The sequence below is a fragment of the Dialister micraerophilus genome, assembly GCF_947090205.1.
Taxonomy (GTDB): domain Bacteria; phylum Bacillota; class Negativicutes; order Veillonellales; family Dialisteraceae; genus Dialister; species Dialister micraerophilus.
On sequence record NZ_CAMUNF010000004.1, the window covers coordinates 1 to 57,671 of the forward strand.

Annotated in this window: 50 protein-coding genes, 1 tRNA gene, 3 riboswitches and 1 other annotated feature (1 of these 55 running past the window's edge); of the genes, 29 read left to right on the forward strand and 22 right to left on the reverse strand. The window is 37.6% G+C overall.

Going from position 1 to position 57,671, the window contains the following annotated elements; all coding sequences use genetic code 11:
- Positions 1–422: 422 nt before the first annotated feature.
- On the reverse strand, positions 423–3,059 hold the full coding sequence (gene mgtA / locus P6922_RS03280) for a magnesium-translocating P-type ATPase (protein WP_276874257.1): 2,637 nt from the start codon (positions 3,057–3,059) through the stop codon (positions 423–425).
- A gap of 82 nt (positions 3,060–3,141) precedes the next feature.
- Positions 3,142–3,308: riboswitch (M-box (ykoK) riboswitch) on the reverse strand.
- Between the two features lie 274 nt (positions 3,309–3,582).
- Here mgtA and P6922_RS03285 point away from each other — a divergent pair.
- A complete protein-coding gene (locus P6922_RS03285; RefSeq protein WP_007554867.1) occupies positions 3,583–3,849 on the forward strand; it encodes a type II toxin-antitoxin system RelB/DinJ family antitoxin in 267 nt (88 codons plus the stop codon).
- Positions 3,850–3,852: 3 nt separating this feature from the next.
- Positions 3,853–4,116 carry a Txe/YoeB family addiction module toxin gene (locus tag P6922_RS03290; RefSeq protein WP_276874260.1) on the forward strand — a complete coding sequence of 88 codons (264 nt, stop codon included), beginning with the start codon at positions 3,853–3,855 and terminating at the stop codon, positions 4,114–4,116.
- A gap of 55 nt (positions 4,117–4,171) precedes the next feature.
- Here the strand turns inward: P6922_RS03290 and P6922_RS03295 are convergent, their stop codons facing one another.
- Genes P6922_RS03295 through P6922_RS03305 form a run of 3 tightly spaced genes read right to left on the reverse strand, consistent with a single transcriptional unit; the run spans position 4,172 to position 6,716 of the window.
- Positions 4,172–5,332: a hypothetical protein gene (locus tag P6922_RS03295; protein ID WP_276874261.1), complete on the reverse strand. Its 1,161-nt coding sequence runs from the start codon at positions 5,330–5,332 to the stop codon at positions 4,172–4,174.
- A complete protein-coding gene (locus P6922_RS03300) occupies positions 5,329–6,015 on the reverse strand; it encodes a hypothetical protein (RefSeq protein ID WP_276874262.1) in 687 nt (228 codons plus the stop codon). The genes P6922_RS03295 and P6922_RS03300 overlap by 4 nt, the downstream gene beginning before the upstream one ends.
- An 8-nt stretch (positions 6,016–6,023) precedes the next feature.
- The gene (locus P6922_RS03305) at positions 6,024–6,716 is read right to left on the reverse strand and encodes a tRNA threonylcarbamoyladenosine dehydratase (RefSeq protein ID WP_276874264.1); all 693 of its coding nucleotides are present in this window, start codon (positions 6,714–6,716) and stop codon (positions 6,024–6,026) included.
- 358 nt (positions 6,717–7,074) lie between these two features.
- Here P6922_RS03305 and tyrS point away from each other — a divergent pair, with 358 nt between their 5' ends.
- Positions 7,075–8,331 carry a tyrosine--tRNA ligase gene (gene tyrS, locus P6922_RS03310; RefSeq protein WP_276874266.1) on the forward strand — a complete coding sequence of 419 codons (1,257 nt, stop codon included), beginning with the start codon at positions 7,075–7,077 and terminating at the stop codon, positions 8,329–8,331.
- A gap of 83 nt (positions 8,332–8,414) precedes the next feature.
- On the opposite strand, the gene P6922_RS03315 is transcribed toward tyrS, so the two are convergent.
- A complete protein-coding gene (locus P6922_RS03315) occupies positions 8,415–11,843 on the reverse strand; it encodes a pyruvate carboxylase (RefSeq protein WP_276874268.1) in 3,429 nt (1,142 codons plus the stop codon).
- 311 nt (positions 11,844–12,154) lie between these two features.
- Between P6922_RS03315 and mscL the strand changes: the two genes are divergently transcribed.
- Entirely contained in the window at positions 12,155–12,589 is a 435-nt protein-coding gene (mscL, locus tag P6922_RS03320; protein ID WP_276874270.1) for a large conductance mechanosensitive channel protein MscL, read from the forward strand.
- Between the two features lie 287 nt (positions 12,590–12,876).
- Here the strand turns inward: mscL and upp are convergent, their stop codons facing one another.
- Positions 12,877–13,500 carry a uracil phosphoribosyltransferase gene (gene upp, locus P6922_RS03325; RefSeq protein WP_276874271.1) on the reverse strand — a complete coding sequence of 208 codons (624 nt, stop codon included), beginning with the start codon at positions 13,498–13,500 and terminating at the stop codon, positions 12,877–12,879.
- A gap of 240 nt (positions 13,501–13,740) precedes the next feature.
- Here upp and P6922_RS03330 point away from each other — a divergent pair, with 240 nt between their 5' ends.
- On the forward strand, positions 13,741–15,207 hold the full coding sequence (locus P6922_RS03330; RefSeq protein WP_276874273.1) for a WG repeat-containing protein: 1,467 nt from the start codon (positions 13,741–13,743) through the stop codon (positions 15,205–15,207).
- Between the two features lie 50 nt (positions 15,208–15,257).
- Here P6922_RS03330 and P6922_RS03335 read toward each other — a convergent pair whose 3' ends face one another.
- The 10 genes from P6922_RS03335 to P6922_RS03380 form a co-directional block, all read right to left on the reverse strand.
- On the reverse strand, positions 15,258–16,640 hold the full coding sequence (locus tag P6922_RS03335; RefSeq protein ID WP_276874276.1) for a Na+/H+ antiporter NhaC family protein: 1,383 nt from the start codon (positions 16,638–16,640) through the stop codon (positions 15,258–15,260).
- Positions 16,641–16,954: 314 nt separating this feature from the next.
- Entirely contained in the window at positions 16,955–18,247 is a 1,293-nt protein-coding gene (locus P6922_RS03340) for an ArsB/NhaD family transporter (RefSeq protein ID WP_276874279.1), read from the reverse strand.
- A gap of 310 nt (positions 18,248–18,557) precedes the next feature.
- A complete protein-coding gene (locus P6922_RS03345) occupies positions 18,558–20,090 on the reverse strand; it encodes an alanine/glycine:cation symporter family protein (protein WP_276874282.1) in 1,533 nt (510 codons plus the stop codon).
- Positions 20,091–20,346: 256 nt separating this feature from the next.
- Positions 20,347–20,793, reverse strand: a complete 447-nt coding sequence (rplI, locus tag P6922_RS03350; protein WP_007554840.1) for a 50S ribosomal protein L9 — start codon at positions 20,791–20,793, stop codon at positions 20,347–20,349.
- A gap of 2 nt (positions 20,794–20,795) precedes the next feature.
- A complete protein-coding gene (locus P6922_RS03355) occupies positions 20,796–22,781 on the reverse strand; it encodes a DHH family phosphoesterase (protein ID WP_276874284.1) in 1,986 nt (661 codons plus the stop codon).
- A 67-nt stretch (positions 22,782–22,848) separates the two neighbouring features.
- Positions 22,849–23,802, reverse strand: a complete 954-nt coding sequence (locus tag P6922_RS03360; RefSeq protein ID WP_007556043.1) for a DUF2232 domain-containing protein — start codon at positions 23,800–23,802, stop codon at positions 22,849–22,851.
- A gap of 48 nt (positions 23,803–23,850) precedes the next feature.
- Complete coding sequence (locus tag P6922_RS03365) at positions 23,851–25,512, reverse strand: ribonuclease J (RefSeq protein ID WP_007556042.1); 1,662 nt, start codon at positions 25,510–25,512, stop codon at positions 23,851–23,853.
- Positions 25,513–25,860: 348 nt separating this feature from the next.
- Positions 25,861–27,477 carry a CTP synthase gene (gene pyrG, locus P6922_RS03370; RefSeq protein WP_007556041.1) on the reverse strand — a complete coding sequence of 539 codons (1,617 nt, stop codon included), beginning with the start codon at positions 27,475–27,477 and terminating at the stop codon, positions 25,861–25,863.
- Between the two features lie 10 nt (positions 27,478–27,487).
- Positions 27,488–29,152 (reverse strand): arginine--tRNA ligase, encoded by a 1,665-nt coding sequence (gene argS / locus P6922_RS03375; protein WP_276874285.1) that lies wholly within the window; start codon positions 29,150–29,152, stop codon positions 27,488–27,490.
- Positions 29,122–29,574 (reverse strand): YwiB family protein, encoded by a 453-nt coding sequence (locus tag P6922_RS03380; RefSeq protein ID WP_007554951.1) that lies wholly within the window; start codon positions 29,572–29,574, stop codon positions 29,122–29,124. The genes argS and P6922_RS03380 overlap by 31 nt, the downstream gene beginning before the upstream one ends.
- Before the next feature lie 243 nt (positions 29,575–29,817).
- Positions 29,818–29,915, forward strand: a riboswitch (TPP riboswitch).
- Between the two features lie 37 nt (positions 29,916–29,952).
- Between P6922_RS03380 and P6922_RS03385 the strand changes: the two genes are divergently transcribed.
- Complete coding sequence (locus tag P6922_RS03385) at positions 29,953–30,708, forward strand: 3-oxoacyl-ACP reductase (RefSeq protein ID WP_276874288.1); 756 nt, start codon at positions 29,953–29,955, stop codon at positions 30,706–30,708.
- Between the two features lie 61 nt (positions 30,709–30,769).
- On the opposite strand, the gene P6922_RS03390 is transcribed toward P6922_RS03385, so the two are convergent.
- The gene (locus P6922_RS03390; RefSeq protein ID WP_276874291.1) at positions 30,770–31,882 is read right to left on the reverse strand and encodes a YadA-like family protein; all 1,113 of its coding nucleotides are present in this window, start codon (positions 31,880–31,882) and stop codon (positions 30,770–30,772) included.
- A gap of 336 nt (positions 31,883–32,218) precedes the next feature.
- On the opposite strand from P6922_RS03390, the gene P6922_RS03395 reads away from it, so the two are divergent.
- From P6922_RS03395 to P6922_RS03435, 9 genes are read left to right on the forward strand one after another with little or no spacing between them, the layout of a single operon-like run.
- The gene (locus tag P6922_RS03395; protein WP_007554905.1) at positions 32,219–32,719 is read left to right on the forward strand and encodes a pilus assembly FimT family protein; all 501 of its coding nucleotides are present in this window, start codon (positions 32,219–32,221) and stop codon (positions 32,717–32,719) included.
- The gene (locus tag P6922_RS03400; protein WP_276874293.1) at positions 32,719–33,087 is read left to right on the forward strand and encodes a hypothetical protein; all 369 of its coding nucleotides are present in this window, start codon (positions 32,719–32,721) and stop codon (positions 33,085–33,087) included. Before P6922_RS03395 ends, P6922_RS03400 begins: the two co-directional genes overlap by 1 nt.
- Complete coding sequence (locus tag P6922_RS03405) at positions 33,084–33,599, forward strand: type II secretion system protein (protein ID WP_276874296.1); 516 nt, start codon at positions 33,084–33,086, stop codon at positions 33,597–33,599. Before P6922_RS03400 ends, P6922_RS03405 begins: the two co-directional genes overlap by 4 nt.
- On the forward strand, positions 33,592–33,987 hold the full coding sequence (locus P6922_RS03410; protein ID WP_276874300.1) for a hypothetical protein: 396 nt from the start codon (positions 33,592–33,594) through the stop codon (positions 33,985–33,987). Before P6922_RS03405 ends, P6922_RS03410 begins: the two co-directional genes overlap by 8 nt.
- A gap of 1 nt (position 33,988) precedes the next feature.
- On the forward strand, positions 33,989–35,308 hold the full coding sequence (locus tag P6922_RS03415; RefSeq protein WP_276874303.1) for a PilN domain-containing protein: 1,320 nt from the start codon (positions 33,989–33,991) through the stop codon (positions 35,306–35,308).
- A complete protein-coding gene (locus tag P6922_RS03420; RefSeq protein WP_276874305.1) occupies positions 35,301–35,750 on the forward strand; it encodes a hypothetical protein in 450 nt (149 codons plus the stop codon). The genes P6922_RS03415 and P6922_RS03420 overlap by 8 nt, the downstream gene beginning before the upstream one ends.
- Before the next feature lie 2 nt (positions 35,751–35,752).
- Positions 35,753–36,346 carry a shikimate kinase gene (locus P6922_RS03425; protein WP_276874307.1) on the forward strand — a complete coding sequence of 198 codons (594 nt, stop codon included), beginning with the start codon at positions 35,753–35,755 and terminating at the stop codon, positions 36,344–36,346.
- A gap of 3 nt (positions 36,347–36,349) precedes the next feature.
- The gene (locus P6922_RS03430) at positions 36,350–37,708 is read left to right on the forward strand and encodes a hemolysin family protein (RefSeq protein WP_276874310.1); all 1,359 of its coding nucleotides are present in this window, start codon (positions 36,350–36,352) and stop codon (positions 37,706–37,708) included.
- Positions 37,692–38,129, forward strand: a complete 438-nt coding sequence (locus P6922_RS03435) for a hypothetical protein (protein WP_276874313.1) — start codon at positions 37,692–37,694, stop codon at positions 38,127–38,129. Before P6922_RS03430 ends, P6922_RS03435 begins: the two co-directional genes overlap by 17 nt.
- 197 nt (positions 38,130–38,326) lie before the next feature.
- Here P6922_RS03435 and trxA read toward each other — a convergent pair whose 3' ends face one another.
- Positions 38,327–38,650 carry a thioredoxin gene (gene trxA / locus P6922_RS03440; protein WP_007554767.1) on the reverse strand — a complete coding sequence of 108 codons (324 nt, stop codon included), beginning with the start codon at positions 38,648–38,650 and terminating at the stop codon, positions 38,327–38,329.
- A 387-nt stretch (positions 38,651–39,037) separates the two neighbouring features.
- Here trxA and P6922_RS03445 point away from each other — a divergent pair, with 387 nt between their 5' ends.
- Genes P6922_RS03445 through P6922_RS03480 form a run of 8 tightly spaced genes read left to right on the forward strand, consistent with a single transcriptional unit; the run spans position 39,038 to position 46,234 of the window.
- Positions 39,038–39,799: a ParA family protein gene (locus P6922_RS03445; RefSeq protein ID WP_007554920.1), complete on the forward strand. Its 762-nt coding sequence runs from the start codon at positions 39,038–39,040 to the stop codon at positions 39,797–39,799.
- Entirely contained in the window at positions 39,792–40,643 is an 852-nt protein-coding gene (locus P6922_RS03450) for a ParB/RepB/Spo0J family partition protein (RefSeq protein ID WP_276874315.1), read from the forward strand. The genes P6922_RS03445 and P6922_RS03450 overlap by 8 nt, the downstream gene beginning before the upstream one ends.
- A 1-nt stretch (position 40,644) precedes the next feature.
- Positions 40,645–41,229 (forward strand): DUF4446 family protein, encoded by a 585-nt coding sequence (locus P6922_RS03455; RefSeq protein ID WP_007554934.1) that lies wholly within the window; start codon positions 40,645–40,647, stop codon positions 41,227–41,229.
- Positions 41,226–42,119, forward strand: a complete 894-nt coding sequence (locus tag P6922_RS03460) for a M23 family metallopeptidase (RefSeq protein WP_276874318.1) — start codon at positions 41,226–41,228, stop codon at positions 42,117–42,119. Before P6922_RS03455 ends, P6922_RS03460 begins: the two co-directional genes overlap by 4 nt.
- Positions 42,120–42,167: 48 nt before the next feature.
- Positions 42,168–42,851, forward strand: coding sequence for a DNA alkylation repair protein (locus P6922_RS03465; RefSeq protein ID WP_276874320.1), 684 nt, complete (start codon positions 42,168–42,170; stop codon positions 42,849–42,851).
- A gap of 47 nt (positions 42,852–42,898) precedes the next feature.
- Positions 42,899–44,041, forward strand: coding sequence for a GspE/PulE family protein (locus P6922_RS03470; RefSeq protein ID WP_276874323.1), 1,143 nt, complete (start codon positions 42,899–42,901; stop codon positions 44,039–44,041).
- A gap of 9 nt (positions 44,042–44,050) precedes the next feature.
- Positions 44,051–45,055 (forward strand): type IV pilus twitching motility protein PilT, encoded by a 1,005-nt coding sequence (locus tag P6922_RS03475; RefSeq protein ID WP_276874325.1) that lies wholly within the window; start codon positions 44,051–44,053, stop codon positions 45,053–45,055.
- Positions 45,056–46,234 carry a type II secretion system F family protein gene (locus P6922_RS03480; protein WP_276874327.1) on the forward strand — a complete coding sequence of 393 codons (1,179 nt, stop codon included), beginning with the start codon at positions 45,056–45,058 and terminating at the stop codon, positions 46,232–46,234.
- Positions 46,235–46,269: 35 nt separating this feature from the next.
- Here the strand turns inward: P6922_RS03480 and P6922_RS03485 are convergent.
- Both P6922_RS03485 and P6922_RS03490 read right to left on the reverse strand, forming a co-directional pair.
- Positions 46,270–46,346 (reverse strand) — tRNA-Arg (locus P6922_RS03485).
- A 29-nt stretch (positions 46,347–46,375) separates the two neighbouring features.
- Positions 46,376–47,509, reverse strand: a complete 1,134-nt coding sequence (locus tag P6922_RS03490) for a hypothetical protein (protein ID WP_276874329.1) — start codon at positions 47,507–47,509, stop codon at positions 46,376–46,378.
- 77 nt (positions 47,510–47,586) lie between these two features.
- Between P6922_RS03490 and P6922_RS03495 the strand changes: the two genes are divergently transcribed.
- Positions 47,587–48,654, forward strand: a complete 1,068-nt coding sequence (locus P6922_RS03495; RefSeq protein ID WP_276874332.1) for a M24 family metallopeptidase — start codon at positions 47,587–47,589, stop codon at positions 48,652–48,654.
- Between the two features lie 186 nt (positions 48,655–48,840).
- A riboswitch (glycine riboswitch) is annotated at positions 48,841–48,933 on the forward strand.
- An 83-nt stretch (positions 48,934–49,016) separates the two neighbouring features.
- Positions 49,017–50,429: an alanine/glycine:cation symporter family protein gene (locus tag P6922_RS03500; protein ID WP_276874335.1), complete on the forward strand. Its 1,413-nt coding sequence runs from the start codon at positions 49,017–49,019 to the stop codon at positions 50,427–50,429.
- 127 nt (positions 50,430–50,556) lie between these two features.
- On the opposite strand, the gene P6922_RS03505 is transcribed toward P6922_RS03500, so the two are convergent.
- The gene (locus P6922_RS03505; RefSeq protein WP_276874337.1) at positions 50,557–51,162 is read right to left on the reverse strand and encodes a DUF805 domain-containing protein; all 606 of its coding nucleotides are present in this window, start codon (positions 51,160–51,162) and stop codon (positions 50,557–50,559) included.
- 96 nt (positions 51,163–51,258) lie between these two features.
- Positions 51,259–52,713, reverse strand: coding sequence for a class I adenylate-forming enzyme family protein (locus tag P6922_RS03510; RefSeq protein WP_276874339.1), 1,455 nt, complete (start codon positions 52,711–52,713; stop codon positions 51,259–51,261).
- A 357-nt stretch (positions 52,714–53,070) separates the two neighbouring features.
- Between P6922_RS03510 and P6922_RS03515 the strand changes: the two genes are divergently transcribed.
- The 4 genes from P6922_RS03515 to dnaA form a co-directional block, all read left to right on the forward strand.
- Positions 53,071–53,727 (forward strand): metal-dependent transcriptional regulator, encoded by a 657-nt coding sequence (locus tag P6922_RS03515; RefSeq protein WP_007554820.1) that lies wholly within the window; start codon positions 53,071–53,073, stop codon positions 53,725–53,727.
- 194 nt (positions 53,728–53,921) lie between these two features.
- The gene (dnaB, locus tag P6922_RS03520; RefSeq protein ID WP_276874341.1) at positions 53,922–55,343 is read left to right on the forward strand and encodes a replicative DNA helicase; all 1,422 of its coding nucleotides are present in this window, start codon (positions 53,922–53,924) and stop codon (positions 55,341–55,343) included.
- Between the two features lie 122 nt (positions 55,344–55,465).
- Positions 55,466–55,687, forward strand: a binding site (T-box leader).
- A gap of 293 nt (positions 55,688–55,980) precedes the next feature.
- Complete coding sequence (locus P6922_RS03525; RefSeq protein WP_276874344.1) at positions 55,981–57,036, forward strand: outer membrane beta-barrel protein; 1,056 nt, start codon at positions 55,981–55,983, stop codon at positions 57,034–57,036.
- A gap of 250 nt (positions 57,037–57,286) precedes the next feature.
- Positions 57,287–57,671, forward strand: the 5' end (the start) of a protein-coding gene (gene dnaA, locus P6922_RS03530; protein WP_276874346.1) for a chromosomal replication initiator protein DnaA. Its footprint extends 1,100 nt past the window's final position; the window shows 385 of its 1,485 coding nt (coding positions 1–385); the start codon lies at positions 57,287–57,289; the stop codon falls past the right edge of the window.

Consider the following 57,671-nt stretch of genomic DNA (forward strand, 5'->3'; position numbering starts at 1 on the left):
TCACTGAACGGGTTTGCAGCATATGCGCTTACACCTGCTGTGAGTGCAGCTACCGCTGCCAATGCGAAAATCTTTTTCATTTTTATCTCCTTAAAAAAACTCTCCTTTTTGAAATGTACAAAGAGTTACCTTGTTTCCTCTTTTTACATTGCCGAAGCCAAGGAATATTACATACTGAATTATATTACATTACAGTTGCTTTTTGCAATATTTTACATGATTTTATACATTTTTCAGTTAAAATTTCCCGTTATAGGCTTATTGTGCATGTTTTTTCCGTTTTCCGCTCGTTTTATATTTTTTGTTCGTTTTTTATATATTTTATACTCTTTATATTTCATAACAAAATATTATTTTCATAACATATTATTTTATTTTTCGTATTTTAAAATCCCTTTCACTTTCGCAAAAGGGATTTATTTTTACAGAAGTCTTGTATATTTCTTTACATATATTTTCTTTATAAGTGTTACCAGTCCCAAGTAGAATGCCACATTGACAATTAGCAGTATCCAGAAGTTATCGGGAACGGGTAAAAGGTTTAAGAATTTACCGACAACGGTAAACGGTATGACCGTTCCGACCAGCATTCCGAGCAAGGTAATTGTCATCATACTGAAAGCGGGTCGACTTTCTATAAATGGGAATTTCGGTGTACGCAGAGCATAGAGAACGAGTGTCTGTGTCCACAAACTCATTATAAACCAACCGGTATGGAAAATGCTTTCAAATGTGGCAATGTCCGTGCCGGAGGTCAGTTGTACGTAATTGAATCCCATGCTCATAGGTATAATCAGCCAGTACATGAAAAGGAATGTCGTCTGATCGAATACGGAGCTTGTCGGGCCGAACCATATCATGAAGTTACGTATGCTTGCCGCTTCCCATTTTTTCGGTTTTTCCAAGTATTCCATGTCCATATGGTCCCAAGGTATTGCCATGCAGGACAGGTCGTATACCAAGTTCAGAAACAGAAGTTGTACGGGTGTCATCGGCAAGAAGGGCAGGAAAATACTTGCGAGCAGTACGGAGAAAATATTTCCGAAGTTGGAGCTTGTTGTCGCTTTGATGTATTTCATGATGTTTCCGAAAACTTCTCGTCCTTTGACAAGTCCTTGTTCCAAAACGAGTAAATCTTTTTCGAGCAAGATAATGTCGGCGGAATCTTTTGCTATATCGACAGCATTGTCGACTGAAATTGATACATCCGCTTGTCGCATGGCGGGCGAGTCGTTTATACCGTCTCCCATAAATCCTACTACATGTCCGTTTTGTCTGAGTACACGCACGATGTCCGCTTTTTGTGTCGGTGTCAATTTTACAAATGCAACGTGTTCTTCCGCAATTTTTGCCAATTCTTTTTCGGTTATGCCGATAAGGTCTTCGCCGAATACGATGTCACCGATGTCCATTCCTACTTCTTTGCAGACGTGACGTGTGACGAGTTCGCTGTCTCCTGTCAGTACTTTTACATCGACATGATGACGTTTCAATGCCATAATCGCCGCATGTGTTGTTTCTTTCGGCGGATCGAGGAATGCAAGGTATCCTATCATGACCATGTCGTGTTCGTCTTCTATGGAGAAGGCATCCACGTCCGGCGGATTTGTTTTCTGTGCGACACCGAGTACACGGAAACCTTTCTGATTGAGTTTATCTACGTCTTCTACAATTTTATTTCTGTCTTTGTCAGTCAAGGGACGTACTTTGCCGTCAATGTCCACAAAAGAGGATATTGAAAGCATTTCTTCCAAAGCACCTTTTGTAATGAGTTGTGTTTTTCCGTTTTTGTCCGCTACAACTACACTCATTCTTCGTCTGACAAAATCAAAGGGTATTTCATCTATTTTTTCATAACCGACTCCCAAGCCGGATATTTCTTCGTCTGCCGCCCTTATAATCGCTTTGTCCATCAAGTTTTTGAGTCCTGTTTGGAAGTAGCTGTTAAGGTAGGCGTGTTTCAGTACACGATTGCTGCTTTCTCCATTGATACCGAGATGGTATTCCAGTACGATTTGATCTTGTGTCAATGTGCCTGTTTTATCTGTACAGAGTACGTCTATCGCTCCGAAGTTTTGCATCGAGTTCAGACTTCTGACAATGGTTTTTCTCTTGGCGAGGTCGTTCGCTCCTTTGACGAGGTTGGTCGTTACAATCATCGGAAGCATTTCCGGTGTCAAACCTACCGCTATCGAGATACCGAAGAGCAGTGCATCGAGCCAATTTCCTTTTGTCAGTCCGTTGATGATGATGACGAGCGGTGCCATGACCATCATGAATCGTACAAGTAATTTTGATGTCTTTTCTATACCGATATCGAAACTGGTTTTGATCGGAGCCGATTCCAATTGGCGTACTATGTCGCCGAACATTGTATTCAGTCCGGTACTTACTACAATTCCGATTGCACTTCCGCTGACGACTTCACTGCCCGTATAGCAAATATTACCGAAGGAAATAGGGGCATCTCCTTCTTTCACAACTGCATCCGCTTTCTTTTCAACGGGGTAGCTTTCGCCCGTGAGTGAGGTCTGCGAGATAAACAAGTCTTTTGAGGAAATAAGTCGCATATCCGCCGGAATCATGTCGCCTGCACGTAAAGCGACCAAGTCGCCGGGGACAATCGTACTTGTCGGTATTTCCGAGAAAGTACCGTCACGTTTTACTGCAGCAGATATTTCTACAATGGATTGCAGTTTCTTCGCCGCTTTGTCCGAACGATTATTCTGAATGAGTGTCATCGTTCCGCTTGCAAATACGAGAAGAAATATAATAATTGCACTTGTCGCATCTTTATCGCCGACATCTGCAAATACGTATTCCGTCATAAATGAAATCACACCGAGTCCCAAGAGTACCAATGTGAACGGACTGGAGAATACTTTCAATACTTTGAGCCAAAAAGGTTCTTTTTTGTCGATGCGTGTAGTATTTTTTCCGAATTGCTCCAGCCTCTTTTTCGCTTCCGCATCGTCAAGACCGTTTTGCGGAGTGTCGTACAAATTATACAACTCATTTTTGTCAACACGTGCCGCTTCATACATGGTAATTGTTTTCATTTTCCTCATCCTTTCTGTAATCTTTTATAGGATAGGACTTTTGTTCTTGCATGAAAAAAACTCCTCCCGAACAGGAGAAGCTCTATGTACTCAATCGTCTGAGTTTTAGCACTATACAACGTAAACATTGAGTTAGCTGCGTTAAGATATGCCTTATTTCGACAAATCCTGTTACACCCATTGGCGTCTCTCGACGTTTTTGGGCAGCAGCCTATGTTTATATAGGAGCCTCACCGAACAAGTCCGATACAATTACAAAGACAGTATAGCACTCGATAAGAAAAAATCAAGGGTTTTTATGTTATTTTTATGAAATATTTTCAGTTGAAATATTTTTTGATTTTTACATATAAATATAATTAAAAAACACTCATTACGAGTGCTTTTATAATGCATGAAATTATGCGTGAGCATGCTTTCATTGTATGTATTTATTGCAAAAGTATTTTCCCGCAAACACTTGTATATAAATTTATTGACGATGTAATCACAATTATATATAATTGTATAAGAGGTGGTACAAATGTCACAAACAAACGTAAATATCCGAATGGACAGTAAATTGAAAAAAGATTTTTCTTCTTTTTGTGAAGAAATCGGTATGAGCATGACTACCGCTTTTTGTGTTTTTGCAAAAACTGCAGTTCGTGAAAAGAGAATTCCTTTTGAAATTTCATTGAATGACGATCCTTTTTATTCCGAATCGAATCTCCGTTATTTAAAAAAGAAACTTGATGAGTACAAAAGCGGAAAAATGCAGCTTGTAGAACATGGTCTTATCGAGGATTGAAATATGAAAAGAAGTCTTCAATGGGATATTGATGCGTGGAAAAATTATTTATTTTGGCAAAAAGAAGATAAAAGCATACTGAAACGCATCAATCAACTGATAAAAGAAATTTTACGTCACCCTTTTATCGGAACCGGCAAACCCGAACCTTTAAAGGGTAATCTGAAAGGATTATGGAGCAGACGCATAAATCATGAACACAGACTTGTTTATATAGTTGAGGAAACGGTAATCATCATAGTTGATTGCAAAGGCCATTATAATTAAAAAGCACTCATTACGAGTGCTTTTATAATGCATGAAATTATGCGTGAGCATGCTTTTATTGCGTTGCAAGTTCGAGTATTTTCTTTTCCGCCGGTTCCATTATTTCTTTTTGCGAGTCGTCATATGCTATGAATATTATTCTGTATACATCGCCTTTGCGCATGAAGTTCACTTTCATCGTTACCGGCAGTACAAATCCGTCTATGAGCATTTTTCCACGTACTCCCGCACTGTAGAGGTCGGGATTTTTTTCATCTCTTTGGAATTGCATCACTTCGTCTATATCCGCATTTACAAAGTCATAGGGTATCGGAAAATTGTCGTTTCTTACTTTCGCTATTAAATTTTTTAAAAATTCGTTTACAATCGTACCCGCATTTACGAATTTCGTATTAAATCCGAGTATGGGTTTTACAAGTCTTTTGTCTATTCCGTTTTCAAGAAACAGTCCTTCCGCTTCCGGTATGAAAAGTATTTTCGGAAATTCTATGCCGAAAATTCCGGCTTTTGCAAGTACATGGTCTTTTTTTACATATATTGCACCCGCCATATTTAAAATTTCTTGGGGTATTTCTTCAATTTCCGGTAATTTTTTATTTATCATCGGTGTGAATTTTATATTTTTCGGATAGTCGAGTTCGTTCAAAAATCCTTTTATCGGAAGTTCTCCGGTGAAAAATTTCGGCATTTGTGTTTCAAAAACTGCAGAGAGTTCGAGGTTTTTTTCTTCTTCAAGTTCTTTTTTGTCTTCTTTGTCGTTTTTCTTTTCTTCTGCGTTTTCTTTTTTTTCGTCTTTTACGTTTTCGATTTTTTCCAAGTTGTCGGATTTTTCGGTTTCGTCTTTATTTGTTTTTTCGTTTTCAATTTTTTCGGTTTTTTCGAGTTTTTTTACTTCTTCTTTTTCCGCTTTTACTTCTTCCTTTTCCGTTTCTTTTTCAGTTCTTACTTCAGTTTTTGTATTTTTTTCTTCTTTAGTTGCAGATTGTTTTGTATCTTGTTTTTTGTCCTGTTTTATTTTTTCTTCCGTTTTTGCCGGATTTTCTTTTGAAATTTTTTTGTCTTTACTTTCCGTTTTTTCGTCCGGTTTATTTATTTTTTCTTCGTTCGTATAGTTCGGATTTATTCTCAGATTTCCGCCTTGCGGTGTGTTTGCCTGTATGCCTGTAATCGACATGGTCATAAGCATTGCAAGTATTATCGTTGTAAGTTTTCTCATTTTTCCATACCTCTCAATGCTTGTTCAATAAAGGGTCTGAAGTATTTTGCCGCTACTTGTGTAGTATTGAATACCGAGTATGTGCTTCCTTCTTTTCCTTTTATGATTATTGTGTCGATGTACAGATCGCTTGAAAAGTCTGCATTTTCAAAGTCGGCTTTCGTTTCTTTTTCTGTGTATTCAATTCCTTTTTCACTTTTTTTCATATCTTTTTCTTTTATATCCAAAGGTATGTTTTTTATGTATGACTTTACAGCCATTCCTACGAAGTCGATGTTTTCGATTTCTTTCGCAAGATTTTCCTGAAGTTGTTTCAGTTTCGTTTTATCGCTGTTTTTTACGTATACGCTTACGAGTATTCCTTGGTAGTAGTTTTCTTTCGTGTTGCTTCTCAATTGGTATATGCGTGTATTTTTTATTATGTTTGTGACTGTATTTGTCGCTTCTTCGACATTTGTCGTCACTCCCGAGTTCAAGAGGCTTTCTTTTATTTTTTCTTGTGTTTCTTTTTTGTCTATTTCTTTTCTTATCATTTTTACAGTGAATGAATTTTCAGCGTCATAGACTCCGACTTTTTCGCTCAAGTCCAATGTCTCTCCTTGCGGCAATTGAAGTTTTTCAGCATTTGCAATACCGCAGGTCATCATTGCAATAAGTATTGCAGATGTAATTATTTTTTTCATATTTTCTCCTATTCTATTTCCAAAAGTGTGCGTATCGCTATACCGGCGAGCATCATTCCGGCTACCGGAGGTACAAATGATATGGATCCTACGGCATTTCCTTCACCGATTATTTCACGCGGTTTTTCTTTCGAGTATATCGTTGTAAGTTTTTTTACTCTTTGTTTTCTGAGTTCTTTGCGTATTTTTTTCGCAAGCGGACAGATGTCCGTTTTGTATATGTCTGCAATTTGCAAAAGTTCGGGGTGTATACGGTTTCCGGTTCCCATGGATGATGCATGGGGTATGTTTTCGTCTTCACATATTTTCGCCATTGAAATTTTTGCCGCTACGTCATCTATCGCATCTACTATAAAGTCCGCATGAAGATTTTTGATAAATTCCGCATCTCCGCTTTCAAATCTTTCCGCTTTGATTTGTACGTTGCATTCCGGATTTACACGCATTGCACGTTCTTTCATTACTTCTACTTTTATTCTTCCTACCGTTGTGAGGTCCGCCACAAGTTGTCTGTTGATATTTGTTTCGTCTACAACGTCTTTATCTATAAATATGAGGTTTCCTACACCTGCACGTACCAGTGCTTCACAGGCATACGATCCCACTCCGCCCGTACCGAATACGGCAACGGTTTTCGTTTTGAGTTTTTCAAGATTTTCTTCACCCAGTGTACGTATGGTTCTTTGAAATACAGATTTCATCAAATTTCTCCTTTTTCTTTATCTTTATCATTATAGCAAAAACTTTCCGCAAACGCTTTCATGAAAACTTTTATTTCAAATATATTTATCGAATTTATTTCGGTTTAATTTTCTGATTATATGCTTTCAAAGAGTACAAAAACGCATTGAGACTTTACGTTTCAAGGCCCTTAATTTCTAGCTAATTATTAACTTTTATGTTATATTATAAAGAATGTGTCTCATTGCCTGAGGCATAAACAAAAAAATATTGGAGTACCGATTTTATTATGACCTGTCGATTAATTTTTAATCTATGTCCGTCAAAAAGGTCTTAGGGTTGTGCATAAAATCGTCATCCCAAAGAAAGGTGGAGTCTATGAATATTATTGATGAATTGACATGGCGTGGCGCCATAAATCAGCAAACTGATGCAGAAGGATTGTATAAATTGACGGGAGAGAAAGCGATCTCTCTGTATTGCGGCGTTGACCCCACCGGTGACAGTATGCACATCGGTCATTTGATACCTTTCATGATGCTCAAACGCTTTCAGTTGGCGGGACATCATCCTTACATGTTGATCGGCGGTGCTACCGGTTCTATCGGTGATCCGAGCGGACGCAAAACGGAACGTGTTTTGCAGTCTATTGAAAAAGTTGAACATAACGTAAAATGTTTGACCGCTCAGCTTACGAAACTTTTCGGAGGTTCGGAGAATATTACTTTCGTAAACAATTACGAATGGCTTTCAAAGATTTCTTTATTGGATTTTTTGAGAGATTACGGTAAACATTTCAATATCAATACGATGCTTGCAAAGGATATTGTCGCAAGTCGTCTTGATACCGGTATTTCTTTTACCGAGTTTACTTACCAAATACTTCAGTCTATAGATTTCAGACATTTGTACTTGACTCGTGATGTACAGCTTCAAATAGGCGGTGCGGATCAGTGGGGAAATATTACTTCCGGTGTTGATTTCATTCATACAAAGGAAGGTCGTCAGGCACAGGTTTACGGTTTGACCATTCCTCTCATGCTCAAGGCCGACGGTACGAAGTTCGGCAAAACTGCCGGCGGTGCTGTATGGCTCGATTCAAAGAAAACTTCCACTTACGAATTCTACCAGTTCTGGTTCAATCAGGATGATCGTGATGTGGTTCGTTACTTGAAGTTCTTTACTTTCCTTACAAAGGAAGAAATAGATGAACTCGACAAGCTTACACAGTCTCAACCGGAAAAACGTACGGCACAGAAACGTCTTGCAGAAGAGGTTACACGTTTCGTACATGGAGAGGACGGTTTAAAAGAAGCTCTCAAGGTAACGGAAGCTCTCTTTACGGGTAACATTCAGGAGTTGACACTTTCCGAAATTGAAGGTGCTTTCAAAAACACCGAAGGCGGAAATATTCACGAAGCTCCTATGAATATCGTTGAGGCTCTTGTACAGGGCGGAGTTGAAAAGTCCAAACGTCAGGCAAGAGAAGATATTAAAAACGGTGCTGTAAGTATTAACGGTGTAAAGGTGACGGATCTTGAAGCAAATGTAACCGCTCATCCAAATACCGAAGGAAAATACATTATAGTTCGTAAAGGTAAGAAAAAATATTTCTCAATCAAGATTGGTGAATAACAGTAAGGCGGCACTTATGTGCCGTCTTTTTTTGTGCGAAAAATCAAAATTCCCTCTACGTTTGTAAAGGGAATTTTTGTTTTTTATTCAATTACCATGAGTAAATCTCCGGTTTCGATGCGTGAGCCTTGTTTTACAAGTACTTCGGCAACAAGTCCGTCAATCGGGGATTTTATTACCGTTTCCATCTTCATGGCTTCGGTAACTATGAGAGGTTGTCCTTTCTTTACGGATGTACCTTTTCCGGCAAGTATTTTCACTACCGATCCCGAAAGTGTCGCACCGATTTCTCCTGCGATATTTTTGTCCGCTTTTCTTGATACTACGGCATCTGTATTTGCGTGTTTGTCAAATACCGTAATTTCACGCGGCATACCGTTCAATTCGAAGAGTACACGACGTTTACCTTCACGATTGGGCGGTGAAATACTGTCGAGTTTTATTATAAGCATTTTACCTTTTTCGATATTTACACGTATTTCTTCGCCCACATTCATTCCGAAGAAGAATGTCGGTGTATCAAGTACGGAAAGGTCTCCGTATTTCTTGTATCTATCGGTGTATCCGGCAAATACCAACGGATAAATATTGTATGATGCGAGTGTATTTTCCGTCACTTTCAAACCTTTTGCCGTCATATCTTTCTTTACTTTTTCAAAGTCTATGTCTTTCGGCTTTTCTTCAAGGTGAGGTTTCTTTCCTCTCAGTACGAGGTTTTGAAGTTTCTTCGGAAATCCTCCGTAAGGTGTTCCGAGTTTTCCGTCAAAGAAGTCTACTACCGATTTCGGGAAACTTAATTTTTGTCCTTTTTCGTAAATATTCTTTTCATCAATTCCGTTATTGATCATGAAAAGTGTCATGTCTCCGACAACTTTTGATGAGGGTGTTACTTTTACTATATCTCCGAAAAGCATATTTACCTTGCCGTACATTTCACAAATTTCCGCCCAACGTTCACCAAGTCCCAAGCCTCTTGCCTGCTGACGAAGATTTGAGTATTGTCCTCCCGGCATTTCATGGCGATATACCGTTGTGTTCGCTCCGGTGATTTTGCTGTCCACTCCTGCATAGTAAGGACGTACACCCTGCCAGTAGCGGTCTATTTCTTCGAGTGCGTCTATGTCGAGTTTCGGCTGACGCTTGTGATTTTGAAGTGCATAGTAGAGCGAGGACATGGACGGTTGTGCCGTTCCACCGGATAATGCACTCGTTGCTACGTCTACAATGTCCACTCCTGCATCTATTGCACGTGTGTACATGTATTGAGTACATCCGCTGCCTTCGTGACTGTGCAAGTGTATCGGTAAATCTACCGCATCTTTGAGTGCGCTTATAAGTACATATGCCGCTTGAGGTTTCAAAAGTCCTGCCATGTCTTTTATCGCAATAATATTTGCACCTGCATTTTGCATTGATTTTGCAAGGTCGGTGTAGTATCTCAATGAATATTTCTGACGGCGATCGTCCAAAATATCACCCGTATAGCAGAATGCCGTTTCAGCTATTTTACCCTGTTTTCTTACTTCATCTATCGTTACCGTCATGTGGTCGAGCTGGTTCAAACAGTCGAATATACGGAATACATCTATACCGTTTACCGCTGCACGTTCGATGAATTGACGGATTACATTTTCCGGATAATTGAGGTATCCTACGGCATTTGCACCACGTGTAAGCATCTGGAATAAAATATTCGGAGCGGCTTCACGCATTTTGTGCAAACGGTCCCACGGACTTTCGTCAAGGAATCTGTATGCAACGTCAAATGTCGCACCTCCCCAGTTTTCAAAGGAGAAAAGTTGCGGCACTTTTGTGGCGGTGTAACGTATCGCATTCATAATATCGTGCGTTCTTACACGAGTTGCCAAAAGCGACTGATGTGCATCACGATAAGTCGTATCCATGAACATTACTTCTTTTTTATCGTGTATGTACTTTATAAACTTATCTACACCCATTTCGTCAAGGAGCTGACGTGTACCCTTGGGTAGAGGTTCTTTTCCGGCATCCAACTTGTAAAGCGGATCGAAATTCGGCTTGTCCTGATGGCCTGCACCTGCATATCCGTTTACAACTATATCACCGATGTAATCAAGAAGTTTTGTACCTCTGTCGCTTACTTCGACCGTATCCTTGAGCAATTCATGATGACGATCTATGTAATTTACATCGCACAAACCGTTTTGGAAATCATCGGTATTGAGCATATTCTGAAGGAAGTATATATTCGTCTGCACTCCGCTTATACGGAATTCGTCAAGACAACGGAGCATACGTCTTACCGTATCCTTCGCATTGGACGCATGCACACTTACCTTCACCAAAAGCGAATCATAGTACGGTGTAATAATGGCACCCGTATATGCCGTACCGGCATCCAAACGCACACCTGGACCGCCGCAACTTCTATATGCGACAATCTTACCCGTATCCGGCATGAAATTGTTCTGCGGATTTTCAGTGGTTATACGACACTGAATTGCAACACCCTCATGCTTGATTTCCTCTTGCTTGCCTATTCCGATTTCTTCACCGTCCAAAGCATATCCTTCGGCAATCAAAATTTGTGTACGTACAATATCTATATCCGTAATCATTTCCGTAACGGTATGTTCAACCTGTATACGAGGGTTTACTTCTATGAAATAAAAATCCTTCTGATTTTCATCAACCAAAAATTCTACGGTACCTGCATTAAGGTACTTTACATTCTTCATCAACTTTACCGCCGCATCGCAAATGCGTTTACGCAATTCAAGCGGAAGAGACCATGCAGGAGCCATTTCTATAACTTTCTGATGTCTTCTCTGTATTGAACAATCACGTTCAAAAAGGTGAATAATATTCCCTTTTCCGTCACCTATAATTTGCACTTCGATATGCTTGGGATTTACAACGCAACGTTCCGCATATACTTCATCATCACCGAAAGCAAGTTTCGCCTCGGTCTTTGCAATACTATAAGCGCTTACGAGGTCGTCCATGCAATCTACACTGCGCATACCGCGACCGCCGCCGCCGTTTACAGCTTTGATCATAATCGGAAAACCGTATTTCTGTGCAAATTCTTTTACATCATCAAAACTCTTTACTGCACCATGTGTACCCGGAATCATCGGTATATCTGCAAGCTTCGCCTGCTCACGTGCATTTACCTTATCACCGAACATTACCAAATGTTCCTCACGAGGTCCGATGAAAATAATTCCTTCCTCATGACAACGGCGTGCAAGATTTACATTTTCAGCCAAAAAACCGTAACCCGGATGAACCGCATCTACATTATGTTCCTTGCAAATACGAATAATTTCCTCAATATCCAAGTAAGCGGCAACAGGCTCGTCACCCTCACCTATCAAATAAGCTTCATCGGCACGATTTCGATGAAGGGACAAAACGTCCTCCTTCGAATAAACTGCGACAGTTCGTATTCCAAGTTCCTTACAAGCTCGGAAAACACGAATAGCTATCTCACCTCTGTTGGCTACAAGCACTTTCTGAATTTTTCTCATGGATGCCTCCTTATATAATATGACTATATTTTACCACCCGATACATAAAATTCAATAAATATTACAAAGTTTTATAGAGTTGACAAATATCAATAACTTTTTGTAAAAATATAAAAACGAAAAAAATTACAAGTAAACATGCACTTTTCTAAAGCTATTCAAAATAAAATGAAATAAAAAATCAGTTGACAATACAATACGTACACAACAACTCCGATTGCTTTATTTTCCCTTTATAAAAATATATTATTTTTTACAATTAAAACCTTGTATGCTACTATAAAACAAGAAAAAGGATAAAGGAGCAAAGCATGAAAATATTAAAAGAATTCAAAGACTTCGCAATGCGTGGAAACATTATCGACATGGCAATAGGTGTAATTATAGGTTCGGCATTCGGAAAGATCGTGTCGTCATTTGTAGAAAACATAATAATGCCGCCGATTGGACTGCTTATCGGAGGAATAGACCTGTCAAACTTCTTCATACCGCTAAGCTCCACACCCGTATCAACACTTGCAGAAGCAAAAGCACTGGGCGTTCCCGTAATGGCAATCGGACTCTTCTTGAACTCCGTAATCGACTTCTTGATTATTGCATTCTGCATATTCTTCACACTCAAACAAATAAACAAATTCCTACCGAAAAAAGCTCCGGAAAAAAAGCGCAAATGCGAATACTGCAAAGAACCGATAAACGACCAAGCAACACGCTGTCCCCACTGCACCGCACAACTTACAAAATAAAGAAATTACAAAATATACACTTGTTATTAAACAACACAAAATAAAAAACGACATCGAAACAAAAAAATCGATGTCGTTTTGTTATATTATTAAACGTTCAAATATTATTTACAACTCATCATCAAACTAAATCTAAAATCTGATTTCTTAATATACACGAATATAAAATATAACTTTACGATACTTCAAAACTCTTTTAAAACAAAAATTTTCAAGTTTAAATATTTCCAATACAACAAATAAAAGCAAAAGAAAAAGCCCGCACATGGTGCAGGCAAATTTCAAAATTACTTGGTGCCGAAAATTCTGTCGCCGGCATCACCGAGACCGGGGAGAATGTAATTGTTTTCATCCAAATCTCTATCCAATCCGGCAGTATAAATCTGTACATCAGGATGCTCACGATTTACCAATTCCACACCTTGCGGAGCGGCTACAAGGCAAAGGAACTTAATATTTTTTGCACCGCGATCTTTAAGCATCTGAATTGCCGCAACCGAACTTCCGCCGGTAGCAAGCATGGGATCCAAAAGAATAAACTGACGATTGTGTATATCCGGCAGCTTGCAATAATATTCAACCGGCTTAAAAGTCTTGGGATCACGATACATACCCACTATACCGACACGTGCTGACGGAACAAGTTCAAGCATCGCATCTACCATGCCGAAACCTGCACGAAGAATCGGAACAATTCCGAGCTTCTTACCCGTAATACGCTTACCGGCAGTCTTTTCCAAAGGAGTTTCAATTTCAAAATCTTCAAGCTGCAAATCACGTGTAACCTCATAACCCATAAGCAAGGTTATTTCCTTCAGCAACTTACGAAACTCTGCCGAGCAAGTATTCTTCTTTCTCATAATAGTCAACTTATGCTGTACCAAAGGATGATCGATAACTGTTATATTCATGGCGCCCTCCTGTTAAACATCATTTTATCCTATATATAATAGCACAAACATTCAATAAAAATAACTGCAAAACAACACACTTCAAAAGAAAATTTCAAAATATAAAAATTTATAAAAATGTTATTTTACTTTTTGTTAGCATTTATGTTATTATACTTCCGAAAAAGTAAAAAATATAACTTTAAATCAATATATTAAATAAAATATATTCAAAAGAGTATAGAAAGAAAGAAGGGAAAAATGAAAAAACACATAGCAATCCTTACAGCACTTGCAAGCACACTCATACTCACAAGTGCAAATGCAGAATACGGCGTAACGACAGGCGGACACATACACCGTGAATTCCACAAACAGACAATTGAAAAGCAAACATTCAAAACTGAAGAAAAATCAAGTACATCAAGTTCATCGTCAAAATTCAAAGTAAAAGGAATAACCGAACCGGTAGACAAGGACGATCTTCTCATTGACGTAAGAGAGAAATCCGAACTTGCGGAATACAAAAATACAAAAGTCGACAACGACACAACATTCTACGAAAACGGAATTCTTGCAAAAGTCAGAAAAGAAAAGCTTTGGGGAATATTCGGAACTGACGAAACAATCACGCTTAAACCCGAATACAAAAAACTCACAGCTGAAAAGAGCGGATTTTTCCTTGCACAAAATTCCAAAAAAGACGAAAAATACATAGACAAAAACGGAAAAGAAATTTCAAACGAAGAGGCGAAAAAAATACTTCGCAGAGAAAAAGGAATACTCGGCTACAAAGAAGGCAACCTTTACGGATTTAAAAACGGTGACGGAAAAGTAATAATTTCACCACGTTACAAAAAAGTATTGACAAAGTTCAGCGAAGGCATCGCATTCGTAATAGATGAAAACGGAAGCAACATAGCAATAGACGAAAACGGAACAAAACTTTTCAACAACAAGTACAAAGACATCGAAAGCTACAAGTACGGAGTTGCCGAATACCATCGCAAAGTAAATGCCGTAAAAGCAAGAACATGGCTCGGAGTACTCATAACATCCGCACTCAACGATATACCTGAAGACGACTTGGTAGACAGAAACACCTACAAAGAAGTAAAAAGAGGATTTATCGACAAGAGCGGAAATATAGTAATAGACAGCAAGAACGACAAAGTTTATCCCATGACAAAATACGGTACATTCGTTATAAACAAAGGCGAAACAAAATTCGTAGATACCCATGGAAATACAATATTCAGAGGTAAAAACCTGAAAGTAGATTCCATATCGACAGATGACGGATATGCCGTTTTGAAAGACAAAGAATTCGACACCGTAGGAATACTGGACATGAAAAGCGGAAACTTTACAACCGGATCCGACTATGACAAAATAATTTTATTGGGACAAAACCGTGCAATAGCAAAATGGGAAGGAACGAGAGCATACATCGATGCATCAACCGGTGAAGAAATCCTCACACTTTCCGAAAACGTACATATAAAACAATTCGGAAATACTCCCTACACATGGATTTGTAAACGTGGAGAATTTTTCGCAATCATCGACACAAAAGGAAATATAATACATAAAGAAAAGGAAATCGAAAACGCAAAAATTTTCAAAAACGGCTACGCCCCCGCAAAGAAAAACGGCAAATGGGGAATAATAAACGCAGAAGGAATTTGGGTACTTTCACCAAATTATGATGAAATAGAAATGATGTAAAAAACAAAAACCGTTGTAAATAAACAACGGTTTTTACTATGTTTAAATTTTTATTTTCTATGCGAATTATTTGTTTCATTCTTTATGAAACTTAAAATTATTGTCGATATAGGAATAAGCATAGGATAGAATGCGTAGAATATATAATTTACATTTGAAAGTCCCAAGGTTCCTATTATGAATGTACCGGCTACGCTCCAAGGGACTATCGAGGAGAATGCCGCTCCGGCACCGGATAGTGTTCTTGTCATTACGTGCATGGGTATATTCATTTTTTTATACAAGGGTTTGAATGTTTCTCCCGGAAGTACTACTGTAAGGTATTGTTCTCCTATCAGAATTCCGGTGAGCATACATCCTACAGAGTTGAATATTACCAGTGCGGTTTGATTTTTTACAAAGTGTTCTATGTGTTTTATAACTGTTGAGAAAATTTCAAGTTTTACCAAAAGTCCGCCCATTCCGAGTGCGAGTATTATCATAGATGCCGATCCCATCATACTCATTATTCCGCCACGTGAAAAAATTTTGTCGATTGTTTCTATTCCGGTGTTTGAGGCGTATCCTGTCATTACGAGGCTTGCCACATTTTGCAATGATGAGTTCGGTGCAAAAAATACATAGATAATTAATGCACTTATTATACCTATGAGTAAGCTTGCTATTGCCGGAAGTTTACGCCAAGATGCTATGAATATGAGAAGTATTGGAACAAGTGTAATCGGTGAGACAAAGAAAAATTTATTCAACGATTGTATGGTTTCCGCAATTCCTCCGGATACTTCATTTGCGCTTCCGCCCAATATTACATAGATTATTATTGAAATAACCAGTACGGGGAGTGTGCTTTTTGCAAGATTTCTCAAATGTTTCGACAGGGGTATTTCTCCTATTGCCGAGCATAAATTCGGTACGTCCGCAAGAGGTGACATATTATTTGCAAAGAAAGCTCCCGAAACGATTGCACCTGCAATGTATGCATCGGGAATTTCTGATATACGTCCGAGTGTAATCAATACTACTCCCATTGTTGAAATGGTTGTAAATGATGAACCGATTGTAAGTCCTTCAGCTATACAGATAATGAATGCTATTACGGGAAGATATTTTGCCGATATAATTTTGTATCCGTATACTACTACGGTCGGTATGGTGCCTGCTGCAATGAGTGATGCAACGAGTGTGCCTATGAGCATGAATATAATAAGCGGCACTATGCCGGGTTCAATTCCTTTTATTATTCCTTTGTGTATGTCGTCCCATGAAAATCCTTTTATTTTACCCCACATACATAAGAGTGCGAATACAAGTAAAATCGGTACTTGCGGCGGCATTTGAAAGTGTATTATTCCTGCGCCGAGACAGATAAGGATAATAATTATTGCCGCTATGGCTTCAATCAAGGATATGCGGTTTTGTTTTTTTCCATTCATAATAATTCCCCTTTTAGAATTTTTTATTTTTCGAATATTGTCATTTACGCAGGAATTATTTATCGGTATAACGTAAATTTGATAAAAAATCAAGTTTATTTTAATTGAGTGATTTTTCTGTTATAAATATTTTCCTTGAAGTTTGAAGTTTGATAAAAGCAAATATCCGAATTACGGCTTCCGTTTTTTACAATATATTTATTTTCTTTGTCGACATGCGATATATGATGAAGGTTTCAATAAAAGGAATATAAATTTCATCACATAAAAAAAGTTGCAGCACATTTTAAATGAACTGCAGCTTTTTATATTTCTTAAATAAACATAAGATATCTTACATAGAGGTATATTGCAGATACGACAAGTGAAAGGAGCATAAGAGGGAAGCACCATTTCAAGAATGTGTTGAAGCTTATTTTGTATCCTTCTTTTGCCGCTATCGCTATCATGATTACGTTCGGTGATGCACCTATCATCGTTCCGTTTCCGCCAAAGCACGCACCGAGTGCGAGTGACCACCACATGTAGTCCGAGTGGGGTGCATTCAAAAGTACCTGCATATTGTGTATGAGAGGTATCATTGTTGCCGTAAACGGTATATTGTCGATGAATGCGGATGCAATTCCCGAGAGGAAAAGAATGAGGAATGTTACAAGGTTCATATCTCCGCCTACAAGTCCGATTGCCCATTTTGCGAGCGCTTCAATTACTCCGGCATTTTCCATTCCTCCGACCAATATGAAGAGTCCTGTAAAGAAGAGTAATGTGTCGAGGTCTACTTCTTTCATTACTTCTTGCGGGTCTATTCCGCATATAATCATAGCTGCGACACCGCCGGTCATTGCAATTGTTGCCGATTGAAGTCCGAACATACTGTGTATTACAAATCCGCAGATCGTAAGTGCGAGTATCGAAAGCGATCTTTTAAGTATTTTCTTGTCTTCTATTGCAGATGATATATCTATTTTGTCAAGTTCTTCTTGTGTCATATGCACGTTCGGAAGTTGTTTTCGAAACAGTACGAGTATTGCGATAAGTGTCACGATAATTGTAACAACTACTACCGGTGCAAGGTTTATCAAGAAGTCGTTGAAGTCCAAATGCGTTGCCGATCCGATCATAACGTTCGGCGGATTACCGATCATGAGTGCCGTTCCGCCTATGTTAGCCATGAGAATTTCAGATATAAGTATGGGAACGGGTGAAATCTTGAGCATACGACAGATGGATATAGTCATCGGTGCTATAAGTAATGCTGCCGTTACGGAGTCTATGAGTGCCGCTCCTACTGCCGTTACTATGGAAAGCAATATGAGCAATTCTTTTGATTGCCCTTTACTCATTTTTACAGCCCAAAGTGCCATCGCCTTGAAAAATCCGGATTTCTTTACTACGGAAATTAAAATCATCATACCCATTAACAAACCGATGGTATTGAAGTCGATAAATTGTGTAAATGCTTGATTTTGTGTGACAAAACCGAAGTAAATCATTGCACCGCCGCCGAGTAATGCGCAAATGGTGCGCGGCACCTTTTCCGACATAATCCCGATATAGGTTAAAACGAAAATAATAATTGCGGTATAGAATGCTGTCTGTCCTGTCATATGAGCAGGGTCTATCCCCCTTCGCCACCTTTCATTCTGTAATAAAAACTTAACATGATGATAGCACATTATTCCATTAAATAAAAGAATTGTTACCAGTATCAATATATTTTTTCAAATTTAAACTTTTATTTTATATTTTTTGTATATTTCAATTTAAATTTTTCCGTTTTTATAATTTTTAAATAGCAAGATAGGTTTTTGAGTTGTCCGTTTTTTGTAAAATATTTTTTACTTTCTGTTTTTATTTTACGATTTTTGTGTTTTGAAATTTTCACTGCAATGAAAAAGAGGCTTTTCGCCTCTTTTCTTATTCTTTATTTTTCCAGCAGTCGGTTTCAATTCCCAAAACTTGTTCCGAGTTGAATATTTCATTTCCTTTCGGATTTCTGTTTCCGTAATGTTCGGTTGCTTTTATTACATATTTAAAGCCCAAGTAGAGCATGAGAATGTTTACGTATACGATTGTAATATTTCCCAAGTCTTCGAATGCCCACATACGGCTGAGGTCGTATCCTGCTATACTGGACATTATTCCGAATGCAGATACGAATACGCACAGAAGTCTTACCGCTTGAATGAACCATTTATGGTTGCTTATACGTTTTGCCGATACTTCCGAGAATGCTACCATACCTATAACGGATGTGTATGCAAAGAGCGCAAAGCATATCGAAAGGAGAAGTAAAACTATACTTTCTATCGTACCCGGTGTGAGTGAGCTTACCGATGAGAGGAATTTCGTGTATGTTTCAGCTGTTTGCCATGTGGGATCTGCTGTCCAACGGTGCGCCATTATAATAATAAATCCTGTAAGCGTACAGATAATATGTGTGTCGAAGAATACTCCGATTGCACCGATGAGTCCTTGTTCACATGGATGATTTCCGCCGGCAGCTCCTGCGGCCATGGTAATTGTACCTTGTCCTGCTTCGTTTGACATAAGTCCACGTTTTACCCCTTGTACAAGCATTGAACCGAATGCGCCGCCGAATATTGCATCGGGCGTGAATGCTCCGGAGAATACCGCATTAAAGAAGTACGATACGCTGTTTACATTGTACAAAATCAAAGCGATGACTGTCGCAAAGTATACGCATGACATTATCGGTACCATGAATTCGGATGCTTGCGTTACACGTTTCACTCCGCCAAATGCCATGAATGCAACAAGTGCGATAACGAATGCGGATACATAGTAGTAGAAGTCGGATTGTACGGGGAAATCTACACCCGTTATTATACGTCCTACTGCAGCGATACCCGTTACCGTATTAAAGCTGTCTACCGGAATACCGCACACGCTGTATACGATGTATGCACTTGCGGCAATAACTCCGACCCAAACTTTGTCGTTACACAAAATTTTTGCATAGTAGGGAAGTCCGCCCACGTATTCACTTCCGCGTCTTTCTTTGAAAATCTGCGAGAGTGTACTTTCGGTATATGCCGTAGCCATACCGAAGAATGCGGATACCCACATCCAGAAAAGTGCACCGGGGCCGCCTGCTGCAATTGCACCTGTAACACCTAAAATATTTCCCGGACCTACTCGTATACCGGAGCTCAAAAGAAATGCCGCCAACGGTGAAATACCGTATTTTTCCTTGTATCCTTTTGTCATTACGTGAATTCCACGTTTAAACATGGATACTTGTACGGCACGTAAACGAAATGTAAAGTAAATTCCCGATCCTACCAAAAGAATTGTAGAGAAAGAGAATTCTCCCAATACCGGAATGCTTGAATACCAATCAAAATTTGTAGGAAATCCCCACAAAAAGTCGGATAGCGGTCCGATAATGGCTACTATAATATCTATGACGTTAAAAATAGCGTCCATATAACCTCCTTAGGGTTTGAACCCTTTTAAATGATACATTGTTACTATACCACATTTTCTGTTTTATATATGCTGATATGTAAAATAAATATGATTGCATAATATAAATTCACTCATACATCATTTTATGTTGATTATTTCCATATTTTCTTTTCATATAAAAATATTCGGGAAATCGAAATTTTCAATTTTTATCAAATAAAGCATTTTCAAAAGCAAGTAAAAAGAGACGTTTTATTTTCACGTCTCTTTATTTTTATTCTTCTACTACGCTTACGTGGATTGTACTTGTGATTTGCGGGTGTACCCATATTTCCACATCGTATTCTCCGAGTGATTTTATCGGTTCTTTGAGTTTTATATTTTTCTTGTCGATTGTAATGTTGTGATCTTTTTCAAGTACTTCGCTTATGTACTTGGGTGTGACACTTCCGAATACTTTTCCGTCTTCTCCGGATTGCATCGGAATTACTATTTTCACTTTTTTAAGTTGTGATGCCATTATTACGGCTTCGTCTTTTGCTACTTGTGATTGGAATTTTTTGGATTCTTGTCTTTGTGCCGCTATATTAAGGTTGGATTTTGTTCCTTCCAAACCGAGTCCTCTGCGAATAAGTACGTTTCTGCCGTATCCGTCCGATACTTCAACTACGTCGCCGCGTTTCCCTAATTTTTTTACATCTTGAAGAAGTACTACTTTCATATTTATTCCTCCTCTACTTGTTTACGAACTTGCTTTATGATTTTATTTTCTATTTCTTCTATTGTACCATCTTTTCCGAATTGTGCACCTGCTACTGTAAGGTGTCCGCCGCCGCCGAGTGATTCCATTATGATTTGTACGTTTATACTTCCGTCACTTCGTGCGGACAGGCACAGTCCTTTTTCGGTGTGATAGAATACGAAGCTGCATTTTATCTGTTCTACCGCTATCAAGTAGTCGGAGAGTTGTCCTGCCATTATTTGCGAGTCTTCAATGTCTTCGGGGCATTCTGCAAATACCATGTATTCATCTATTATTTTCAAGTTCGAGAGTACACGTGAACGGTTTAGGATTGCGTTCATATCTATTCTGAACATTTCTCTTACCATCATCGTATTTGCTCCGCTTCGTCTTAAGAAGCTTGCCGCATCGAATGTTCGCACGCTTGTTTGTACGCTGAAACTTTTCGTGTCCACTACAATTCCGGCATACAGGCATGAGCCTTCTATTTCATAGAGTTCCTCTTCTTCACCGTAGTATTGAATGAGTTCGGTTACAAGTTCGGATGCCGATGATGCTGAAGGTTCCATGTATGTAAGGAGAGGATCGTCTATGATGCTTGCCGATCTTCTGTGGTGATCGATTATAACTTTTCTTTTTACTTTTTCAAGTAATTGAGGTGCCGCCACCATTGCCGGTATATGCGTGTCTACAATTATCAGTACGGTTTTGTCCGTAATCATACCTTTTGCAGTATTTTCGTCTATGAGAAGTCCTTCAAGTTCTTTGCTTTCACGAATTGCATCTATCATTTTCCTCGAAGTGTCTTCTTGCGGTGAAAGTACTACATTTGCGGATATTCCCGATGCTCTTGCAAGGTGACATACGCCGACCGCCGAGCCGAGCGCATCGAAGTCTTCGTGTGCGTGTCCCATGACAAGTACGTGATCGGCACTTTCGATTATTTCTTTGAGCGCTTGTGCAACTACTCTTACTCTTACTCTCGTGGAGCTTACGGATGTGGGTACTTTTCCGCCGAACGCTTTGACGTTCTGTCCTATCTTCACGATTGCCTGATCACCGCCTCTTGCAAGTGCAAGGTCAAGTGCCATTTGTGCTTCTTCCGCTTGTTTTATAAAAGGTTCGTCCATTTGTACCACACCGATTGAAAGTGTGACGGGTATGCGGTTTACCGTATGTATCGAACGTACTTTATCCAATATTTCAAAATTTTCATACATCATATCGTCCAACGATTTATGTGATATACACGCTACATAATCCGATGCCGTATATTGCTTGATAAATCCGTCAACTTGACTGAATTCTTTTAAAATAAGTTCATTTACCTGTGAAAGTATGTTGGATTTTTCAACGTCGGTCATATCCGTTGTTACTTCGGAAATATTGTCTATACGTATCATACAGAATACCGGCATGGATTCTTCTGAAGATTTTCTCAAAAGTTCAACGTCCGTTCTGTCCATGAAGTAAAATACCATGAACGGTGTGCTGCCTTCTTCGGTATCGTTTACTTGAATGTATTTATGAAATACCCGGAAAAAAGTTTCTCCGGCATGACATTCGAACCAGCCTGTTTTTCCCCATAATTTGGAGACTTTCGCACCATATATCAGGCTTTGCATATTTGCGCCGATTTCCGCTTTTTCTCCTATCCATGAACGAAATACGTTGTTTGCCCATACCAATGCACGTTTTTCGTCCATCATGGCAATTCCTATCGGCAAATTTTTGACTGCATATACGGTACCTGCCGTTACCCCTTCAGATATGTCATCAAGGTATTTCATCAGTATTTTTTCTTGTTTACCGTCTTGTCTGTATATGTACACAAAAGATCCGGCAACAAGTATAAATACCAAAAGTCCCATTTGCCAATTTTGTGTAAACAGTGCAAATATCGCTATAAAAAGCAATATTATAAATATTTTTGCAGATTTTTTATAAATCCAGATATCGCTGAGCATAAAACTCCTGTTCTTTCCGCCTTTACGGCCTTTGATATACGATTATATCTGTATGAATCGTACATTATTATTCGTTTTTTTGCAAACTTTCAGTTTTTTGTCTATATTTCAATGTCATATCCATTATTCCGACAAATATTACTCCTAATTGAAGTATCGGTATGAATAAACTCAGTATGAGTATTATAAGTCTTAATTTTTTCATTACGGGGTATTTATGATATGCCCACCACACGCATGAAAGTCCTTGTATGTAAAAAGATATCGTACATATCGGTGTGAGGTTGTAAACCAAAAGTTGTGTCCATTCGTTTTCCGGAAGAATGAAACGTATTGCAAGCATGAAAATGTACGCATATACAAGGTATACCGGAAGATTCCATTTTTCAAACTGAGGTATCGAGGGAAGATTTTTTATCCCCATTTTATGAAATACTACTTTCGATATTGTCATTGCAAAAAGTGCATAGAAAAGCGATGCTCCCGCTATTGCTACCGGTACGGTTTTTCTCATGTTTTCCACTATAAGGTTCATTTGCGACATTGCTTTTTCAAGTGAATCACCGCTATATATTTCCGGAAGCAGTGTTTTCATTCCCGATTCAATTTCGTTTATCATCGCACCGCCCAGTATCATCGGTTCTCCGCCTATGACATACATTACGATAAGATCGCAAATAATAAGGCCTATAAGTACTGCAATGCCGCCCAAAAGCAAGGTGTATATAGGTTTCCATTTATATCGGTATCCGGCTCCTATTATTACTCCCAATGCACCGAATATTGTAAGTATAAATATTGATGCCGACAGTCCCATAAATATTGTGTCCAATATAAATGCCGCCGCAGTCACTGTAATCGACCATTTTATACCTTGATTAAGGCCCAAGTATGCAATCGGTATCGGTATAAGAAAAAATATTATTCCCGACAATACCGGTATGTACCATCCTGCAAGGGAAAGCACCACCGTAAGTGCCGTTGCTATACCGGCCTGTGCAAGTGCATTTGTACGTTGCATTTTTTAATCCTTTTTTAAAAAAAGAGTCGAGCTTTGCCCGACTCGATATTAATGTACTTCTTGAATTACCGGAAGTATCATTGGACGACGTTTTGTACGTTCATAGAAATATTTTCCAAGTGAATCTCTGATTTGAGTTTTCAATAAATTCCACTCTTTAATATTTCTTTTTTCACAATAGTCAAGTGATTTTTCAACTCTTGCTTTCGCTTCGTTCAAAAGTGATTCACTGTCACGTACATACACGAATCCACGTGTAACTATATCCGGTCCGGCCAAAAGTCTGTTGCTTCCTTTTTCAAGCGATATTACTACAATCACTACACCGTCTTCGGATAATTGCTGTCTGTCACGAAGTACTATATTTCCTACGTCACCTACACCCAATCCGTCTACGTATATTGCTCCGGCTTGTACTTTACCTGTAATTTTTGCCGAATTTCGTGTAAGTTCGATTACGCTTCCGTTTTCCGCTACCAATGAATTCTTTTTCGGCATTCCGAGAATTGTCGCAATTTCAGCATGCTTGTAAAGCATTCTGAATTCACCGTGTATAGGTATGAAGAATTTCGGCTTTACGAGTGAAAGCATGGTTTTCAAATCTTCTTCGGACGCATGTCCGGAAACGTGTACACGTGTACTTTTGTTTGTTACAACTTTTATGCCCATACGCATTAATTTGTTTATAGTATTTCCTACACTGTTTTCATTTCCGGGTATCGGAGATGCCGATATAATTACGGTATCGCCGGAATGTACGGTGACTTGTCTGTGACTTCCGTCCGCCATTCTTGACAAACCTGCCATGGGTTCTCCCTGACTTCCGGTTGTAAGAATGCAAATCTGACTTTCCGGATATCTGTTCATTTCTTCGGGTTCTATTATCGTACCTTCGGGAGCTTTGAGGTATCCCATATCGAGCGCTTTACCGATAACATTTACCATAGAACGTCCGAATGCACAAACTTTACGTCTGTGTGCAATTGCAGCATCTATCGCCATTTGCAAACGTGATACGTTTGATGCAAATGTCGCAACTATAATACGACCTTTTGCCAATGAAAACTGATCCATGAGAGATTTCGCCACTACCGCTTCGGACGGTGTATGTCCGGGACATTCCGCATTTGTCGAATCGGCACATAATGCAAGAACACCTCTGTGTCCCAATTCCGCCAATTTGTACAAATCTGTTTGAAGTTCATCCTTGGGTGTGTGATCGAATTTGAAATCTCCGGTATGCACTATCGTACCTACGGGAGTTCTTATAAACACTCCGCAAGCATCGGGAATGGAGTGACAAACGTGGAAAAATCCGCATTTGAAAAGACCGAGTTTAAATTCATCGCCCGCTTTTACTACGTTCAATTTATAATTTTTTATCTGTGCTTCGATAAGTTTTCCTTCAATAAGACCGCAAGTCAATTTAGTACCGTAAACGGGTACATTTATTTCTTTGAGCAAGTACGGTAACGCACCTATATGATCTTCGTGACCGTGAGTAATCAAAACGGCCTTGACCTTATCTTTATTTTCAATCAAATAACTGAAGTCGGGAATAACAATATCTATTCCCGGCATATTTTCTGTCGGAAACGCAAGACCGGAGTCTACTACTACAATTTCGTCCTCATAACGAATAACCATCATATTTTTTCCGACTTCTCCCAAACCGCCGAGCGGTATAATTTGTAATCTTGACTTTGCCAAGATACACCTCCTTTTAAAAAAGAAACTAAATATAAACAAAAACAACGGCATTCGCCGCCGAGCAAACCTTCTCCCGATCAACTTTCAATAAAGGTTTTGTTTTTGCCTCTGTCCGTTTCATATCCGCTTTCAATATTATATCATAAATTATATAAATGTTTTCATGAAACGCTTATTAAATGTATTTATTAAGATTTATCTATATTTTTTTATTGCAAAAGAAATCACATCACCAAATCTCATTATGAAATTTATATTGCGAACGAAATTATAAAATGAAATATTTGAAATATTCAAAAAAATCCCCTAAAGCAAGTTGAATTAATCGCCTTAAGGGAATTTCATTTCTTATTTATTTTTTTCGTATTCTATCGCTGCAGCTATGAATCCTTTGAAGAGCGGGTGAGGTACGTTCGGTCTGCTCTTTAATTCCGGATGTGCTTGTGTCGCTACAAAGTAGGGATGATCTTTAAGCTCAATCGTTTCTACAAGTTTTTCGTCCGGACTTGTTCCGCAAATTACCATGCCATGACTTTCAAGGTTTTCGCGGTATGTGTTGGACACTTCATATCTGTGACGATGTCTTTCGTATACGAGTTCTTTGTTGTCGTAGAGATCTCTTACTTTCGTTCCTTTTTTAAGTTTGCAAGGATAGAGTCCCAGTCTCATCGTGCCGCCTTTTTCGGTTATGTCTTCTTGTTCCGACATAAGGTCGATTACGGCTGAACAATTTTCTACGAATTCCGAAGAGTTTGCATCTTTCAATCCGCATACATTTCTTGCGAATTCGATTACCGCACATTGCATGCCCAGACACAGTCCCAAGTATGGAATTTTGTGTGTTCGTGCATACTTGATGGTGGCTATTTTACCTTCTACTCCACGATATCCGAATCCTCCGGGGATTACTATTCCGTCGACTCCTTCAAATACTTTTGAAAGGTCGGGTTTTTCTTCTTCGAGTTTTTCGGAGTCTATCCAGCGTATATTTATTTTCTTGCCGTATTCGTATCCGGCGTGCGACATTGCTTCTACAACCGACAGGTACGCATCATGAAGTGCCACGTACTTGCCTACAAGTGCAATTTCCACGCTTTCCTTTACGGATATAATGCGGTTTACCATTTCTTTCCATGCGGTCATATCGCAAGGTCTGTCTTCAAGTCCCAATTTTTCGAGTGCAATCTTGTCAAGTCCTTCTTTTTGTAAAAGAAGCGGTACTTCGTAGATGCTTTTTGCAGTAAGATTTGAAATTACGGCTTCCGGTTCAACGTCACAGAAAAGTCCGATTTTTCTCTTCATGTCTTCGGGTACTTCTTTGCTTGTACGGCAAACTATAATATCCGGTTGAATTCCGATACTGCGAAGTTCTTTTACACTGTGTTGTGTGGGTTTTGATTTAAGTTCTTCCGCCGCATCTATGTAAGGTATGAGCGTTACATGTATGTAAAGCACGTCATTTCTGTGTTCAACGTTTTTACGCACTTGACGTATGGCTTCCAAGAACGGTAGTGATTCTATGTCGCCTACGGTTCCGCCGATTTCGGTAATTACTATATCCGCATTACCTTCTCTGCCTACTTTGAATACACGTTCTTTTATAGCGTTGGTAATATGAGGAATTACCTGTATGGTAGATCCCAAATATTCGCCTTTACGTTCTTTGTTTATTACTGATTGGTAAATTTTACCCGTTGTAATATTTGATGCTTTGGATAAATTTTCATCTATAAATCTTTCGTAATGGCCCAAGTCAAGGTCGGTTTCAGCTCCGTCATCCGTTACAAATACTTCTCCGTGCTGATATGGACTCATTGTACCCGGATCGATATTTATATAAGGATCGAATTTCTGAATTGTTACTTTGTAACCTCTGTTTTTAAGCAATCTTCCCAGAGATGCCGCAGTAATACCTTTACCTAATGACGATACGACACCGCCCGTTACGAAAATATATTTTGTCATGGTACCTCCCTTACATTTCTTCAGGTGCGGATACACCTAAAATACCTAATGCATGTACAAGCACATATCCGACTGCACGAATAAGTCCCAATCTTGCCTGCATCAATTTTTCTTCTTCTCCTAAAATACGACATTTACGATAGAAGTGGTGGAATAATGCCGCCAATTCATAGGCATATGTCGCAATACGCTGAGGCGCTCTTTCTGCAGCCGCCCCTTTAAGGAATCCGTGGTATACTTCCATTTTCTTTATCAAATCAAGTTCGGATTCATCTACAAGTACGGTGAAATCCACATCTTCCCAAGAAGGAATTTTCACTCCGTTTTCCTCTGCCTGTTTAAACAGACTGTGTACACGTGCATTTGCGTATTGAATGTAGTACACCGGATTTTCACTTGAACGTTTCTTTGCCAAATCTATATCGAAATCCATCTGCGAATCGAGCGTACGACTGCAGAAGAAATATCTTGCCACGTCAACACCTACTTCATCCATAAGTTCACGCAATGTTACGGACTGACCGGTACGTTTCGACATCTTAACCGGTTTACCGTCACGAAGAAGTGTAACCATTTGGAGAAGCATAATATCGAAATCATCGGCATTATAACCCAATGAAGTCATGGCGGACTTCACACGTGCGATATATCCGTGGTGATCTGCACCCCAAATATCTATCAACTTATGATAGCCTCTTTCAATCTTGTTCTTTACATATGCAATATCGGAGCAGAAATATGTAGGTTCGCCGTTACTTCTTATAACTACACGATCCTTATCATCTCCGTCTTTCGTGGTATTGAGCCACCAAGCATCTTCCTTCTCATATAAAGTGCCGTTTTTCTTCAAAATATCCAACACTTCATTTACCTGATCGGGATAGAAAGATCTTTCACTCATCCATACATCGAATTCTACATTGAAATCGGACAAGTCCTTCTTAAGTGCCGCCAACTTTTCTTTCAAAGCGACTTCCTTGAAAACTTCTATTCTTTTTTCTTCGTCCATTTCAAGATACTTCGTTCCGTCACGATCCAAAATGCTCTGTGCCGTTTCGATAATATCATGTCCATGATAACCGTTTTCCGGAAGCTGTACATCTTTTCCCAAAAGCTGCAAGTAACGTGCATTTACGGAAAGTGCCAAATTGTCTATCTGATTACCTGCATCATTGATGTAGTATTCTGAAAGCACTTTGTAACCTGCACTGCGAAGCAAATTAACCATTGCAGAACCATAAGCGGCACCTCTTGCATGACCTATGTGAAGGGGACCGGTAGGATTTGCCGAAACATATTCCACGAGAACGGCTTCCTCGTCATTTCTCGGTAAATCACCGTAATTTTCACCCTTTGCCAAAATTTTCTTCAATTCCGCATAAACTGTATCCTTTGCCAAAAAGAAATTGATGAAACCGGCACCTGCAATATCCGTTTTTGAAACAAGAGAAGAATCGATGTGTTCAACCAAAATTTCCGCAATTTTACGTGGTGCCATATGTGCAACTCTTGCCCACTGCATAGCGGCATTGGAAGAATAATCACCGAATTCCTTTTTCGGAGAAAGCTCCAATCTTTGAACGGGCGGATAATCACCTTTCGGCAATTCACCGGACTCAACAGCCGCCAACTTCGCTTTCTCGATTAATTCTTTAAGCTCATCTCTGACTTCCATATATCCTCCCATACATCTATAATAATTTCATTTAAATGCTTAAAAATACCGTCAAGTTCCACATCATAAACAATGCGAATTTTCCCGTTACCGTTCACAACGGTATTTGTAAACTCTTTAGTAGTTACAATCAAATCAAGCGGGCCCATCGGAGTATCATAATAAGACTTCATGGTCTTGCCTACGACATACTCCTGTTCATACAAAAAATTTCCGGACCTCGAAAGAACCGCACGCCGGGGATAACAAACCAGCTTCGTCGTCGTTCCCTCCAAACCCGCCAATCCGGTTTCCTCGTAAGTGACAAAAGAATACCCCTCTTCCTCACCATATATACCGGGCGTTTCCAATGAAATTTTTTCATCTTCGCCGGACTCGTCACGTTGCACACTTGTCAGTCGAATCATTACATTTTTTCTCATCGGTATCCCCTTTATAAATAATCAATACTATTATTATAACACGAATTAATGAATTCATTGAGTACATTTTAAAAAATAATTATATCAATGAAATAATATATTTGCAAAGAAATAAAACAACTTGAACGAAGTACAAAAACGCAAAAAATTTCAAATTTCATTCACAAAAAACAAAATCATTCCGCAGAAACACTCTCTCATGAAACTTTAAAAAATACGTATTTTATTATATAATTGCATTGATACTGATTGCAGGGGAACCTTATTGGTTGAGAAGGTTAAAACCTGACCCTTTGAACCTGTTTGTTAATACAAGCGTAGGAAGCAATTAACCAAAAGATTCCCTTCTTTATTTTTAAATTAAAGGAGTGAACCGCAATGAAAAATGCAGTTGCTATCGTAACGGGAGCAAGCAGAGGCCTCGGCTTTGAAATTGCTCGTGAATTATTGAAGGAAAACTACAAAGTCGTAGCAAATTATTACAAAACACCCGAAGGTGCAAAAAGGCTTGTCGATGAATTCGGACGAGAAAACGTAATCACCGTAAAAGCCGATGTACGAAACAAAGATGAAATGCAAAACCTTCACAACGAAGCGATAAAAGCATTCGGACAAGTAGATGTAATCATACACAACGCATTGATCGACTTCAAATTCGATCCGATAAAACAACTCGATTTATCTCATATTACATGGGAAAACTACTTGAAACAATTGGAAGGATCCGTAAAAGGAGCATTGAATCTTTTACAGACAAATCTCGAGAGTTTGAAAAAATCCGAAAGAGCCAGATTTATCTCAATCGGAACAAATCTCTTCCAAAGTCCGGTAGTACCCTACCACGAATACACTACAGGAAAAGGCGCACTCATAGGATTTATGCGCAACTGTGCGGCCGAACTCGGTAAGTACGGTATAGCATGCAACATGGTATCCGGAGGATTACTCAAAACAACGGACGCATCAAGCGTAACTACACCGGAAGTATTCAACCTGATTGCACAAACAACATCGCTCAAAAGAGTAACGACACCTACCGACCTTGCAAAAACCGTATGTTTCCTTGCAAGCGAAGGCTCAAAAGGAATTTCCGGACAAAATATTGTAGTTGACTCGGGACAGACATTCAACTGATTTTATATTTTTGCAAACTAAAAGCAAGTACTTTTAACGGTACTTGCTTTTTTATCTTTCATTACTTTTTCAAAGCATCAATCTCTGCTTGTTGTTGTGCAAGTTTTGCCTGCAATTCACCGATTAATTTGTAAAGCTGTTCAACATCGGCTGTTTTTTCTTCAACTTTTCCTTCTTTACCGAACTTGAATGAAAGTCCTACATTGTAAGCTTGATCTTCATTTTCCAATGTGGAAGCAAAGCTGAGCAGCATATTGCGATTCGGACGGTAGAATGCGCCGGCTGCGATTGCAGTTTCATCTTTGTATGTACCTGCAGCTACGGCAAAGCTCAACTTGTCCCCGTCATTCATATCAATCGGATGAAGTCCTGCAAGTGCGGTAGCTTTTGCAATACCTTTCTGTGCATCCACATCCATAGAAGCAATCTTTGCGGCATTCAAGTCGATTGCTTTCTTGTTCGCTTCAATAGCTGTTTTGTTTGCTTCGATACCTTTCTTTCCGGCAGTCACATCTAAATCTTCAACTGTTTTCTTGGTTTCTTCAATAGCTGTTTTGTTTTCAGCAATGGCGGACTTGTTTGCTTCAATATCTTTGTTTAATATTCTGTCGGCACTTTTTCTGTCTTTTACTTCTTCATTTATTGTTTGTTTGTTTTCTTCAAGTGCTTTTTTTGTTTCTTCCGCATCAGCTTTATTGTTCTTCAATCCTTCAATCGCCATATGATCTGTTTCGGAACGGTCATCTACTTTATCCAGCAATTTTTTGTTCTCTTCAATAGCTGTTTTGTTTGCTTCAATAGCCGTTTTGTTTTCAGCAATGGCGGACTTGTTTGCTTCAATATCTTTGTTTAATATTCTGTCGGCACTTTTTCTGTCTTTTACTTCTTCATTTATTGTTTGTTTGTTTTCTTCAAGTGCTTTTTTTGTTTCTTCCGCATCAGCTTTATTGTTCTTCAATCCTTCAATCGCCATATGATCTGTTTCGGAACGATCATCTACTTTATCCAACAACTCTTTATTTTCTTTTATTGTTTTTTCATTTGCTTCTATCAGTTTTTTATTAGATTCGGCTGTCGGAGGTGTCGCCGGGTCCGCTGCCGATACTCCCAATCCTATTGTTGCACTCATGAGCCCTGCAAGTACAAGACTTGTAAGTTTTTTACTTGATAACATAATAATCCTCCTTATTTATGCATAAATATAAGTTCTTTTTCAAGAGTATCACCCCCCCCGGTTTAGTCAATATTTAATATTTTATTTTTCTATTTTTTATTTATAAATTTTTAAATAACCTAAAATTAACATTAATTAAACATTTTAGGTTTTTATTAAACCGTATTTAAATTTTTATATATCTTTCATTATATTTCAATCTCCGTTTTTATATTTCAATTTAGATTTTTAACTGACTTTTTTACTTTTTTTGCATAAAAACTTGATTTTAAAAATATTTATATGTTAAATTGATTTATAAGTATATTTATATAAATTTTAAATAAAATCTTAAGTATGAAATCTTTTCAAATTTATAAAAAATCCGGATATCTTCTTGTGGAAGTTTTGGTTGCGATTGTCATTGTCGGATTTTTCTTTGCACTTGCAGTTCCCGTTATCGAAGAAGAGAATGCGAAGCGTGAACTTTTTATTTCCGCACAGACTCTTACACATGCAATACGTTCCGCACAAATAGATGCCAAAAGTGATATTTACCAAATCGAAGACGTATCAAAGCCTTTGCGTTCTTCACTTGTTGCTTTTCATTGTGAAGCAAGAGATGACGGACGTGTGTATTGGTACACCGTTCAAGGGAACAAGCTCGGACATCGTAGGGGTTATCTTTCGGACAAAATCACGTCAACCGGAAGAATAAATCTTCTCTTCGATAAAACGGGTATCACACCTAAGGGCGATTCATACGAAATCATTTTACAAACGAAAGACAAACGTCACGCAATAAAGGTAACAGTTGCACTTTATACAGGTAGAACGAGAACGGAGATTTTGAATTAATGTATAAAAGACAAGGAAGCACATGGTTGTCGGTACAAATTTCAATATTCGTAATATTGATTTTGTCTGCAACCGTCTTTTTTTATGTCAAGAACACTCTCGATATAAAGCAAAAAATACTCCGAAAAAGTGAAAAGGTTCTTATCGCATGCCAAGTTGTCGATACAATAAAGTACAACGAGCGTTTTCATGAGAATGCGGCCTATCCGACAGGCGCCGTTGAGTTGAACGGAACGAAGTACAATGTATCCGTAAACCGAACTTTAACGGAAATTGAAGGTGTAAAGATGAAGGAAGTACATTGCAATGTCGAAGGTTGCGATGGAGAAATTTTCACGCTTACCACTTACATAGGAGCGGAAAAATGAAAAAAAGAAAAGGTTTTATTTTATCCGAAATACTGATTTCAATCTCCGTCATGACGATAATACTCACGCTTACACTTCCTTTGTGGGCAAATATATCGAAATCCGTTTATAATATTTCACGAAATTTAAGTGAACAATCCATACGTATTTTTACTCAAGATTTCATAAACGATCATTTGAGAAACACCAAGGAAAGAATACAAAGAACCGAAGACGGATACGAAAAAAATATTACTTATTACAATTACAACGAGTATGAAGTAATCGCACCTTACAAAATGCGAATTTACAACAGTATGTGGTACTTGACACTGTACAACGGCAAAAAACAACCTCTTACCGAGGCAAATCTCCGTATAAAAGCGAATGACAATAAACCTTTTTACGTACATAAACATGGACTTGTAAATATAAATTACAACTGTGAAGATGCAGGCGGAAAACAAATAACGGTACAAACCGCAATTATTTCACTTGCCGATTATTTCAAAAAAGGTGAAGTTTATGAATAAGCGAAAAGGGATAATTTCAATTGTAACCATACTTATATTCATCGGACTTCTTTCGATAATATCGGCAATTTCAGTTTCCGCACTCAGATTGTATGAAACTCAATCGCTTCAAGAAACGAATACGAAACTGTACTATGCCGCCGAATCCGGTGCGGAATGGGGCTTACAATATGTCAAAAAGTACGGTATTTTTACAGACAAAAAAATCCTTCATCCGGATAATCACAAGGTCGAAGTACAATTGACGCAAATAAAAAAATCCACCGACGAAACGGAAGCGACCTTGATTTCAAAAAGCATAAATGAAGAAAAAGAAAGAACGAAACAGGTAAAAATCACTTTCACTTTGAAAAATAAACAACTTGTTGTAAAAGATTGTGAGACCTAGTATGAATGAAAACGTGCAAGAGTTTTTGAAAAATGAATATTTTGAAATAAAAAATCATTTAAAAAATCTTTACTCGAATATTTTCAAACCGACAGAGACGTATATTTGGTTTTTTGATGAAGGCGCATATGCTTTTGAAATTGCAAACGGAAAGATACTGAAAGAAATATTTTTTCCGCAAGAATTTTTAAGTGAAAGAAAAGAAATAATTACACTTCTTTCGGACAATTTTTTTACAGGAAACAATATATACCTCATAGGTAACGACAATTCCATAAAACTCGACATAAACAAGTATCCCATTCTTACCGATGAAGAATTGAAAGACACCTTGAACTGGGAAAATTACGTACAATCCGATGAACATAGAACGGCAATAAATACATATCGTATAAAAAATTACAATTATGAAGAAAATGCGATGTTTGTATATGTTGCAAGTTGTACAAAAGAAGATTTTTTACCGATTGTCGAAGAAGCGCAAAAACAAAACAAATATATGCAAGGAATAATTCCCATCACGGAAATATGCACTTCATACGGTGACGGTTTTACAATCTTTTACCAAAACAGAAAAAACCTGAAATTGCTTTACGGACATTCGGAAACGAAAAAACGAAACTTCAAAATCGATGAACTCGAAACCGAATATTTCAAAAACAAAAAAATAATACTTCTCCGCACAAATACGACAACGAAAAAAGACAGCGAAGAAGCATTGAAAATACTCGGCGAAAACGTAGTAAGCGACACGACCGAAGAGAACTTAAAAACGTTGATAAAAAATTTCACGAAACATACAATGTGTCTGAAAACTGCAACGGGAAAAAGATTTTTCAACATTTCAAAAGAAAAATTTATACTCAAAGCTTTGCAAACACTTTGCGTAATTTCATTCATATCTCTAATTTTCACATCCGCACTGTTTTTGAGTGAATATTTCAAACTTTCAGTTGAACGAAACCGCTCAAAAAATCTTTTATCAATCGAAGAACGCAAGACCAAGTATGATGAAAAACTTGCATCCATAAACAAAAAATACGAAAACATAAAAAAACTTCAAGCGGAAAAAACTTATGAAGTACCGTTTTTGATAAATTTGGCGGAATCCGTTCCGAGCGGAGTGACATTATCCGAAATCGAGATACAAGACGGCACGATAAATATAAAAGGAACTTCAAATGACAGAGCATGCCTTTTGAAATTTGAAAAAAATTTAAAAACGAATTTCAAAAATACAAACTTGCAAAAATCCGAAACGAAAAACAATCTCATAGAATTCAACTTTGTATGCAGCGATGAGGACAACAATCATGAATGAAAAATATTTAAAATATGCCGCCGATGAAAAATACATAATTGCAGCGACAATTATACTGCTGTTGATTTCAGGACTTCTTTACTTCGGATATTCCTCAACAAAAAAAGAGCGTATTTTACTTGAAAACAAAAACAATATACTCGAAAACTGGACTGAAGATGAAAGCATGGCACGACACGAAGAATTTTTCAAAAATCTTTACTCGTTTGATAACGATTTACTTGGCGAAATCGAAAATTCAGGTGTTTCAATAAAGGAAATTCACGAAGAACAAAACGGAAAAACGACATTGATTTGTGAAGGAAGTTACCGACAAATATCAAACACTTTTGGTATAATAAGAAAAAGTAAAAATTTAAGTATTCCTTCATTGAAAAAGATAACACGAAAAGGAGCAACAACCGAATTTCAATTGGAGATATTGACACCGCAAATGAGGTAGGAATGAAAAAAAGAAATATTGTGCTTATCGGACCGATGGGTACCGGAAAAAGTCGTGCGGCAAGAATACTTGCAGACGGATTGGGGTTCCAACTTGCAGATACCGATCGAATTATAAAACATGAAACGGGAATGAAAATTGCAACTTATTACAAATTGAACGGTGAAAAAGCTTTTCGTAAAAAAGAAACGGAAATTATAAACAGAGTACGTTACTACCACGAAGCCGTAATTGCAATGGGCGGCAATTTCCCCATGACGGAGAAGAGATTTCAACTTTTGTCCGAATACGGTATTGTAATACTTTTGTACGCACGTCCGTTTCGTTTGGTTGAGCGTGTAAATAAAAGCATAGGAAAACGTCCGACAATGGATTACAAAAACACCGAAAAGTATGTGAAATACATGCTGAAGTTATGGCATCCGTGGAAAAAGCGTTCAGATTTCGCCATAAATACCACGCTCGGACATCCGGCAAAAACGGCGCTCGATATTGCAAGATACCTTGACAGAGAAAAAATACAATTTGAAAAACGACATTACAAAAAAAATTACTATAAAAATAAAAAATTTAACGGTTTTAAAAAAGAGGGATAAATTATGGAAGGCCGATTGTGGCTTGAAATTTTAATTTTAGCGATTTTAATACTTTTAAACGGAGTATGTTCACTTGCGGAAATCGCAATAGTCGGTGCAAGAAAGACAAAACTTGCGGAAATGGCTGAAAAAGGCGACAAAGGTGCAAAAGCTGCTTTGAAAGCTACCGAAAATACCGAGGAAATGTTTTCAACCATACAAATTTCGATAACGGCAATAGGAATTTTCACCGGTATGTTTTCAGGTGCGTCATTATCGACACCGCTTGCACGTGAACTTTCAAAAATCCCGTTACTCTCGACTTATGCGGAATGGCTTTCGATAGTAATCGTAATAGCATGTGTTACATATGTAATGCTCATTGTAGGTGAACTCGTACCGAAATGGATCGGGTTTGCAATACCGGAAAAAGCATCATGCTACCTTGCAAAACCGATGATGAGGCTGTCGCTTTTATGCAAACCTCTTATAATTTTTTGCAACTTCACGACACAACTCATTGTAAAATCGCTCGGCATAAATATGGAAGAAGAAAGACCCGTATCCGAAGAAGAAATAAAAGTACTGCTTCGACAAGGTGCAAAACTGGGTACCTTCGACAAAGAAGAACCGGAACTCGTAGACCGTATATTCGAACTCAACGACAGAACCGTAGCGGACTGTATGACATCACGAGTACAACTGATATGGATAGACCTTGAAGAAGAAGTCGATGAAGTATGGAGAACAATCAAAACGACATCACACTTCAGAATGCCGGTAGGAAACGGCTCACTTGATGAATTTAAAGGCCTTGTCGACATAAGCAGAGTTTTACTCAAACACCAAGAAAACATGGACCGTCCGATAAAAGCAACCATCATGAAATCCATCTATGAACCGCTCTACATACCCGAAACGCTCACGCTTACAAAAGCACTGCAAATATTCAAAACAAAAGGTGTACATGAAGCGATAGTAATAGACGAATACGGTACACTTTCCGGACTTGTAACACTCCACGACATACTGGAACAAATAGTAGGCGACATGCCGGGAGATGAAGACGATATACTCGAAGAAAAAAACAAATTCGTCAAAGAAACCGACAACACATGGATAATAGACGGACTTTGCAGCATAGACGAATTCCGTGAATTCTTCGAAATCGAAAACGAACTACCTCACGAAGAAGACGCTTACTACAAAACTGTCGGCGGATTTGTGACATACCTTTTCGGATATATACCGGACACAAACGATGAAACGACATTTAAAAATCTCACCTTCAAAGTAATATCGCAAGACAATCACCGTATAGAAAAAGTCAAAATGACAATAAAAGAAATACCTAAGGAGAAAACCGATGACAAACAACAATGAAGAAATACTCATTGCAATCATGGAAGAAGTACAAGATAAAATAAACGACATACATTCCATAATGCAAAATATGCTCATTGAAGAAGCCGCCGACGATTTGGAAGAAAAAATAATGTACCTCTACCACCTTCGTGCAGGACTGGACTCACTTACAAACGTTCTTGAAAAAATAGAAGAAAACCTATTTGAAAACGAAGAAAAAGATGACGAAGAATTCTATATACTTCGTGAAAAATTGAAAAAAGAATACAAAAAGTCACACAAAAAGAAAAAATCAAAGAAAAAAGCCAAGAAGAAATCAAAAACCGAAAAATCAAAAAATAAAAAAACTCAGGAAAAAAATGAAAATCTCACAACCGATGAAAAAGAAGAACGCAAAATAAACGGAGTACAAAAAATCGGAGATTTGTGGATATTGTAATTTATAAAATTTCAACACTACATAAAATAAACCGACCTCAAAAGTAATAACAACTTTGAAAGGTCGGTTTTTAAATACAAAAACGAAACATCGTAAAATCACCAAAAAATTATAAATTTTATTTTCCACGCAAATTTATTTCAAAATAAAAAACCGACCTTTCAAATATCGAAAAGTCGGAAAAGATAAAAAGAGAATTATCCGATAATATCGTGAATTTTCTGCTTTAATTCGGCAATCGGATGATAACCTGTAATGGATCCTACGGGCTTACCGTCCTTGAACATAATCATATTCGGAATACTCATAATTTCATACTTTGAAGCAAGTTCGGAAACTTCGTCAACATTCACTTTGTAAAAAGAAACCTGACCTTCAAACAACTCTGACGCACCTTCGATTACCGGTCCCATCATCTTACAAGGTCTGCACCATACCGCCCAGAAATCTACAAGTGCAAAACCGGATTTTCCCAAAACATCTTTTTCAAATTGTTCAGCTGTCTTTATTTCAGTTACCATTTTATACCTCCGAAAAATATTTAAATATATCTATATTTATCAATTTACTTCAATATACCACTAATTTTTATGTTTGTAAAGTTTTTATTTCAACCGGATTAAAACATTACCATTTCATAATTTTCATTGCCGAAGTGCCGCTTTCATTACCGAAAACAAGCCCGAAACAGAATACACCGAGGCATATTTTACATTTTTATTACCTTTCACGTTATCGAGCGAAAAACCACAACGGCTGAGGCGTATTTCATTTGATTTATTTGAAATTCATTTCCCTCTTTAAAACATCGTACATCGGATATTTATATTTATTTTCACCTTTTACCTATCAAAAAAACACTTCTCTCTGTGTTATAATAAATCTGATTGTATATGAAAGGATAAAATATGGGTAAAATCATCAGTATAATCAACCAAAAAGGCGGAGTAGGCAAAACTACCACTGCGGTAAATTTAGCCGCATTTTTATCAAATGCCGGAAAAAAAGTTTTACTTGTCGATTCCGACTCACAAGGAAATGCGACCAGCGGCCTTTTAATTGAAAAAAAGAAAATAAAATACGACCTTTATGACGTAATCACGAATGACTGTCAAATTGAAGATTCAATTTTAAAACACGATTTAAAAAATCTTCGTCTTTTACCGTCATCAATAAACCTTGCCGGTGCCGAAATCGAAATGGCACTCATGGAAGAGCGTGAATTTATATTCAAGAAAAAACTCGATAAAATAAAAAACGACTACGACTTCATACTGATTGACTGCCCACCTTCACTCGGGCTTATCACTCTCAATGCACTTGTAGCATCGGATCAGGTTATTATACCGATACAGGCGGAATTTTACGCATTGGAAGGCCTTTCTCATCTCGTGAAAACAATTGAGACCGTAAAACGTAAATTAAACACCCGACTTATAATTATGGGAATTTTGATTACAATGTTTGACGGCCGTACAAACCTTTCCATGCAAGTTGCCGAAGAGGTAAAAGAATACTTCGGAAACAAAGTATTCAAAACAATAATTCCTCGAACGATAAAACTTTCCGAAGCACCGGGATTCGGAGAATCCATACTTACATATGCCGAAAAATCAAAAGGTGCGGAAGCATATCGCAAACTTGCAAAGGAGGTCCTGAAACGTGTCTAAAGAAAAAAGATTGGGAAGAGGCTTGAAAGCGCTTTTGGGCGAGGACATAGACAAAAACATACAGGAAATACCCGTAAATCAAATAGATGCAAACCCCAACCAACCCAGAAAAGCATTCAACGAAGAAACTCTCAAAAAACTTGAGCAGTCGATAAAGAAGTACGGTGTCGTTCAACCTGTAATCGTTCGTAAAAAAGACAACGGAAACTATGAACTTATTGCCGGAGAACGCAGACTTCGTGCGGCAAAAAATGCACAGCTTGAAAAAATTCCCGTTGTAATAAAAGAATACAACAATCGTGAAAGTGCCGAAATCGCACTCATAGAAAACTTGCAAAGAGAAGATTTAAATCCTATCGAAGAAGGAAAAGCATACGAAAGTATAATAAAAAAATACGACCTCACTCAAGAAGAAATGTCACAAATAGCAGGTAAGAGCAGATCATACATAACAAACACGTTAAGACTCCTGACATTTCCGGATGCTATACAAAAACTTCTCCAAAGCAAAAAACTCACAACGGGACAGGCAAGACCTCTCTTGGCACTCAAAACCGTTGCCGAACAACTCAAACTTGCAAAAAAAATAGTCGAAGAAGGACTTTCCGCAAGACAAGTTGAAAAAATACTCAGTGAAAAAACAACACCGAAGCCGAAAAAAGAAGTACAAATATCGACATATCTTCGTGCGATGGAAGAAGAAATAATCACATCATTGGGAACTCCTGTAAAAATAAAAACCGGCAGAGGAAAAAACAGTAAAAAAGGAACAATTACCATTTCCTTCAAGAACGAAGACGAATTTACAAGAATTACAAAACTTTTGAAAAAAGACGGTAGATAAAATGGAATTTACAAATCAACACATATTATTGGGAATAGGCGCACTAGTAGTACTTATATTACTTTTCATACTTTTTCAAGTATTGAAAATGCGTGCAAAAATAAACAGACTGAATAAGAAATACAGCTACTTCATGGCGGGAGAAAAAGGACAAACATTGGAATTCAAACTCTCCACCGAAGTACGTGAATTGCGTGAAATGATGCAAACATCGAAAGCGATGCTGCACCAGCAGGAGCTTTTGGCGACAATGCAACTCAACTCCGTACAAAAAATCGGCGTTTTGAAATACGACGCATTTGAAGAAACCGGTGACAAACTGAGTTTCTCGATTACATTTTTGGACGGAAGAAACAACGGTGTGGTAATCACCTCGTTATCCGGACGTGAAACCTCACGCATATACGGAAAACGCATATTGAACGGTCGTGCAAAAGAACCGCTATCGGTAGAAGAAGCACAATCGGTAGAACTTGCAATGCAAAAACTCATGCCTTCGATAGCAAAGAAACCCGAAGCGAAAAACGTAAACAGAAACATAAAGAGAAATGAATACAAAGCGAAAAAAATCGAGGAAAATAAATGATAAAAAATCTTTTTGATATAAAAAAACAAAAAGAAAAAAATTTCACAAACTACATACTGACAGTAAAAGAAGGAAAAAAAGCAAAATACATACTTATTGCAATAACAGCTTTAATTGCAATAATAATTTTGATTTCCATATACTCGATATTTTTGACTCAAAATCTCAAAAACGAAAACGAACTTTACAAAAAACAGCTTCAAATGGCAGATGAAAAACTTGAAAAACTTGAAGAAAAAAGCGAAACAATTGAAAAAATGGTCGGTGACATACAAAAAATTTCCGTAATTTCACCAAGCAACGGACAAGGCGGACCGGACACTCAAAGTACAAACGAACTGAAAACCATAAAAAAAAACAGTAAAGATCCCGGCGAACTTTTGAAAAAAATTTACACGCTGGACAAAAAACTGAACGACCAAATAAAAGAACTTGCAAAACAAAAAACAAACGTCCTTATAAAAAAAGGAATATTCGCACAAAATGCAAACAACGACACACCCGACATCTGGCCGACAAAAGGAACCATCTCAAGCCCGTTCGGACTTAGAACAGATCCCATAAGCGGACAAATGAAAATACACGAAGGTGTCGACATCGCCGCAGAATACGGTTCACCTGTATATGCAACTGCAAGCGGAATGGTAACTCAAGCATCCTATGTGGAAGGATACGGTAATCTTGTAGAAATACAACATGCCGGAAATATAGTAACAAGGTACGGACACAACTCCATAATCTTGGTAAATGTCGGACAAAAAGTAGAAAAAGGAAATATAATCGCACTTATCGGAAGCACCGGATACAGCACCGGCCCCCACTGTCATTACGAAGTACGAATAGGAGGAACTGCGGTAAATCCGATTCCGTTTATGCAAACACAAATATAAGAGTCGAAAGACTCTTTTTTTGTAAAACAATGAAAACGAGGAGCGACAATGAAAGAAAAAACACTCACCGAAAAACTTCTTGAAAAGAGCGACAAAACATACAAAAACTTTCTAAAAAAAATTATTCCTAAAATAAACGAAAATGCAATCATCGGAGTACGAATGAATGAAATACGAAAAATCGAAAAAAACTCCGCAGAAACGGAACTTTCAGAATTTAAAAAAATCAAACACAAATATCTTGAAGAAAAATTACTCCATGCAATAAATATTTCAAAAACAAAAAACATCATTCAAACAACGAATGAAATAGAAATATTTCTACCGCAAATCGACAACTGGTATGTATGCGACACTTTAAGGCCGAAAAATTTCAAAAAAAATTACGACAAAATAAAACCGTACATAGAAAAATGGCTCGAAAGCGATCACGAATACACAGTACGCTTTGCAATAGAAATGCTGATGACAAACTGCATTGAAAACAATTATGAAAAAGAAATATTTGAAAAAGCGCTATACAAAAAAAGCGATAAATACTACATACAAATGATGCAAGCCTGGTGCATTGCCGAACTGCTTGCAAAAAATGAAAACGAAGGACTTTCCATACTTACAAACAAAAAACTCTCCGAACCCGTATTTAAAAAAGCAATACAAAAAACAAGAGAAAGCAGAAAAATAAATCCGAAACTTAAAGATTATTTGAAAACCTTGAAAAGTTTCACGTGAAACAAAATTGTACCTTTATTAAACATAAATTATAATGTAAAAAAGAGGTGAATACTTTGGAAATCAAATCACATTCAGCGGAAATGCTCTTAAAAACGGTTATAGAAAATGCAATTTCAAAAAATGCAAGCGACATACATATAGAACCGCAGAAAAATCAAGTGCGCATACGTTTTCGTATAAACGGTATATTGGAAGATATTTGCTTTTTACCGAATACCGTTTTATCCTCCTTTGTAATAAGAATGAAAGTCATAAGTCATATGGATGTAGGAGAAAAACGTTTGCCTCAAGACGGAAACGCCACGATTGAAATTGACGACAACCGGTACGATCTTCGCTTTTCACTTCTTCCGTCACTTTACGGAGAATGCGTGACAATTCGTATTTTGCCGGAAAAACTTTCCTTTATAGACAACTTCGACTTGGGTATGACGGAAAAACAAAAGGAAATATTCGAGCATTGTCTTTTAAAACGCAAAGGACTTATACTCACAAGCGGCTCGACCGGCTCGGGAAAAACTTCCACACTTTACTCCGCACTCAAATTTTTAAACAAAAACAAATTGCACATACTTTCCATCGAAGATCCCATCGAATACAAAATAGAAGGAATAACGCAAGTAGAAGTAAATGAAAAATCCGGACTTACATTTGAAAAAGGACTGCGTGCATTCGTCCGCCACGATCCCGATGTAATAATGATTGGAGAAATACGTGATGCGGAAACCGCAAAGATAGCGGTACAATCGGCACTCACCGGACACTTGGTACTGTCAAGCGTACATACCGATGAAGCCGGAAAAGTTCCTTTCAGACTTATAGACATTGGTATAGATGCAAAAATTTTGTCGGAAGCACTCACACTTGTAATCTCACAAAAACTGCTCGGAACTCTTTCCGACAAAGACAGAAAAGAATATAAAATAACAAAAGAAATTATAGAAAAATATAAATTGCCGCCCGACATGGAAAATACTCAAGTCTACTTGAACAACGGAAAAATAAAAAATCGTATAGGCGCATTTGAAATGCTGTATGTAAACAACGAAGCAAGAAATGCAATAAGAAATAAAGACAACTCCGAAACATTTAAAAATTTGATAAAAAAACAAGGTACACCGACATTGAAAGAGGCGATATTGTTTCACGTGAAACAAGGAACGGTATCTTTTGACGAATTATTATAAGGATAAAAAATGAAACAACTTTTTGATTTAATAAACAAATTGACATCAAAATATCCGAAACTTACGGACATACACATTACCGAAAATGAAAATATCATCGTGCGTGAACTCGGAAATCTTCACAAAACAACTGAAAAAGCGATAGATATTTCTTTCATAAATGAAGTAATTGACGAAAAGAAGAAAAATATTTTCAAAACAAAAAATTCTGTCGATTTTTCATTATCCTCAAACTCCGTACGTTTACGTTTGCACGTTTATAAATCCTCCGATAAAACCTGTATTGCGATAAGAGTTTTACCCGAACTGAAAAATATTGAGCAAAACGATGATTTATCGGAAGAAATTGCACAGATACAAAGCGGACTTGTAATAATCTCCGGTCCTGCCGGCAGCGGAAAAAGCACTTTTCTTGCGCAAATTTTAAATAAAATAAATACAAAATATACAAAACATTGCATCACAATCGAAGACCCTGTCGAGTATAAATTCACATCGGAAAAATCACTTATTCACCAACGTGAAATCGGAAGTGACGTGGAAAATTTCCACCAAGGAGTTTTGGACTCGCTGCGTGAAGATATGAATGTACTCGTGATTGGAGAAATGCGTGATGAAAACACGATGCGTGCGGCACTTCTTGCAGCCGAAACGGGTCATCTTGTACTTACGACATTACACAACAAAACCGCCGATGAAGCAATCGGACGCATCGTGCATGCCTGCAGGGACGAAAAGGAAATACGCCAAATTCTGGCATCACAATTGCGTTTTGTCATTTCACAAAAATTATATTTCCACAATAAAAAAATCTTCACGCTGCGTGAAATATTGAAATGTACAAAACCGGTTGCAAGGCTTATACGTGACGGAAAAGATCAGCAAATAAAAAGCTACATCGAGCTGGGTAACGACAAAATGATTACAATGAAACAAAGTGCCCTGCAAATTGCACGCAAAACAAAAATGAACTTTCGTGAAACTGAAGATTTATTGAAATTTGTGAGTTTGTAAATGAAAACTTTTTTATACAAATGCTACGATGAAAACAGAATAAAAAGCTCCGGCACAATCATTGCGAAAAGCAAAAAAGATGCGGCAAAAATTCTTGAAAACAAGTACTTGAAAGTTATAAGTTTAAAAGAAAAACGCACTTTTATAAAACTCGAAAAAAGAGTTTTCAAAAATTATAAAACTTTGTACATTTTCGCATCGGAATGGGCATCACTTATAGAAAGCGGACTTTCCGTCATCGAAACATTAGATATTTTGGAGATGAACCGGAAAGAAAAAGAAATCAAAGTCATCAGAAAAATAAAAAACTCGATAACAAGCGGCTTTTCAATAAGTGAAAGTCTTGAGAAAACATCGGAATTTCCGTCTTTTTTCATATCAATGGTGAAAATAGGCGAAGCTACCGGAACACTTCCCCTTCAACTTGAAACCGCAGCCGATTACTACAAAAAAGAACATAAAATGCGAAAAAAATTAACGGAACTTTTTGCATATCCCGTTACGGTTCTTATATTTTCACTTATTGTTCTCTATGTAATTATGACTTTGGTAATACCGGTATTTTACGAGCTTTATCAAAGTATGAATTTCAAACTTCCGGCATCGACAGAATTTATTTTTGAAACAAGTTTCTTTCTGAAAGATTTCGGAATTTACATTTTACTTTTTATTTTGTTACTTGTCATGGCAATCGGATTATTTATAAAAATCGAAAAAGGAAAAAATCTGAAAAACGATTTTCTGTACAAATTTCCGATTACAAAAAACATTTTCGTTTCACGCTTCTGTATGTATTTATCAATACTTTCGGAAAGCGGATACACGATTTACGACTCGCTTGAAAATATACAAAATTCCATGAAAAACGATAAATCGAAAAGTATTGTAAAACGTATTCTCTCGGAAATAAAAAAAGGTGCAACTCTTCCGAAAGCATTGGAAAAAGTTTCCGTTTTCGACAAAACATCGCTGCATTTGATTTTTACAGGTTGTGAAAGCGGACGACTTCCGTACTTTTTGAAGCTTGTCACCGAAAGAAAAGAGGAAGAGTTTTCAAAAAGAATGCTTTTCTATAAAACGATATTACAACCGTCAATACTTGTCTTTTGCGGCATACTCACCGCATTCATACTTTTATCGGTATGGCTGCCGATGATAAATATTTTCAACGGATTGTAAAACAAAAGGACCTCCCGACAAAGGAAGTCCTTTTTTGGTGCGCCCAAAGGGAGTCGAACCCCTGACACACGGTTTAGGAAACCGCTGCTCTATCCATCTGAGCTATGGACGCATACTTGTATAAGTATATCACGAATATTTTTAAAAAAAAGAGGATATTAAATTTATAACTTTTTTTATACCCTTTTCCCCAACCTCTTTTTTCTCGACTTTTCTGTTTTTCTTCAAAATTTTTTTATCTTCTGCTTTTTTTATTTCCGGCGGTACAAATACCGGTATATGGAGTTTTTCTTTCTTTTTTGCTTTAAAAGGAAAATCATGCACAGATAAACCGCTTGCAGTTTTTCCGCTCTTATCGAATTTATACCCCTTGTCGGAAGGATCCGGAACATTTCTTTCCGTAATATACTTTCTCGGAGAAAAATCCGTACCTCTCAAACACTCCGTCAAAATAAATGCCGAAGTATGAACGGAAAAATAAGAAAACGGAAGTCTCGGCGCCATACGTGCAATTGTAGAAAGAAATTTCGGTTTCATATCGAAAAGAGAAATTTTCAACTTTAAGCGCAATTCGTCAATCAAAAGTATAATCGCCTTCGGTGTACGGAACAATTTTTCATAATTTTCCAAACGATTTTTATCCCGCATACCCGAAATATCCAAAAAGAATACCAAAAGCAAGTATGAAACGGCATTTTCATTATCTTTTGAACGCAAGTAAAAATTCGCCGTTGTATAGTACAAATTTCTAAGTTTCGACCATTCCCCCGCCATTATATAAACGGAAGCTTTTTCATTCATCGCACGTTCAAGTACTTTTCTTGAATTATAAGGTTCTCCCTTGTGTGACAGATAACTCTGCCAATGACGTATTTCACTTTCGGAAAGTCCGTAATTTTCACGTGCATTTAAAATATACGCCATATTATGGCTTATTTCGTCACGTCCTTTTTTTGTAACCGTATATACTTTCGGAACTGCATGATAATACGCTTTTTCCGGAATTTTTTGTATAATAAGACGAATAAGATCGGCTTTTGAACCTTCCGACTTTACACCATGACGGGAAAGAAAATCCGACAACGCTTTTTCCGGAAGCATGTGCAAAGTTTCCTTAGGCGTGCTGTACCTTATCCAACCGTTATCAAGAAGAGAAAGCAAGCGTTCATGAGTATTTTTGCCGTAGATTTTTTCTTTGTAGACGGAAATTTCGGTATGTAAAGGTTTATTGTCAAAATAATCCAACAGTAAAATATCCTTAACAGATAAACTCATACAACGCCTCCTTTTATACATTCACTCTTCAGTATATACAAGAAAAAGCAATTTGAAAAGAGAGAAAGGATGTTACCATGCAAAAAAGAACGGAAAAAATAAGAAAAATGATGAAAAACGAACAAATCGACTTCATTATCGTAAGCGAAGAAGCTTCAATAAAATATTTAACGGATGAAACTATAGATGCCGGAGAAAGATTTACGGTTTTCGTTATAAGTCGAAACGATTCTTTTTGGATAAGAAACAAACTTTTCCCTTTGAAAAAACACACTTTCAAAGATATCTCATACCTTGACGGAAGCGACTATATAAAACTTTTATCCGACAAAATACCTGAAAATTCCAAAATCGGTATAGATAAATTTCTGTACTCGAAATTTTTACTTGAACTCCTTTCAAGAAGAAAAGATTTGACATTTGTAAACGGTTCGGAAATTGTAGACGAAGTACGCTCGATAAAAGATGAAAACGAAATCATGAAAATGAGAAAATCTTCACACATAAACGACCTTGCAATAAAAGAGCTTGTAAAACATCTGAAAGTCGGCATGACGGAAAAAGAAGCGGCATACAAACTTTCTGAAATATACAAAAAACTCGGTGCGGACGGGTTTTCATTCCCTCCGATTGTCGCATTCGGTGAAAGTTCGGCAAATCCCCACCACGAGGTAACGGATAAAAAACTTACAGAAAACACAATAGTGCTGATCGATATAGGCTGTATGAAAGACGGATACGCATCGGATATGACACGCACATACTTTTTCGGCACTCCGACCGATGAAATGAAAAAAGTTCACAACATTGTAAAAGAAGCAAACGAAAAAGCGACAAAAGCGATAAAAGAAGGAGTAAAACTTTCCGATATAGATAAAATTGCAAGAACTCACATTTCAAATTCCGGTTACGGAAAAAACTTCACACACAGACTCGGACATTTCATAGGACTTACAACTCATGAAACCGGAGAAGTAAGTCCCACGAGCGAAATAATCGCAAAAGAGGGCATGATATTCTCAATCGAACCGGGAATTTATATTCCTGAAAAATTCGGAGTTCGCATAGAAAATTTGGTTGCGGTAACAAAAAACGGATGTGAAATATTGAACAAAGTATCTCACAATCCTTATATTTCCCTATAAAAATTATTTTTTAGAAAAATAAAAAATAATTAAAATTTTTTTACAAAACCTATTGAATTTTGACTTTTTATAATTTATAATGATTCCACTACAATTTTAGATAAGTGGATGACGTATATGGAAAAAGACGTAAGTCTGCCGAAGGAGTAACACTATCAGGCGTTCTATGAACACGAAACTATATACCGACACGTCTCTGGAGAGTCTCATACAATGAGCGCCGAAGGGGCAAGGGAAGAAATTCCTCAATCTCTCAGGCAAAAGGACAGGGCCGGCACACGGTAACACCGTGAAAGTAGCCTTCCCCTGCCCTGCCGGTTCTGTCATTAGAGAACGGCAGGGTTTTCAGATAGGGGTGGAGTATGGTACTTAACATCTTAAATCAAATCAACGGAATTGTATGGGGCCCATGGCTTTTAATTCTCCTTGTGGGAACCGGAATTTTGATGACGGTTCGTTTGAAAGGACTCCAATTTCATCACTTGAAAAGTGCTTTAAAACTTATTTTTTCCGCAAGAAATAAAGGCAGCGGAGATATAGACTCATTCAAAGCGCTTTGTACGGCACTTGCCGCAACGGTAGGCACAGGAAATATCGTCGGTGTCGCTACCGCAATAAAACTCGGCGGTCCCGGTGCATTATTCTGGATGTGGATTGCCGCACTCTTCGGTATGGCGACAAAATACACCGAAGGTGTGCTTGCAGTAAAATATCGTGAAGTCGATGCAAAAGGCCAAATTTCCGGAGGTCCTATGTACTATATAGAAAAGGGACTCGGCAAAAAATGGAAACCTTTGGCAGTCATGTTTGCCATATTCGGTACACTTACGGCAATGCTGGGAAACGGTACATTTACACAAGTAAATGCGATAACTTCATCATTGCTTCTTACATTCAATGTGCCGATATGGCTCGGAAGTACTTTGCTTACAATACTTGTAGCGATAATAATATTGGGCGGACTTAAAACAATATCGAAAGCTGCAGAAAAAATAGTACCTTTCATGTCGGTAACGTACTTTATAATCACGATAGCAATACTCGGTATATATCATGAAAATCTTCCGTTTGCTATTATGCAGGTATTTGAAGGAGCGACAAGCGGAACTGCGGCAATGGGCGGATTTGCCGGAGCAGGTATGATGCTTGCAATGCGAAGCGGTATCGCAAGAGGACTTTTCTCAAATGAATCCGGCTTGGGTTCGGCACCAATTGTAGCGGCAGCCGCAAAAACAAAATGGCCCGCCGAACAAGGTCTTGTATCCATGACCGGTACATTCATCGACACCATAATCATATGTACACTCACCGGACTTACGGTAATCGTGTCCGGACAATGGACCGGCGATGTAAACGGAGCGGCACTCACACAAGCCGCATTCTCCGGTGCAATAGGATACTTCGGACCGTTATTCCTCACAATTGCACTTACACTCTTTGCATTCACCACAATACTCGGATGGTGCTACTACGGCGAACGCTGTCTTGTATACCTCTTCGGAACAAAGAGCATAATGCCCTACAGAGTAGTTTTCATTTTAATTATCGCATCCGGCACAATGCTCAAACTTGAAGAAATATGGACACTTGCCGACATAGTAAACGGACTTATGGCAATACCGAACCTCGTAGCCATTATCGGACTGTCGGGAATAGTGGTAGAAGAAACGAACAAATACTTCAAATTCCTTGAAAAAAGAAACAATCGAATAAAATCATACAAGGAAAAGAAAGCAAGCGAATTTAAAAACATAAATACAACACCGACAATTTAATATAAATAACAAGTACACTTTATAAGGCGTGTTTTACACTTACCCTATCGAGTGTACTTTTTTATTACAAACAAAAAGCGAAGAGCATCACTCTTCGCCCACATAAACTATTCAATTTTCACAAAAATCAACACTTTTTATCCTCATCAGATTTATCTTCAAAATATCTGTCGTTATTTCTTAAATCCTCCGCTTCCACATCTTCGATATTGAACTTTTCCATAAATTTTTTCATCTCAAGCTCAAGAGGATCCTCACCGAAACGATTTGTACCCTTATTACCCTTCTTGAAAAGCAAGAACAAAGAAAGAATAAAATTACACAAACCTACGATAACTAAAAATACTTCTCCACCTTCCAAAATTGAAGGATTTACCGAATACAAAATCGTACCGACAACCACCCACACAATGGAAATAATATTTGCAAAAATCAAAGGAAAAAGCACCGTTTTCGCACTGTATCCTACATCATGCAATCTTCGTATCGTAAGAGAAAGACTTGCCCACCATGAAAAAAACACATACAAAAAAACAATCGGTATAAACAAGTACAAAAGCAAATTTACATTCACCGTAAGCACCAAAAAAGCCAAAACACGTATAAATGCCGACAATGCAAACAATATCAAATTACGAATTAAAAAAGGCTTTCTGTTCAAACGTCCCTTGAAAGTAAAATACTTCTCCTTCAAAACACATAAAAATCCTTTTGAATTATTTTTTATATCCATAAACTCTCCTAAAAAAACAGTATTATAAGTATATTAATATAATATCATTCAAAAGTAAATAAAAACTCCCGCAACATTTGCTGCGGAAGTTTCGTATCAAATATCGTTATCACGATCACGCAATACACGTTTCAATATTTTACCGGTCGGATTTTTAGGAAGTTCATCAAGAGGTATAAAACGATGCGGAACCTTGAACGGTGCAAGATTTTTGAGCAAGTAACCTCTTATTTTATCCTCATCGAAAGTTTCTCCCTCTTTCATGACGATGTACGCCCAAACAGTTTCACCGCGCTTTGCATCGGGATGACCTACAACGGCACATTCTCCGACATCTTTAAGTTCATAAATACGTTCCTCGACCTCACGAGGATATACATTTTCTCCGTTTACGATAATCATATCCTTTATTCGATCGACAATGTATATATAACCTTCCTTATCCATGTACGCAATATCTCCGGTTCTGAGCCAACCGTCCTTTGTAATTGTTTCCCTTGTTTCCTTTTCACGCTTCCAATAACCCTTCATTACGTTATCGCCACGTATCCAAAGTTCACCTACCACACCGGGCTTGTACGGTTTCGTATCATCATCGGTATGAATTTTTGCCTCAACTCCCGGAATTGCTTTTCCGCAAGTAAGGTACTTAGGCTGATCAGGCGGAAGAACCGAACAAACCGGAGAAGCTTCGGTAAGACCGTATCCCTCAATAACGGGATGTCCGTACGCCTCGAAAAATGCCTGAGCAACCGGCTGCGGTAAACAAGCACCACCCGAAACGAAAAGACGCACTGTCTTAACCGGATCCGGATTACTCTTTCTTGCCATCAGATTGTAAATAGGCGGAACCATAAATGCGGTAGTTACCTTATATTTTTCAATCGAACGCAAAATTTCCGCAGGATTTTTAGTATTCAAAACGGTAATCGTACAACCCTGCAAAAGCGGATTTATAACGGAAAGTGTCCACCCGTAACAATGGAACATCGGCAACACGCACAAAGTATTATCCTCGGGATAATGAGTTACCACCATATTTGTCTGCTGTGCATTACGAATCAAATTCTTGTGAGAAAGCATCGCACCCTTCGGCGCACCGGTAGTACCGGAAGTATAAACGAAAGTACACACATCATCCTCGGTCAAATCTGAAGGGAAATCAGGAGCCTTCGGAGATTTTTCACTGCGTGCATCGCTATCCAACACATGAATATCTACCAACTTGTTTTTTATATCAAGATTTTTATCGGAAATAACGAAAATCGCCTCCGAATCATCCAAAATATAATCAACCTCACGACCGATCAGCGAATTATTTATCGGAACGATTATCGCACCCAAACTCACAACGGCCATGTACGCATAAACGAACTCGGCACAATTACCGCAATACAAACCTACCTTATTACCCTCTCTTACACCGAGAGAATAAAGCTCATTGCGATACAAATCTACAAAACGCTCCAACTCTCCGTAAGTAGCATTCGCCTTACCGCAAAAAGCTACATGATCGGGATTACCATGCTTATATATTTCATGTAAAAACATACTACACCTCTTTTTTATATTATGAACCCATTTTAACAGATATATAAAATATGTACAAACAGGTACTAATTGCAGGTACTAAAGATTGAAAATTTCATATATTATGAAATATAAATACAACTGCAAAAATTCATTTACAATACACCTTTTAGCAAGTACCTAAATATGTACAAAATTTATATACAAAAATAATAAAACTAACCTAATATAAATATGTCAATGTACTTAATATTTATTTACGGTAAAAATACTGCAAATTTTAAAATATTTATTGACATTTATAAAATACCAAATGTATTATATTTACAGTAAATTGAAAAATAATTTACATAATAGTTAATAAAATTGGAGGCAATTATGGGAAAATTAACATCCGGTAAAGATGATTATTTAAAAGCGATTTATCTTATAACCGAAGAACACGAAGTCGTTTCTAATAAAGAATTATCGGATATGCTTCAAGTTTCACCGCCGTCCGTAAGTGAAATGATTTCAAAATTACAAAAGCAAGGGCTTATAGATTACACAGCATACAAAGGAAGCAAAATAACGAAAAAAGGAAAAAAAGAAGCCGGAAAACTTCTGAGATTTCATGCACTTTGGGAAGTATTTCTCGTAGAAAAGCTCGGATTCAAATGGAGCGGAGCTCACGAACTTGCCGAAGGACTTGAACATGAAACATCGGAAGAACTTGCAGACAAACTCTCCGAATTTTTAGGTCATCCGAAACATTCACCGCATGGAGATCCTATTCCGTACAATGACGGAGTCAGAAAAGGACTCACTCACAGAATGCTTTCCGAATGCGAAGCCGGAGAAAAAACAACAATAAGACGTATTGTCGAAGACTACGAACTTATGGACTACCTGCAGAGCAAAAAAATAAAAATAGAAATGAAAGTTGAAGTAAAAGAAAAAGCCGAATACGAAGGTCCGGTACTCTTGAAAACCGAAGACGGAAATATTTGGATAAGCTACAAAGCTGCAGAACAAATCTACGTAGACGACAAGTAAAATTTTGAAACTCAAACAAATTGTTTACCAAATGAAAAATAAGACACTCGAAAGAGTGTTTTATTTTTATATTGAATAAAAATTTATATTATTCATATTTCAAATTATATTTCTCTTTTCAAATTATATTTCTTTGTCATACCGTTCTCACCATGGTATATTTAAAGTATATAAATATTTTTTCGAGGGAAAATATGGATAACAGAAAAGAAAATTACAGAAAAAATTCATCAAAAAAATCAACGGATACAATGATCGTAAGTCGTGTACCGCCGCAAAATATCGAGGCGGAACAAGCGGTATTAGGTGCAATGCTTCTTGACCGCAACGCTGTCATTACCGTTGAAGATATTCTTAGAAAAGAAGACTTTTATCGTGAAGCTCACGGAATTATTTACACCGCAATTTTAAACCTTGTAAACAACGGTAAAGAAGCGGACCTTTTGACGGTCGTGGAAGAACTTCGCAGAATGGGCAGACTTGAAGATGTGGGCGGAGTTTTATATGTAAATGAACTTCCCGAACACATAATTTCCACAAAAGGTATCGAACGTCATGCAGAAATAGTACAAAAAAAATCAAGACTCAGAAGACTCATAGACGCAGCCGGAATAATTGCCGATGCGGCATATATGGAAGAAGAAGATGTCGACGATATTACAGACCATGCGGAACGTTCCATACTGGAAGTTACAAGAGACGAACGTAAATCCGACTTCATACCGATTGGAGAAGCCGTACAACAAGAACTCACCGAAATCACCGAAAAATTCAGAAACAAAATAGGAATTACAGGACTTCCCACAGGATTTACAAGACTTGACGGAATGACAAGCGGATTTCAAAAAGGCGATTTCATAATAGTTGCGGCAAGACCTTCAATGGGAAAAACCGCATTCGTTCTCAATATGGCAAAAAATATGAGCCTTTCAACTGAACACAAAAAAGTCGCATTCTTCTCGCTTGAAATGTCACGTGAACAATTAGTACAACGTCTTTTATGCTCGACAGCATTGATAGACAGCCAAAAACTTCGTACCGGAAGAATTTCCACACAACAAGAATGGACAAACCTTGCAAATGCGGCAGGAGCTCTCATGGAAGCACCGTTATTTATTGACGACACACCGGGTATAACGGTAGGAGAAATGCGTTCAAAATGCAGAAGACTCAAAGCCGAGCGAGGACTCGACATCATAATGATAGACTATCTCCAACTCATGCAAGCAAAAGGTAACAGGAACAACGAAAACCGTCAACAGGAAATCTCGGAAATATCCAGATCGCTGAAATCACTCGCACGTGAACTCAATGTACCGGTTATCGCACTCTCGCAGCTTTCACGTGGAGTTGAATCAAGAAACGACAAAAGACCGATGCTCTCCGACCTTCGTGAATCCGGATCGCTTGAACAAGATGCCGACATGGTAACATTCCTTTATCGTGAAGCATACTACAACAAAGAAATACAAGACGGAGACCCGAAACAAAACGAAACAGAAATTATACTTTCAAAAAATCGTAACGGCCCTGTCGGAACGGTAAAAATGTACTTCGCCGGACAATTCACACTTTTCTACGAACAAACGGATCAGGAAGAACCGGAAGATATGTAACATCGATAACAAAACACACTCACACGAGTGTGTTTTAATTTAAAGTTATTTTTTTGTTAGAAAAACGAAATTTAAATTGACATTTTGAATACATCTGTTAGAATTATATCAAGCTTTATAAAACAAACTTTACAAAAAGAAGAGTAATTGAAGGGAATTTTTTCAGAGAGCTTCGTTTGGTGAGAGAAGTAAAAGGAACTTTGATGAAGATGGTCTTTTTATAGGAAATGTCGATATGTAGGCATTTACGGGATCTCCCGTTACAGAGATAAAGTATGTTGGTACTTGAGAGTGGCATTTTATGCAAAATAGGTGGTAACGCGGAATAAATTTTCGTCCTTGTTGTTTTTACAATAAGGACGTTTTTTTTACTTATTTTCTTAAATTCTTACTCTTAAAAAACAAAACAAAGAGGTGATAGAATAGAAATTTATTTTAAAAATTATTTAAAGGGGGTCGATAATGTAAGAACTCGTAATTGAAATATATAAAAATAAAAATAAAAAAGAATGATGAATGTTGTAAAGTTAAAAAAAATCCCGAGAAATCGGGTATTTTTTTATGGAATTTTATTATAAAAATAAAAATTGTAAAAATCTTAATAATATAGTAAAGTAAATACTAGCGAGGTGTTTATATGAAAAAAACATTATCTATATTATTGGCAATGACAACAATTACCGCAATGACATATGCAATGCAAAACGACCTTGAACAAGGAAATGCAAGCATAAATTTAGGAATGTGGAACACAAAAGCAGACGGAAAAAACTTTTCACAAAGCGGAAAATGGAGCTTTGACGGTGCTTTGACATACGGCTACAAAGACGGAATTGAAGCCGAACTCAGACATCATAAATTAAATACAAAAAATACGGGCGGAGATTCCAGCGAATTGAACGTACTCTACCGCTTAAGAGATGACATTACGGTATTCGGCGGACTTAATCATATATCAATGCAGGACTTCAATGTTTCAAGTCCTATAGGTGAACCTTCAAGAGCGAACAATGCACTCCAACTCGGTGTAATTGCAAAATATCCTTTAAAAAACAATATGGAAGCATATGCAAGAGGCTCATTGGGAACGAAAAAGACCGGAATTATCGAAGCCGGAGTAGATTACAACCTTGATGAAAATATAAATGTAAATGCCGGATACAGATACCTTACGACAAAAGCAAGAGAAGGAACAATGTCATATCAAGGATTTATGGCAGGCGTTTCATACAAATTCGGCACCGGTTCACATATATCAAAAAACACATATGATGATGACGACTCTTACGACTACAGTGACGATTCATACGATGACGAAAACGAACCGGAAATAACTGAACCTGCAGTTGAAAAGAAAGAAAAACCGGAAGTTGAAAATACAACAAAAACAACTCAAGAAAAAGACTACTACATCACGAGCATAAACTTTGATGAAAACTCGTCCGTACTGAAAGCGGACCAAAAAAACAAATTGGACGATTTGGTAAAAAAAGTAAAATCTTCACCGAATAAATTTAAAATTATCGGATACATAAAAGATGATGACGACAAAAAATCTACAAATGAAAGAGTAAGAAACATCGCTCAATATGCAGTAGACAACGGACTTGATATCGATCAATTCATCGGCCTTTCAAGAAAAGACGGTGACGTTGAAAAAACAAACCGTATAGACATATACGAACACAAATAAAAAGAAAAGTGGTACTTCAAAAGTATCACTTTTTTTATTTAAACTACACATAAAACAAAACATTTACCTTTATAACCAATCATGATAAAATAAAGTTATTCACAGATATATAAATTTTTTAAACACAAGTATACACACTGAAAAAAACAGATTTTATCGACAAATATTACATGTTTTAAAAAAAATTCAAAATTTATTCACAAATATTCACAATATTTTCACAATCTTTCACACAACAGAAAGGATTTATATGAACCTTTTCACTCTATGGGGTTTTATACTCGAATACATAAAAAAGAACGACCCCCAATACTACGAAATGTTCTACAAAAAAATTTTTCCGTCACTTTTGGACGAAAAAGAACTCACTATAATCACACAAGACCCTTACCTTGTAAGTTGGATAGAAGCACTCTATAAAACAAAACTTGAAACGATTATAAGTGAAAAACTTAATAAACCGATGAAAATAGTAATTTTATCAAAAGAAGATCACGAAGAAAAAAAATCGGAAAAAATACCGGACTTCATGGAAGAAGAAAAACTTCCTCTTATGGACGAAGTAAAACCTTACAATCCTCCGGAAAATATACTTATAAATATACCGAAAAACTCACAAGACATAGTACTTCCGA

Coding starts and splice junctions, on each gene's coding strand:
- mgtA (WP_276874257.1), bottom strand. CDS start 3,059: ATGAAAACAATTACCATGTATGAAGCGGCACGTGTTGACAAAAATGAG.
- P6922_RS03285 (WP_007554867.1), top strand. CDS start 3,583: ATGTCACAAACAAACGTAAATATCCGAATGGACAGTAAATTGAAAAAA.
- P6922_RS03290 (WP_276874260.1), top strand. CDS start 3,853: ATGAAAAGAAGTCTTCAATGGGATATTGATGCGTGGAAAAATTATTTA.
- P6922_RS03295 (WP_276874261.1), bottom strand. CDS start 5,332: ATGAGAAAACTTACAACGATAATACTTGCAATGCTTATGACCATGTCG.
- P6922_RS03300 (WP_276874262.1), bottom strand. CDS start 6,015: ATGAAAAAAATAATTACATCTGCAATACTTATTGCAATGATGACCTGC.
- P6922_RS03305 (WP_276874264.1), bottom strand. CDS start 6,716: ATGAAATCTGTATTTCAAAGAACCATACGTACACTGGGTGAAGAAAAT.
- tyrS (WP_276874266.1), top strand. CDS start 7,075: ATGAATATTATTGATGAATTGACATGGCGTGGCGCCATAAATCAGCAA.
- P6922_RS03315 (WP_276874268.1), bottom strand. CDS start 11,843: ATGAGAAAAATTCAGAAAGTGCTTGTAGCCAACAGAGGTGAGATAGCT.
- mscL (WP_276874270.1), top strand. CDS start 12,155: ATGAAAATATTAAAAGAATTCAAAGACTTCGCAATGCGTGGAAACATT.
- upp (WP_276874271.1), bottom strand. CDS start 13,500: ATGAATATAACAGTTATCGATCATCCTTTGGTACAGCATAAGTTGACT.
- P6922_RS03330 (WP_276874273.1), top strand. CDS start 13,741: ATGAAAAAACACATAGCAATCCTTACAGCACTTGCAAGCACACTCATA.
- P6922_RS03335 (WP_276874276.1), bottom strand. CDS start 16,640: ATGAATGGAAAAAAACAAAACCGCATATCCTTGATTGAAGCCATAGCG.
- P6922_RS03340 (WP_276874279.1), bottom strand. CDS start 18,247: ATGACAGGACAGACAGCATTCTATACCGCAATTATTATTTTCGTTTTA.
- P6922_RS03345 (WP_276874282.1), bottom strand. CDS start 20,090: ATGGACGCTATTTTTAACGTCATAGATATTATAGTAGCCATTATCGGA.
- rplI (WP_007554840.1), bottom strand. CDS start 20,793: ATGAAAGTAGTACTTCTTCAAGATGTAAAAAAATTAGGGAAACGCGGC.
- P6922_RS03355 (WP_276874284.1), bottom strand. CDS start 22,781: ATGCTCAGCGATATCTGGATTTATAAAAAATCTGCAAAAATATTTATA.
- P6922_RS03360 (WP_007556043.1), bottom strand. CDS start 23,802: ATGCAACGTACAAATGCACTTGCACAGGCCGGTATAGCAACGGCACTT.
- pyrG (WP_007556041.1), bottom strand. CDS start 27,477: ATGACAAAATATATTTTCGTAACGGGCGGTGTCGTATCGTCATTAGGT.
- argS (WP_276874285.1), bottom strand. CDS start 29,152: ATGGAAGTCAGAGATGAGCTTAAAGAATTAATCGAGAAAGCGAAGTTG.
- P6922_RS03380 (WP_007554951.1), bottom strand. CDS start 29,574: ATGAGAAAAAATGTAATGATTCGACTGACAAGTGTGCAACGTGACGAG.
- P6922_RS03385 (WP_276874288.1), top strand. CDS start 29,953: ATGAAAAATGCAGTTGCTATCGTAACGGGAGCAAGCAGAGGCCTCGGC.
- P6922_RS03390 (WP_276874291.1), bottom strand. CDS start 31,882: ATGTTATCAAGTAAAAAACTTACAAGTCTTGTACTTGCAGGGCTCATG.
- P6922_RS03395 (WP_007554905.1), top strand. CDS start 32,219: ATGAAATCTTTTCAAATTTATAAAAAATCCGGATATCTTCTTGTGGAA.
- P6922_RS03400 (WP_276874293.1), top strand. CDS start 32,719: ATGTATAAAAGACAAGGAAGCACATGGTTGTCGGTACAAATTTCAATA.
- P6922_RS03405 (WP_276874296.1), top strand. CDS start 33,084: ATGAAAAAAAGAAAAGGTTTTATTTTATCCGAAATACTGATTTCAATC.
- P6922_RS03410 (WP_276874300.1), top strand. CDS start 33,592: ATGAATAAGCGAAAAGGGATAATTTCAATTGTAACCATACTTATATTC.
- P6922_RS03415 (WP_276874303.1), top strand. CDS start 33,989: ATGAATGAAAACGTGCAAGAGTTTTTGAAAAATGAATATTTTGAAATA.
- P6922_RS03420 (WP_276874305.1), top strand. CDS start 35,301: ATGAATGAAAAATATTTAAAATATGCCGCCGATGAAAAATACATAATT.
- P6922_RS03425 (WP_276874307.1), top strand. CDS start 35,753: ATGAAAAAAAGAAATATTGTGCTTATCGGACCGATGGGTACCGGAAAA.
- P6922_RS03430 (WP_276874310.1), top strand. CDS start 36,350: ATGGAAGGCCGATTGTGGCTTGAAATTTTAATTTTAGCGATTTTAATA.
- P6922_RS03435 (WP_276874313.1), top strand. CDS start 37,692: ATGACAAACAACAATGAAGAAATACTCATTGCAATCATGGAAGAAGTA.
- trxA (WP_007554767.1), bottom strand. CDS start 38,650: ATGGTAACTGAAATAAAGACAGCTGAACAATTTGAAAAAGATGTTTTG.
- P6922_RS03445 (WP_007554920.1), top strand. CDS start 39,038: ATGGGTAAAATCATCAGTATAATCAACCAAAAAGGCGGAGTAGGCAAA.
- P6922_RS03455 (WP_007554934.1), top strand. CDS start 40,645: ATGGAATTTACAAATCAACACATATTATTGGGAATAGGCGCACTAGTA.
- P6922_RS03460 (WP_276874318.1), top strand. CDS start 41,226: ATGATAAAAAATCTTTTTGATATAAAAAAACAAAAAGAAAAAAATTTC.
- P6922_RS03465 (WP_276874320.1), top strand. CDS start 42,168: ATGAAAGAAAAAACACTCACCGAAAAACTTCTTGAAAAGAGCGACAAA.
- P6922_RS03475 (WP_276874325.1), top strand. CDS start 44,051: ATGAAACAACTTTTTGATTTAATAAACAAATTGACATCAAAATATCCG.
- P6922_RS03480 (WP_276874327.1), top strand. CDS start 45,056: ATGAAAACTTTTTTATACAAATGCTACGATGAAAACAGAATAAAAAGC.
- P6922_RS03490 (WP_276874329.1), bottom strand. CDS start 47,509: ATGAGTTTATCTGTTAAGGATATTTTACTGTTGGATTATTTTGACAAT.
- P6922_RS03495 (WP_276874332.1), top strand. CDS start 47,587: ATGCAAAAAAGAACGGAAAAAATAAGAAAAATGATGAAAAACGAACAA.
- P6922_RS03500 (WP_276874335.1), top strand. CDS start 49,017: ATGGTACTTAACATCTTAAATCAAATCAACGGAATTGTATGGGGCCCA.
- P6922_RS03505 (WP_276874337.1), bottom strand. CDS start 51,162: ATGGATATAAAAAATAATTCAAAAGGATTTTTATGTGTTTTGAAGGAG.
- P6922_RS03510 (WP_276874339.1), bottom strand. CDS start 52,713: ATGTTTTTACATGAAATATATAAGCATGGTAATCCCGATCATGTAGCT.
- P6922_RS03515 (WP_007554820.1), top strand. CDS start 53,071: ATGGGAAAATTAACATCCGGTAAAGATGATTATTTAAAAGCGATTTAT.
- dnaB (WP_276874341.1), top strand. CDS start 53,922: ATGGATAACAGAAAAGAAAATTACAGAAAAAATTCATCAAAAAAATCA.
- P6922_RS03525 (WP_276874344.1), top strand. CDS start 55,981: ATGAAAAAAACATTATCTATATTATTGGCAATGACAACAATTACCGCA.